This is a genomic window from Haloplanus sp. GCM10025708 (assembly GCF_042663985.1).
In the GTDB taxonomy this organism is placed as follows: domain Archaea; phylum Halobacteriota; class Halobacteria; order Halobacteriales; family Haloferacaceae; genus Salinirarus; species Salinirarus marinus.
This window is the reverse complement of record NZ_JBHSZA010000011.1, coordinates 2065763-2120593: the sequence shown is the minus strand read 5'-3', so window position 1 is coordinate 2120593 and position 54831 is coordinate 2065763. Positions and strand designations below refer to the sequence as shown.

Below are 54831 nucleotides of genomic sequence, written 5' to 3'. Positions count from 1 at the left end.
TCGGTATCCCCGAGTTCCTCGCCGGCGTCACGATCGTCGCCGCCGCGACGAGCCTCCCCGACGCGCTCGTCAGCGTTCGCACGGCGAAAGCCGACAAGAGCATCACGAGCCTCGGCAACGTCCTCGGGTCGAACACCTTCGACCTCCTCGTCGCAATCCCCGTCGGTGTCCTCATCGTCGGCAGCGCCGCCGTGGACTTCGCGATGGCCGTCCCGATGCTCGGCGTACTCACGCTGGCAACTGTCCTGCTGTTTACGTTCCTGCGAACCGACCTCTCGGTCACCGGCGTCGAGGCGTATACGCTGCTCGCCGCCTACGCCCTGTTCGTCGCCTGGGTCGTCGCCGAAACCGTCGGCGCGACCCACCTCATCAAGGGCGTTTAGGGCGGCACTGAACGGTTTCGTGTGCCGAACGGAATCCGACGGGCGCTCACCACGAACCGAGACAGAACACGTTCGTCACGAACCGAGACAGCACACGTTCGTCACGAACCGAGACAGCACACGTTCGTCGCTAAACCACACAAAACGGACCCGACGGGATTTGAACCCGGTGCGAGACTCGCTTCGCTCGTCTCGCGTGATTCAAACCCCGCGGGTTGCGTCGCTCTCTTCCTCACTACGTTCGTCAGAGAAGCGACGGACCCGACGGGATTTGAACCCGCGACATCTTGGTCCGGAACCAAGCACTCTGTCCACTGAGCTACGGGCCCTCGAACGGGATTACTCGGCTCCGCCGCTTAATCCTTCTGAAACGGCGGCTTCGAGAGCGTGAAACGAGCGCCGGATCAGGGCGCTTCGCCGGTCTCGATGGAGAAGGAGGATTTCGGATAGGCGACGCAGGTGAGGGTGTAACCCTCGTCGAGTTCGTTGTCGTCGAGCATCTGCTGGTCGTTGTGGACCACGTACTCCTCGGCGGGGCCGTCCTGGACCTGTCCGGCACAGGAGACGCACTGTCCCTGCCGGCAGGCGTACGGCAGGTCCCAGCCCTGGTCCTCACCCTGTTCGAGGATGGTTTCGTTCTCGGCGAGTTCGATCGTCTCGCCCTCCTTGACGAACTCGACTTCGAAGGTCTCGGCCTCGTCGTCCGGGACGTCCCACGGGCCGGACTCCGCCTCGGCTTCGCCGCCCTCTTCGAGTTCGGCTCCCTCCTCGCCGCCGGCGACGGCCCCGGCAGCGACGCCCCCGCCGCCACCGCCGATGGCGCGGTTCATGGGTTCGGGGAAGTCCGTCTCTGGCACCGCCGCGGCCCGGCGTTCGAGAAGTTCCTGTGAGATGTCGGTCGTAGGGCTCCATCCCGTCCCCTTCGAGAAGTGCAAGGCGACGGCGACGAGCGTGAGCGCAGCACCGAGCCCCAGACCCACCATATTTACCTCTGCCATGAGCGGCGGTACGGAAGCGGGGTTTAACAGGATTGCGCTTCACCGCCCACCTCGGGGACGCTCGCTTCGCTTGCGCACTGCTCGGCGGGAAAAATCTGGCCCAAAAAGCCGGTCGCTCCCGCCGGTCGCTCGCGGTACAGTAGACCCGAAGCGGCGGCGTCTACTCCTCTCGCCGTGCGATCTCGTGCCGGCCGAAGCCGTAGCGAAGGCGATTGGCGAGTCGGCGCGATAATCGGCCGTCGTCGGCACGACTCCCGAAGCGCTCGGCGAGAGCACCGTAGATGAGCGGCACCGGCACCTCCTGTTCGAGGGCCTCCTGTACTGTCCACGTCCCGGTCGACCCGCCGGCGACGTAGTCGGCGACGTCGCCCAGATCCGAGCCTTCCTCGCGGAACGCCTCCTCGCAGAGTTCGAGGAGCCAGGAGCGGATGACCGCGCCGTTGTTCCACGTCCGCGCGACGGCTTCGAGGTCGAGGTCGTACCGGCCCTCGTGGAGGAGTTCGAACCCCTCGCCGTAGGCCTGCATCAGGGCGTACTCGACGCCGTTGTGAACCATCTTCACGTAGTGGCCGGCCCCGGATTCGCCCATCCGGTCGTGGCCGTCGGACCCGGTCGCCACGGCGTCGAAGACGGGCGTCATCTCGTCGTAGGCCCACTCGGGGCCGCCGATCATCAGCGAGAAGCCGAGTTCCGCGCCGGCGGGACCGCCGCTGGTCCCGCAGTCGAGGTAGGCCGCGCGCGTCTCCCGTGCCCGCCGGGCCGACGCTTCGAAGTGGGAGTTGCCGCCGTCGACGACGACGTCGTCCTCGGAGAGATACGGTTCGAGTTCCTCCAGCGTCGCGTCCACCGCGTCCCCGGCGGGGACCATGAGCCAGACGCGTTTCTCCTCGCCGAGCTGGTCCGCGAGGTCGGCGACGCCAGCCGCCGGGTCGGCACCCGCGTCGGCGGCGGTCGCCACCGCCTCCGGGTCGACGTCGTAGGCGACGACGCCGTGGCCCGCCGCGAGCGCTCTGTCGACGACGATCTGTCCCATCCGTCCCAGTCCGATGACGCCCAGTTGCATGGGTTGGCGTCTACCACGCGCGGAGGTAGTGGTTGCGGTTCGAGGCGGCTTGGCGCTGGCTTTAGGCGGCCCGAGGCCCTACGGTGGCCCGTGACGCTCGCCGACTTCGCGCGCACCGACGTCCTGACTGCCGCCCCCGACACCCCCGTCGACGACGTCGCCGCCGCGATGCGCGACCACGACGACGATTTGGTGGTCGTCCTCGACGAACAGCGACCGCTGGGGGCGCTCACGGCCGCCGACCTGGGCCGGGCGTTCGTCGCGGGCGAGCGCCTCGCCGACCGGCGGGCGGCGGACCTCCTCGCGGGCGATCCCGTGACCGTCCGCGCGACGGCCGACCGCGAGGCGCTCGTCGACGCGTTCGACGACGAGGCGGTCGAACGGGCGCTCGTCGTCGACGACGAGGGCGGCTTCGTCGGCGTCGTGACCCTCCGCGACGCCCTCGTCCAGTACGGCCGGGAACTGGAGGCGGCGTTCGACCTGCTGGAACGGCGCTGACCGCCGCCGTTTTGGCTCCGCCGCCCGACCCGAGCGCATGGACGACCGAATCCGCAACCACGCCGAGGTACTGGTCGACTGGAGCGCCCGCGTCGAATCCGGCGACGACGTCGTCGTGAGCGTCGCCGAAGGCGCACACGAACTCGGCGTCGCCGTCGCCGAGGCCCTCGGTGACCGCGGCGCGACCTGCCTCTCGCTCTACGGATCCGACGAACTCTCCCGCGCCTACCTCCGCGCCCACGAGGGCGACTTCACGGAGCCCAACGCCGAGCGCGCTCTCTTCGAGGCGGCCGACGTCTATCTCGCCCTCGGCGGCGGGCGCAACACCGCCGCGACGGCCGACGTCCCCGGCAACGTCCGGAGTGCGCACGCCCGCGCCCGAAAACCCGTTCGCGAAGCGCGCATGGCGACCGACTGGGTGTCGACCGTCCACCCCACCCGGTCGCTCGCCCAGCAGGCGGGGATGAGCTACGAGGCCTACCGCGAGTTCGTCTACGACGCCGTCCTGCGCGACTGGGAGTCGCTGGCCGGGGAGATGGCGCGGTTGAAGGACGTCTTCGACGCGGGCGACGAGGTGCGTCTCGTCAAGGAGGGCACCGACCTCACGATGTCCATCGAGAACCGCACCGCGGTCAACAGCGCTGCCTCCGTCGCCTACGACTCGCACAACCTCCCCAGCGGCGAGGTGTTCACCGCGCCCTCGACGGCGGAGGAGGTGTATTTCGACGTGCCGATGACGATCCAGGGCAAGCGCGTCCGCGACGTCCGCCTCACGTTCGAGGACGGCGAAGTGGTCGACCACAGCGCCGGGACGAACGAAGACGTCGTCGACGACGTCCTCGACACCGACGCCGGCGCGCGCCGACTCGGCGAACTCGGCGTCGGGATGAACCGCGGCATCGACAGGGTGACGGACAACATCCTCTTCGACGAGAAGATGGGCGGCACCGTCCATCTCGCCCTCGGCCGGGCCTACGACGCCTGCCTCTCCGACGGGGAGACCGGAAACGAAAGCGCCGTTCACGTTGATCTGATCACCGACGTGAGCGAAGACGCCCGTCTCGAAGTCGACGGCGAGGTGGTCCAGCGAGATGGCCGATTCCGCTGGGAAGACGGGTTCGAATAGCCCTCTAAGGCCCGCTATACGCATTTAATGAGGCGAGCGAAAATATAGACGATAGGCAGTGACAATATGTCAGGGAAAATTTATGTTTGTGGCGCGCCCAGGCACACACGAGAGGTGAGCACCAATGATGCCGATGCCGACGACACCGGACACCTGGTCACGGAGCCTCGACCTCCCATCCCGGCTGTTCGGGCAGGCATTCGGCGAGAGCGGCTACGAGCTGTACGAGGAAGACGACCGGTTCGTCCTCACCATCGACATGCCGGGATTCGAGCGGTCGGACATCGACCTGACGTGGTACGAGGGCCGCCTCGACGTCGCGGCCGAACACGTCGACGAGGAACGGAACCGAAAGCAGACGTTCCACCGGACGTTCCGACTCCCGAAAGACGTCGAAGTCGAGGACGTCTCCGCGGAGTACCACAACGGCGTCCTCGAAGTCGAACTCCCCATCGCGGCCGAGACGACGCGCGGGATCGACATCGAGGTGCAGTAACCGCGCTCTCACCTGTTTTCATCGTCGGTGACGTCGCGTACGCGCCGCTCCGCGTCTCGTCAGTCGGTGCGAAAAGCGGCTGAGAGGAGTAAGCCCCCTTCTGTTCGTCCCGGCATTCGGCTGAGCGTCCGCGCCACTGCCGGACTACCTTCACGGCGCGGACTTGCACCGGTGAGGATTCGCCGTTCCATCCGTTCTCGACCGTCGGCGTGTCCGCCGGCACGGACGCCCACGGGCACGTTTTCCCTCGGTGGGTTAACTCCCCTTCCTCGCGGTCGGGTTCGCACCGGAACGGCGAGACGCCGTCCGGCAGCGCACCTCATCGGTCGGGTCGAGGGGTCTCGTTTCTGTTCCAGAGCCAGTCGTCTCCGACTCCGGGCTTGCGCCCGGTCACCTGTCCGGTCGGTGGGGGGACTTTCCTCATGCCCCGTCGGGGGCACGGGAGCCAGGCTCTCTCTGCCAGTCTAACCTACGGCCGGACGGCGAATAAGCCGTTCGATCGGTGCCTCGCACGCTGGCGGTCGCAGCGACCCGCTCCCGGACGACACCGAACGTATTTGGGTCGCGATTCATGTTGGGCGAATGGAAGCGTTCAAGTTCACGGGGCCTTCCACAGAAGTATGTCCGAGGCGCAGTCCGTTCGCCTCTCCTACGAGGACGGGGCTCGGGCGGTCGAACTGGCGCGGGAATCGGTCGAATCGTACGTTTTGCAAGGACAGCGCGAACAGCCGGGGAGCATGCGCGACGCCTTCTACGCTCGAACGGGCGCGTTCGTCCGAGTGACGTCGACCCGTGGGCGAGGACGCCTCCGTGGCTGTGCGGGGGCGTATCGGGGGAAAGACCAGCTCGGCCACGCCATCGTCGACGCGGCCATCAAGGCCTCGTCGGGCGACTCCTGTGGCTCCGAAATCGAGCCGCCGGAACTCCCTAACCTCAACATCTCAATCTGTGTCGTCTGTAACCACATTCTCACCAACGATCCGCTTTCCGACCTCGAACTCGGCACGCACGGCGTCGCCATCGACGCCGGCAACCAGCACGCCTGGATGTATCCGACGATCCCGGTCGAGAACGGCTGGACCGAAGAGCAGTTCCTCACACACGCCTGCCGGAAAGCCGGCCTCTCGCCGCTGGCCTGGCAGGACGACGACACGATGATCACGCTGTTCGAAGGACAGGTCTTCCGCGAGCGTCCGGACGGGGGCAGCGTCGAAGAACTGACGAACTGCTCACTTCTCCTCGCCGAAGCCGGTTCGCGCCGCGTCAGCGGCGGCGCGCGCCGCCGCCTCGTCGACGTCGAACTCGTAGACCACGTCGCCATCGCGAACCACCGGTTCCAGCAGCGACTCTGCATCCGTCGGGCCGTCGCGGCCCCGCAGGCCGACGTGGTGGCCGCCGTCGGCCGTTCGATACACGTCTTTCGCCCCCGAGAGCTTCCCGCGTTTCGCCGCGAATTCGCCGTCGACTTCGACGATGTCGAGCGCGAAGTCGACCGGGTCGGCGTTCGAGACGTGGCCGCCCACGCCGAAGCCGTCGGCCACGTCGCGCAACGCCCGGAGCGTCGTCGGCGTCAGCCCGCCGCTCACGAACACGTCCACGTCGTCGTAGCCGCGCGCGTCGAGTTCCCAGCGCACTTCGCGGACGATGTGGCGGAAGTCGCCGCGGCGGGACTGCGTCGTGTCCAGCCGGACGCTGTCGAGGCGGTCGCCGAGCGTCTCCGCCGCGCGAAGCGCCTCGTCGACCTCGTCGGAGTAGGTGTCACAGAGCGCCACTCTGGGCACGTCCTCGCCGACTGCCTCGTCGAACGCCCGCCACGCCGCCTCCTGATTCCCCTTCCCGAAGCAGATGAGCAGCGCGTGGGGCATCGTCCCGCCGGCCTCCTCGCCGATGACGTCGCCGGCGGCGACGTGCGAGAACCCGTCGAGGCCCCCACCAGCGCGTTCCGCTCGACGGCCGCGGCCATCGAGGGGTGGACGTGGCGCGCGCCGAACGAGAGGACCGTCGAATCGGGTGCGGCGATCCGGGCCTCCAGGGCCGCCGTGGCGATGCCGCTGGCGTGGGAGAGAAAGCCGAGCAGCGACGTCTCGAACCGCGCGAAGTCGAGATAGCGTCCCTCGATGCGCATGACTGGCCCGCCGTCGAACAGCCGTCCCTCGGGGATGGCGTCGACGTCCACGCCGCGGCCGGCGAGCAACGCCGCGGCATCTTTCACGCCCGCGAGAACCTCGAACTCCCCGTCGGGGAACTGGTCGGCGGTCACCTCGGCGACGACGCGTGGGTTCCGCCCCGCGTGTCGGAGCGTCGTCTCCGTCCGTTCGAAGTACGCGTCGGTGGCCCGCCCGTCGCGAATGGCCTCCGGGCCGACGATGTCGAACTCGGGAGTGGGCATTACTTCGGCTTCGCTCCCTCGACTGAAAAAGGTCACTCGTTCGGCCACCGCCACCGAAATCAGCCTTCACGCCGGTGGACGCCGTCCAGCGCGTCGACGGTCGGCGCGTTGACCACCGTCACCGTCGTCCCGTCGCGACTCACGCGGAAGGCGTCGGCGTACGGTCCCGCCTGCACGACGTAGACGTCCGTCCCGCGCGCGTCGGCGTCCGACCGCCGGACGGCGTCGAATCGCTCACCGAGTATCGCCCGGTACGCCCCCGCGAACTCTCGGGCGTCTCGCTCCGTCTCCCACTCGCTCCGGAAGACGTAGCCGTGGCCGTCGTCGCTCCGGTAGGGCACGACGACGTCGCCCGCCCACCCCGTCGTCAGCGGGTGGGTGTAGTTGAGACGGCGATGGGGGCCGGTCGGGGAGTAGAGGTGACTGCCGTCGATGCGCCCCGTCGCCCGAAGCATGGCGTACAGCGACGCCTCGCCGACGGAGTCGGCCTGCGGACGGCGGTCGAACGGCGACCACGCCGCGTTCGACCGGTCGACGACGGAGACGTTCGCGGGCGTCGCGTCGGGATACGTCTCGGGATGGATGACCTCCGTCGTGCCGTTCGGCGGGCGGGCGTAGGCGTCGTTCACGGCCGTCCATCCGCCGCGACGCCGGAGGGCGTGGACGAACGACGCGCCGTCGCTGTAGGGCTGGTAGACGGCGACGTAGACGTCCATGTTCCCGACGCCACCGGGGGCGTCGTCGGCCGGCCGCGGGACGCATGACCACCCGTCGCGACAGCGCGTCTCGTACAGCTGCTCGACGTAGGTGGCGTCGCCCTCGACGACGGCGTCGGCGGCGAGCGAGCCGTCTCGTGTCGTCGCCCGGGGAATCCGAAGTGCTGGTCCTGCAGGGCGTGGACGAGTTCGTGTGACAGCGTCTGTCGGTCGATCGTCGGCGTCTCGGTGTCGCTCACGACGACGACGCGGTCGGACTGGGGCGAGTAGTAGCCGAGGGTCGACCCGCCGTAGAGCGCCGCGAACGTCTCGGCGACGCTCCGGTCCTCGCCGACGAGAAAGAGCGCTTCCCACACCTGTTCGTTCCACGCCGACGCGGGCGGGGTTTCGGCGTCGTCGCGGTAGTCGTCGCGCGAGCGGAGTTCGACCGGAACCGAGCGCTCGAACTCGAGGCCGCGGACGCGCTCGACGCGGGCCATCGTCCGCGCGACGAACGCCGACCGCTCGCTCTCGTTCAGGCCGTCCGACTGGTCCACGTCGACGGGGTCGTCGTACCAGTAGCCCGCTTCCCACCCCAGTTCGTCGGTGGGTGGATCCTGGCGGTCGGCCCGCGGTTCGGCGTCCGACTCGGGATGGTGTCGGTCGGCCTGCGGTTCGGCGTCCGACTCGGGATGGTGTCGGTCGGCCTGCGGTTCGGCGTCCGACTCGGGAGGCGTTCCCGTCGCGTCCGGCGTCGGTCCGGCGGCCGTCGGCGTCGATTCCGTCGCGCCCGGCGTCGCCGCGGGCGCGGCACACCCCGCGACGGCGACGAGCAACGCGAGGCAGAGACGGAGCTTCACGCCTCGTCAGCGGTGGCGACGACGGAAATCGTTGACGGCCTCAGCGGTGGCGATGTCGCGCGATCCCGACCGCGGCCAGCAGCGCCACGAGAGCGACGAGCGGGCCGAATCCCGGGGCCGAAACGCCGGACGCGCCGCCGTCGGAGCGGACGTCCGTCTCGCCGCCGTCCGACGCCCCGCTGGCGGCCGTTCCGGCGTCGCTCCCGGGCGGACGGATGTCGTCGACGGCGTCGAGGGTCGGTCCGTTAACGACGGTGACCCGGGTGCCGGTCCGCGTCACGCGGAAGGCGTCCGCGAACGACCCCGAGGGGACGACGTAGCGGCCGTCGCCCCGTTTCTCGGCGTCCTGTGCGTCGAGGATGGCGCGATAGGCCCGGCGGAACTGCCGGGCGTCGCGTTCGGTGTCCCACTCGGTCACCCAGACGTAGCCGTAGTCGGTGGTCGACCCGTTCGCCTGTCGGTAGGGGACGACCCGGTCGTTCGCCCACCCGGCCGACGGCTCGGCGTCGTAGTTGTAGAGGTCGAGGGGTCCGTCGGTGCGGGCGAGGCTCCGGACCGGGACCGTGTCGGCGTTCGAGACGCGCGCCTGGTACCAGAACATGACGTACATCGACGCTTCGCCGACGGTGTCGGAGCCGTTCTCTCCTGGTCGGGGAACGGTTCCCATCCGGCGCGCGCGCGGTCGTCGAAGTCGACGGGGACGGGCCGGTCGTCGGTGGTGTGGATGACCTGTTCAGTCGAGACGGGCGGGTCGTCAAAGGCGTCGTTCACGGCGTCCCACCCGCCGCGCTCGCGCAGCCAGTCGACGTAGACCGGCCCGTCGGAGTACGGCTGTAAGAGCGTCAGGAGGATGCCGAGATTCGGCGGTTCGGACTGACCGCCGCTCTCTCCGCGCGGCGTGGCGACGCAGTCCCACTCGTTCCCGCAGCGCTGGGCGTACTGGTGTTCGACGTAGTTGGCTTCGCCTTCGACGACGGCGTCGGCGGCGAGCGACCCGTCCTGCGTTTCTCGCGTCGGCGTGTCGTTGAAGCCGCGGGTCTGGTCCTGCAGGGCGTGGACGAGTTCGTGGACCAGCGTCGCGTTGTCGATGGTCGGTTCGTCCGGCGAGTCGGTGATGATCTTTATCTGATCGTCGGTGGACGAGTAAAAGCCCGAGACGGAACTGCCGTAGGCCGATCCGAGCTTCTGCTGGACGTCGGCGTCCTCGCCGACGAGAAAGAGCGCTTCCCACACCTGGTTGTTCCACGCGCCGAACGACTCGTTCGAACCCCCGTCGTTCGTCCCCTGACGGTACTCCGACCGCGGAATGACGTCGACCGGGACCGACTCGGTGAACTCCTGTCCGCGGACGTGTTCGACGCGAGCCATCGCGCGGGCGACGTACGCCTCCGTCTCCGCGTCCGAGAGGCCGTCAGACTGGTCCACGCCGATGGGATCGTCGTGCCAGTAGCCGTTCTCCCAGCCGATCTCGTCAGTGGGCGGATCCTGTCGGACGGCCTGTGGTTCGGCGTCCGTCGTGGGGTCCTGTCGGACGGCCTGTGGTTCGGCGTCCGTCGTGGGGTCCTGTCGGACGGCCTGTGGTTCGGCGTCCGTCGTGGGGTCCTGTCGGACAGCCGGCGGTTCGGCGTCGGCGTCGACGACCGCCGTCGACTCGCCGGCGGCCGCCGCTGGCGGGACGCACGTCCCGAGGAGGAACAGCACCGCGAGCGCCGCCGCCGTCGGGCGTCGCATACCGCTCGTTCGCCACGCAGACGGAAGTACCTTGCCGCCTGCGGGCGGCGGCGTCGGACGGCGTCGAGCGTGTCGTTTAGGGACGCGCCGGCCGTAGGTCCGCGTATGCCGTACGACCCCGATTCGACCGCCATCGTCGTGATAGACATGCAAAACGGGTTCTGTCACCCCGACGGGAGCCTCTACGCGCCGAGGAGCGAGGCCGTCGTCGACGACGTCGTCGCCCTCGTCGACCGCGCCCGCGAGGACGGCGCACAGATCGTCTACACCCGCGACGTCCACCCGCCGGAGCAGTTCGACGACGCCTACTACTACGACGAGTTCGACCGCTGGGGCGAACACGTCCTCGAAGGGTCGCGGGAGGCCGAACTGGTCGAGGAACTCGACGTGCGAGAGGCGGACCACGTCGTCGAGAAACACACCTACGACGCCTTCCACGAGACGGAACTCGACGGCTGGCTGTCGGCGCGTGGCATCGACGACCTGCTCGTCTGCGGGACGCTGGCGAACGTCTGTGTCCTGCACACCGCCGGGAGCGCCGGTCTCCGGGATTATCGCCCGGTCCTCGTCGAGGATGCCATCGGCTACATCGAAGCGGAGCACCGCGAGTACGCCCTCGATCACGCCGACTTCCTGTTCGGCGAGGTGACGACCCGCGAGGACGTTGCCTTCGACCGATAACAAGGATTAATATCTGAAGTCGGCTGCGTTAACATATGACCGTCGTAAGCGTATCGATGCCCGAGGAGCTGCTCGAACGCATCGACTCGTTCGCGGAGGAACACGGCTACACCGGCCGGAGCGAGGTCATCCGCGAAGCGTCGAGAAATCTTCTCGGCGAGTTCGAGGACAAGCGGTTGGAGGACCGGGAGTTGATGGCCGTCGTGACGGTCGTCTTCGACTACGAGACGACGAGCGTCGAGGAGCGGATGATGTCGCTCCGCCACGACTACGAGGGCCTCGTCGTCGCCAACTTCCACAGCCACGTCGGCAACCACTACTGCATGGAACTGTTCGTCCTGGAGGGGCGACTCGAATCCATCTCGACGTTCGTCGGGAAGATTCGCGCCACCGGCGACACGCTGAGCGTCGACTACTCGGTGATGCCCGTCGACGAGTTCGGCCCCTGAGTCACGAGCCGGGCGCTTCACCCAGCGGACGACGAAGCCGCTGGGAGGGTTACGATGAAGGCGACACCGACGACGCCGAGGACGATCACGTACGCGAACGCGGCGGTCCACGAGAACGCTTCGATGAGCCATCCCGTCAGCGCCGGCGTCACCAGCGACCCGGTGACGGAGAACGTGGTCAACACGGCGAGACTCGTCCCCGCCGTCTCGGCGTCGGCGAGTTCGCTCACGTAGACGTAGAAGACGCCCATGCCGAGTTGGGCGAAAAAGCCCGCTCCGAGGAGGAGGGCGGCGAACGCGCCCGCGTCGGCGATGTTCGTCAGGGCGACGAGGATGGGGAGGGTGAAGACGAACGCCCCGAGGATGACGATCTTCCGCCGGCCGCCGAGGCGGTCCGAGAGCCACCCGCCGCCGGGACGGGCGACGACGCCGCTGAGGGGGACGAGCGCCGTCGCCGCACCTGCGGCGGCCAGGTCGACGCCGAGGCGGCCCGTCGCGTACGCCGGCATCCAGGAGTTGAGAAAGAGAAACAGCGAGAACGCACAGAAACTCGCCGCCGAGACGCGGAGGACGGCGGGGCGTTTGATCGTCTCGCGGAACTGCCGGACCGAGACGGCCGACTCGTTGCGGATCGGACTGTCGACGGCGACGGCGAACGCCACGCTCCCGAGGAGCGTCACGGCCGGATAGACGAAAAGATCGTCCGCCAACCGAACCGGGCGGCGATGAGCGGGCCGGCGTACTGGCCGAGCGCGAACCCCGCGGGCGCGCTGGCGACGAAGAGGCTGGTGCCGAGGGCCCGGATAGCGGTCGGAAAGGCCTGCCGGACGATGTTGGCGTTGGCCGTCCAGACGAAGATGGCGGCCGCGCCGCCGCCGACCCGCGCGAGCAAGAACGCGGGATACCACTGCAGTCCCGCGCCGACGACGGAGGAGGCGACGTAGACGCCGACGCCCGCGGCGACCAGCTTGCGGTTGTCGTACCGGTCGAGCAACAGGCCGCCCGGAATCCCGAGCGCCACCCAACTGAGGTAGACGGCGCTGATCGCGAGGCCGGCGGTGGCCTCGCCGATACCGAAGTCGGCGGCCAGCCGCGGGAGGACGCTCGCCGGCGCGATGACGTACGCGTTGTACCCGACGGAGACCGCGATACAGGCGGCGAGGACGAACCACGCGCGGCGGTGGCCGGTCATGCGACTCCCTCCCGGACGGCAGCGACCATCTCTCAGACGGTCCCGTGGTACGGTAATAAAAGCGTCCGTGCCGGCACTCACCGCCGTCGGACGGAGACGGTGACACCGTCGCCGACGGCGAACTCGTGGCCCGGACAGACGACTTTCGCGCCGACCGCCTCGCGGGCGACGACCAGCGAGAGGCCCGTCACGGGGGTTCCGTTCGCCAGGACGTCGACGTCGTCCCACGCCACGTCGCGGCCGTCGGCGACGCCGACCGGCGTGCCAGCGACGGCGACGGGACCGTCCGCCTCGGGGAGTGCGCCCCCGCCGGCGTAGTGGGGGCACCCGCCGTCGAGGGCGACGTCCGGTGCGCCCTCGACGGCTGCCCACGACCCCGGGTTCGGGTGGGCCGGCGCGTCGAGGACGACGGACGTCTCGCCCGCCTCGCGGACGGTGCCGGTGCCGTCCCAGGGGGCCGGCGTCACGTCGACGTCGACGGCGAGGGGGAGCGACCCCGCGGCGCGGTAGGGGTTCCGGTCGCGGGCGCGGAAGCCGAGGTGGACGTGGTTGTCGACCCACGGCGCGAAGAAGCCGGAGCGCACCATCTCGCCGAGCGAGTCGCCGACGTCGACGGTGTCGCCGGGGCCGACGGCCGGTTCGACGTGGAGAATCCGGGCGACGTACTCGCCCGTCTCGACCAGAATCAGGTGGTCGTTCGCCACGGCGTGGGGTTCGTCGGGCGCGCGGACGGTTCGGGTGTCCACCACCTCGCCGTCGACGGGCGACAGCCCCTCGTTGCCCGCCGGATAGAGGTCGATCGCACGGCCGTGGTCGTGGGCGGGGTAGGGTGAGTTGTAGAGCGAGAACTTTCGGTAGCGGGCGAGCGTCGAGGCCGGTAGCGTGACCGCCATGTCGGCGAGGAGGTGGCGCGGGCGCTTATACTGCGCGACGACACCTATAGGTGCGAGAGCGACCAACCGCGGGTATGCGCGTCCTTCGGGGGCGGGGCGACACTCCGGAATCGGACCGGGCGCGAACCGCCGAGCTGCTCGACCGGACGGCCGAGACCGGCGAGGCGGGCCTGCGCGTGTGGACCCCCACCGACAGGTGGCGTTCGGCCGGCGCGACGCCCACGCCGACGGCTACGCGGAAGCGAGGCGAATCGCGGAGTCGCGGGGGTTCGCCCCGGTCGAGCGGAGCGTCGGCGGCCACGCCGTCGCCTACTCCGGCCGGACGCTCGCGTTCGCCTACGCGGTCCCCACCACCGGCCTCCGGGTAGGGCTCGACGCCCGCTACGAGTCGGCAGTCGAGGCGCTCGGGGCGGCGCTCGCTTCTCTCGGCGTCGACGCGCGGCGCGGGGAACCCCCGACGCCTTCTGTCCGGGCGACCACTCGTTGCGGGCCGGCGGGAAACTCGCCGGTCTCGCCCAGCGAGTGCGCGCCGACGCCGCCCTCGTCGCCGGCTGTCTGTTGGTGTGCGACCACGACGTCCTCGCGTCCGTCCTCGCTCCCGTCTACGACGCCCTCGGTCTCGCGTTCGACCCGGCGTCGGTCGGGAGCGTCGCCGGCAGTGGCGGACCGGAGGATCCGGAGGCGGTCGCACGCGCGCTCGAACGGGCGTTCATCGGCGGCGACGTGGCCCGAATCGCGACCGTGGACTGAGACGCCGGCCGCCGAACCGCCTACACTTACCACCTCGCCGGACGGACGACGAGTATGCTCATCAGGAACGCGACGCTCGCGGACGGTCGAGTGCGCGATGTCCGCATCGAGGACGAGGAGATAGTCGAAGTCGGGAGCGGTCTCGACGCGGAAGGCGACGACGGTGACGCTCCCGGCGAGAGTGCCGGTCGCGACGTCGTCGACGCTCCCGGCGAGAGCGCCGGTCGCGACGTCGTCGACGCCGAGGAGAACCTCCTGCTCCCCGGCGCGATCGACGTCCACGTCCACTTCCGCGAACCGGGGTTCTCGCACAAGGAGACGTGGGAGACGGGGTCGAAAAGCGCCGCCGCGGGCGGCGTCACGACCGTCGTCGACCAGCCGAACACCGACCCGCCGACGACGACGGGCGCGGCGTTCGACGAGAAGGCCGCCCTCGCGGTCCGGTCGCTCGTCGACTACGGCATCAACGGCGGCGTCACGGACGACTGGGACCCCGCCTCGCTGTTCGACCGGCCGCTGTTCGCGCTCGGCGAGGTGTTTCTCGCCGACTCGACGGGCGACATGGGCGTCGAGGCGTCGCTGTTTCGCGACGCGGTCGAACGCGCCGCCGAGGCGGACGTCCCGGTGACCGTCCACGCCGAAGACGCCGACCTGTTCGACGAGAGCGTTCGCCCGCGGCGAACGGACGCGGCGGGCGGAGAGCGACGCGACCCGCGAGCGGACACGAACGCCCGCGACGACGCCGACGCCTGGAGCGCCTACCGCCGCGCCGAGGCGGAGGTGGCCGCCGTCGAACGCGCCGTCGAGGTCGGGGGCGACGCCGGGGCGGCCCTCCACATCGCCCACACCAGCACTCCCGAAGCGGTGGACGTCCTGACCGGCACCGACGTCACCTGCGAAGTGACGCCCCACCACATCTTCCTCTCGCGAGACGACCTCTCGGAACTCGGCACGTTCGGGCGGATGAACCCCCGCTCCGGAGCGAGCGCCGGCGAGAGACCCTCTTCGACCGCGTCGCGGACGGCACCGTCGACGTCGTCGCCACCGACCACGCACCACACACCCGCGAGGAGAAAGCCGCCGGTATCTGGGACGCGCCGAGCGGCGTCCCGGGCGTCGAGACGATGCTGCCCTCCTGCTGGCGGCGGCCGAGCGGGGCGACCTGAGTTACGAGCGCGTCCGCGACGTGACCGCCCGCAATCCGGCCCGCATCTTCGACCTGCCGCGAAAAGGTGCCGTCGCCGCGGGACACGACGCCGACCTGGCGCTGTACGACCCGTCGGCGGGCCGCGAGATCCGCGGCGAGGAGCTCCACTCGAAATGCGAGTGGACGCCGTTCGAGGGGTTAGACGGCGTCTTCCCCGAGTGGACGATGGTCCGCGGCCGGGTCGTCTACGACGCCGAGACGGGCTTTGCCGACGGGCGCGGCGAGAACGTCCGAACGTAGCCGCCGACGCTCGGCCGTCCCGGACCCGGCGCGCTTCGGGCCGCCCCGGTCACCTCACTCGTCGAGCGACTCGCGGAGATCGGCGCTCGACTCGCGCACCTCGCGCATCACGTTCGAGATGCGGTCCTCGGCGTCGAGTTCCTCCGCAACCGCGAGGTCGACGCCTTCGACCTCGAGGAGGAACTTCGCTACCTCCGTCACCTCGTACATCATCTCGTCGAGTTCCTCGGCGGTGAAAAAGCCACACATCGCGCCGTAGAGGAAGGTCGCGCCGGCCTGTCGGACCTTGTCCTCGAACGACGCCCGGGCCTGATTGACCGCCTGTGGCGTGTAGGTGTCGGTCATGAAGGGGACGAGTTCCGGGAGGTTCTCGCCGATCTTCGTCATCTCGACGCCCGTCTCGGTGCGGAAATCGGCACACAGGCGAGCGATGGCCCACTCCCGGGCCGTGATGTACGTTCGGTCCCGGAGGAAGTCGTTGACCCGGTCGTACTGTGCGCCGTCGATCTTCTTGAACCGCTCGTACTTCCGGACGTCCTCGGGCACTCGGTCCTCGTCGTCCGTCGGTGGCGACTCGTCGGCGGCCGAACCGTCGGTCGTACCGCCGGCGGCTGCGTCGTCGGCGTCGGAAGCGTCGGCCGTCGCCCGCGGATCGTCTGCCATAGCGCGATTTGCCCGCGAGGACAAAAAGGGTTCCGCGGCGTCTGTCGGGCGTCAGACAGCCGTTTCCGCGGCGGGGGCGCGTACCTTTTTCATCTACGCCTGCGAGACGGCGACTATGAAGCTGTTGCTGGGCGTCGGTGGAAGCGAGGACTCCCTCACAGCGCTCGAACGGACGGTCGAGCGCGTCGCCGAGACGGGCGACGCCCTGACCGTGGTCGTCCTCGACAATCCGACGACCGACACGCCGCCCTCGGAGATCGAGCGCCAGGTCCGGGAGGCCCTCGACGCCGCCGGCGTCGACGCCGCCGTCCGGCGACTCGACGGCGACCCCGGGAGCCGGCTGGTCGAAGTCGCTGAAGACGAACAGTACGATCGCATTGTCCTCGGTGGCGGGGAGACGAGTCCGATGGGTAAGATCAAGATCGGGAGCATCGCCGAGTTCGTCCTCCTGAACTCGCACGTCTCGGTGACGCTGATACGATGACGGACGACCGTACGTTTCCGTCGGAACCGTCCGGGCCGTTCCCCACGCCTCCGGTCACGTACACGGACCAGGAGGGGCGCGAGATCGAGATCCGCCGGTTCGACGCCGACGAGGACCTCGAATCGCTGGTCGAGATGTACGACGCGTTCGACCCGGCCGACCGGGCCCAGGGCATCCCGCCGACCCGCGAGGATCGCATCCGCGAGTGGCTCGACGACATCACCGACGACGACTGTCTGAACGTGGTCGCCTGGCACGACGACACCGTCGCCGGACACGCCACGCTCGTCCCCGACGGCGACGCCTACGAACTCGCCATTTTCGTCCTGCAGGCGTACCAGCAGGCCAGAAACGGCACTCGAATCATCGAGACGCTGCTGGGCTACGGCCGCGAGGAGGACGTCGAGAAGGTGTGGCTGACCGTCGAACGCTGGAACAACCCCGCGATCAACCTCTATCGGAAGGTGGGCTTCGAGACGAGCAACGCCGAGAGCTTCGAACTGGAGATGGGGCTCAGACTGCGCGCGGAGGACTGAGACGCTACACCGAGAGGACGGGTTGGCTGGCGTACAACAGCACGTATTCGGCGGCTTTGGCCAGCACCTCGTCCGAGTCGCCGGAGACGGGTTCGCGGGGCACCACCACGAAATCGGCGTCGAGTTCTTCGGCCGTGTCGAGGACGACGCTACCCGGGTGGCGGGTCTTGATGTGCGTCGAGAAGCCGTACGCCATCGACGTCGAGAGGGCGACGCCCGCGTCGGCGGCGTGTTCGCGCACCGTCTCCACGAACGCCTCGCTGTCGGCCGCGACGTCGCGTTCGTCGACGGCTCCGTCCTCGATAGCGCGGACGACGTCCTCGCTGAGGACGTAGACGGCGTGGACGTCGGCCCCGTACTCGGCCGCGATGGCGACGGCGTACTCGACCGCCTCCATCGACTCCTCGCTCCCGTCGACGGGGACGAGAACGAGGTCGAGCGAGAGTGGTACGGTCATGTCCGTCCCTGTGACGCCCGGGTGCAAAAACGCTCCCCTCCGGGACGTTCCTGTGGCTTTATGCACCGACCGTGCCAACCCCGATCCATGTTCGACACGATCGTCGTCGCCACCGACGGGTCCGAGAGCGTCCGTCGAGCGGTCCGGGTGGCGCTGGACCTCGCGGACCGGTTCGACGCCGACGTCCACGCCCTCTACGTCGTCGACGTCGGCGAGGTGGCGTCCGCGCCCGACCGCATCCGCGACGAGATGCAGACGGCGCTCGAAGAGGGCGCGGCGGACGCCTTCGAGGACGTCCGGTCGCTGACCGACCGCCCGGTGACGACGGCCGTCCGCGAGGGCCACCCCGCGACGGAGATCTCGGAGTACGCCCGCGACCACGACGCCGACGTGGTCGCCATGGGGACTCGCGGGCGGCACGGCGAGAACCGATTTCTCATCGGCAGCGTCGCCGAACGCGTCGTCCGCACCTGTCCGGTCCCCGTGTTGACCGTCCGACAGCTCGACGAGAGCGAACGGGAGCCATAAGGGTGCGGCCGCCGAGGTGTGGGTATGGACGACTCACTCATCGACAGCGACCGACTCTCGCTCTCGCGGAAGTCGCGCCTCCCCGGCGAGGGCTTTTTCTACCCCGACTCCCTCGACGAGGAGTACGCCGACCGGCGCGCCCGCGAAGCCATCGACGGGTCGGACGTCGTCGTCGTCGCGGACACCGACGCCGACGGCCTCGGCTGTGTGGCGCTTCTCCGCGAGATGTACGACGCCGCCCTCGAAGTCGCGCCCTTCGAGGCCGACATCGCGGCGCGACTGGACGAGCGACCGGCGGCGGGCGACGAAGCGGACTCCGAGACGGACCAGGAGGCGTCGCCGGTCGGACTGGTCGCGGCCGGACCCCACTCGCTCGACGCCGCCCTCGAGCGCGTCGCCGACTACGCCGATCCCGGGGTCGACGTCTACGTCTGTGACCTCTCGCCGGACCGCTACGAGGCGGTGAGCGACGCACTCGAACATCTCTGTCGCCGGGGCGAGGTGCGCTGGTTCGACCACCACCAGTGGGACGACGACGTCGCGACCGCCGTGCGTGAGACGGGCGTCGACCTGGTCGTCGGCGAGTCCGACGAGGAGTGCAGCACCGACGTCACCCTGCGGTCGCTGGCGTACGACTTCCCGCCACACCTTGTCGACCTCGCGGCCGTCGTCCGCGACCACGACCTCTGGATCAAGGAGGACTCGCGGAGCGACGATCTGGCGGACTACGCCCACTGGACGAGTCCCGAGGAGTTCGTCACCGTCGTCGGGCGTTACGGGCCGGATCTGCCCGACCCGGTCGAGCAGTTCATCGCGGACCGCCGCGTCGAGAAAGACCGCCTCGTCGAACGAGCGGTCGCTCGGGCGGACCTCAAGACGGTCGGGGAGTGGACCGTCGGCGTCACCTACGGCCGGTGTTCGCAGAACGAAGTCGCCGACGCCCTCCGAGAACAGGGTGCCGACGCGGCCGTCGTCGTCAAGCCGGCCGGCAGCGCGAGCATCCGCGGGAGCGAGGCGTTCGAGCGGTGCCACGAGGTGGCCGAACAGGTCAACGGCGGCGGCCACCCCGCGCGGCCGGCTGTAAACCCGACATCTACGACGACATGCTCGACTACGCCCACCACTGGACGACTGAGGGGGTGCCACGAAACGGGTCATCCTCGCGGCGTTCGAGCGACTCGACGCGGAGTGAGGCCGCCCCGGAACCGCTGGGGCCGCTCCCGCGTCTCCGGACGGCGACGCGGCCGGTCGATCACTCGACGACCCAGCGGTCGGAGAAGGCGGTGCCGTCGTCGCAGTACGCGTAGGCGTGGATGACGTCGCCGTCGGCGTAGATGCCCCCGACCTCCTCGTTCTGTTCCTCGGCGAACGCGAAGACGAACTTCACCTCGCCGTCGCCGGGACAGTCGCCGCCGGTCAGGTCGCGGTCGATGTGGCCGTCGGTCCCCATCGCCTTCCGGGCGAAGTTCATCGCGTCCATCCCCGTCCCGGCGGTAAAGAGGCGACGCCCCTCGTCGCCGGGGACCACCAGCACGACGCCGCCGTCGACGGCCTCGCCGTAGTTCGCGATCTTCCCTTCGCTGTCGAGATACTCGTGAGTCAGATAGAGAGCGACGTGGTCGAGTCGCTCGCCTGCGAGAAATTCGTCGAGGTTGCTCATGTCAGAACGACGTGGCCCAGGCGTAAAACGTCACTCTTCGAGGCGCTCCGCGATGGCGGCCAGCGAGTCGTTCGGGCGGGCGGGGACGTCGTAGATCGCCCGGTGGCCGGGGACGCGCACGCCGTAGAAGTAGCCCGGTTCCACCTCGTCGAACGCGACGCTCTCGCCGGGGTCGCGGCCGACGGTGTCGACCCACTCCGCGAGGCGGTTCTCGCCCTCGCCCGGCGACTTCGCGAGGCGGCGGTTGTCGTACGCGCCGCGAATCACGAGCCCGTTCGCGTCCTCGTCGACGCGGGCGTGACACACGTCGCCGTCGAGAGCGAGGCGGATCAGGTCGCCGGCGTCGAGTCCGTGATCGGACGCGTCGTCGGGCACCCGGAGACAGGGCCGCCGGGTGCCGCCGCTTCGGGCCAGACGCGCCCGGTAGGTGGTCACGGCGTCGTTGTCGCTCGCGACGCGGCCCGACATCCCGGTTACGATTCGTCCGCTTCCTCGTCGCCCTCGCCGAACGCCGCGGCCACGTCGCCCTCGCCGCCGACGACTTTGGCGTTGATCTGGGCGGTCGCCTCGCTGATCTCGCTGCCGCGGACGGTGACGCGCTTTCGCTCGCCGTCGCGGGTTGGCTCGTAGCCGACGCCGCCTTCGAGGAGGAGTTCCTTGAGGTCCGAACCGGAGACGTCCTCACGCATCGGGCGACCGGCGTCGTCGGAGCCGCCGGTGAGTTCGAGCGTGAACCCGTCGAGGCCGACGGCACCGCCGTCGACTTCCTCGCCGAGCTCGCGTCCGAGGAACCGATTCGCGTCCTGTCCGTCTACCTCGCGCTGGTAGGTCGACCCCGTCTCGGGGTCCGAGACGACGACCTTGAAGTCTGCCATGTACCAGTCCAAGCGGCCGGCGATAAAAAGTACGTCGAAACGGCTTCCGGGCGTGTGGACGGGGCGCAACCGTTTTCGGGCAGCCGACCCCATCTACGGATGATGTCCGGTCGTTCGCTCGCGGTCGTCGTCGTCGTGGTGCTCCTCGCGGGCTGTGCCTCCCCGTCGATCCCGGCCCCGCGCCGGCAGGGACCGCCGAGCAGACTCCCACGTCGAACGCGTCGGCCGCGCCGGAGACGACGGCCTCGCCGCCGGCCACGTCCGCGCCGGCGGGGACGAATCCGTGGGGGACCGATCCGATCGTCGTCGCCGTCGACAACGTGGGCGAACCGGGACGGTCGTTCGCGTCGCACGTCCGCGACGCGGCGGCCTTCTGGGAGGCGAACGCCGACCGCTACGCGGGCTACCCCGTCGCTTACGAGGTCCGGCCGAACGCGACGGCTCCCGACGTCGTCGTCAAGTTCGTCCAGACCATCCCGGATTGCGGCCCAACCGAGGACGCCGTCGGCTGTGCGCCCCGCGTGACCGCCGCGGGACAGATCGATCGCCCCGAGACGGTGTGGATTCGGACGGGCCTCTCCGACGAGTCGACGCGCCTCGTCCTGAAACACGAGTTCGGTCACACGCTCGGACTCGGCCACGACGACGCCCCGCGGGACGTGATGCGGGCCGCGTCCGTCCTCTACACCGAACCGCAACCGAACGCCACGGAGCGCTCGTTCCCGTGGGACGATGCGGCGTTCACCGTCGCCGTCGACGCCGCGAACGCGTCGAATCCCGACGGCGCACGGGAGCAAGTGGATCACGCGCTCGGCTACTACGAGTCGGGCGCGCCGGGGATGCCGTCGAACGTCACGTTCACGCGAGTAGCGCAGGCCGACGCCGGAGGCGACCGTGCCGACGTCGTCGTCCGCTTCGGTCCGACGGAGGGGTGTTCGAAGTCCCGAGGCTCCTGTATCAACACCGTCGGCACGGACCCCGACGGCGACGGGGCCATCGAGGTGTACACCCGGGCCGAAATCACCCTCCTCGACGTCGATACGACGGCCGTGGGGTGGCACGTCGGCTACTGGCTGGCGTTCGTCTTCGGTGCCGAAGACGACGCCGAGAAGCCGCCGCCGTTCCGCGACGCCGGCTACCGCGAACGCCGGGGCGAGTGGTGGCGGTGACGCGCCGGATTCTTTGCCGCGGCAGTCCAACCCACACGCGTGGACGCCGAACGACTCGAACGCGAACTCGAACGCGCCTTCGACGGGACCGACGCCCAGCGCCGCGTCGTCGTCCGACAGGCCCGCGACCTCGCGGACGCCGGGAAGATCGCGGCCGATCGGGGACGGCCGCTCACCGCCGAGACGGTCGTGCGGGAACTCGCGGACGCGCCGGCAGACGCGTCGCTCCCCGAGCGGTGGAACTGGTGGATGGGCGCGCTCGACGCCGCTTACGGCGGTTACGAGGCGTTTCAGGTCCGGCGCTATCCGAGCGAGTGACCGTTTCGGCCTTGACCGGCGTCGAGTGCACGCACCGACGCCGGGCGCTCAGACGGCGTGTACGGGGCCGTTTCGAGGCGCGTCAACCTCGAAGCCGCGCTCCCGGAGTTCGGTGGCGAACCGCTCGCATCGGTCCCCGTGGTTTATCAGGACGGGAGTGTCCTCGTACGACTCGAGAAACTCAAAGAGGCCGTCGCGGTCGGCATGCGCGGAGAAATCGTACTGCTCGACCTGCGCGCTGACGGGCATCACGCGGCCGTCGATCTCGGCGCTGCCCGTCTCGATGAGGTCCCTTCCGGGAGTTCCTTCGACCTGATAGCCGGTCATCGCGACCTTGTTCACCGGGTTGGACCGGATCTCGGGGATGTAGGTCATAGCGGGGCCACCGGACAGCATTCCACTGGTAGTGATGATCGCCGCCTTCTGGTCGGTGATGCGCTTGCGCTGGCCGTCGCGGCCGGTGACGAATCGGGCGTGGGACTTCGCACGCCGAAGCGCGTCGGCGTCGCGGACGAACTCGGAGTACTGCCGAAGCATCTCGGTTACTCGCTTGCCCATTCCGTCGACGTAACAGGGGATGTCGTACGCTTCGCAGATGAGCATCATCTCCTGCGTTCGGCCGATGGCGAACGCCGGGACGACGACCGTCCCACCTTCCCAGAGCGTCGTCTCGACGCTCCGTGCGAACTGCTCCTCGACGTCGGCCCGGTCCTCGTGTTCGACGTCGGCGTACGTGCTCTCGCAGATGACGACGTCTGCGTCGGGCCGGGCCGTCGTTCCCGCCACGAGGCGCTGATCGGCAGTGTGGAAATCCCCCGTGTAGAGCAGTCGGGTGTCGCCGTCGTCGACGAGGACGTGCGCGCTCCCGGGGATGTGACCGGCGTTGTAGAACGTGACTTCGTGGCCCGCCGCTTCGAACGCCTCGCGGTAGCCGTGCGTCTCCGACACTTCGGTGACGCGCTTGACGTCGTTCCCGGTGAACGGGCAGTTGTACGACCCGCCGTGGAGCTTCAGCGTGTCGCGGGCGAGCGTGAGCGCGAGTTCGTGCGTGGGCGGGGTCCAGTGGATCGGCGGTCGGGAGTCGCCGGAGAGCAGCGACGGCACGGTGCCGACGTGGTCGAGGTGGCCGTGGCTCACGACGACCGCGTCGGGGTCGACGTCGCCGACGGGGAACTGCGGAGGCGTTCCGGTCTTCGTCCCGTAGTCGAGCAGGAGCGAGTCGTTGACGAGGATCGCGCTCCGGCCGACTTCTCCCGCGCCGCCGAGGAACCGAACGTCCATCGTCGTCGTCTACCGGCCCCGGCCGTTTGACGGCGTCGGTTCCGTCGAGCGTCCGGTTCGGCTCGTCCCGGGACGAGAGCTTTTTGCCGGTGACGCGACCAGGTCCTCCCGATGACAGACGAGCCTGAATCGCCGGAGCGGCCGGCAGACCGCGAGTCGCCGGTCGGTGCGCCCGTCGTGCGGGCGGATCCGGCGGTGACGGGCGAGCGCGCCCGAGAGGCTGTCGGCTTCGACCCCGACGACCCGGAGAGCGTCACCCTCGCGGCGGAGACGGTCCGGTCGTTCGCAGAGGAGACCCACGGGTCGGAGGACCACGTCTACATGCTCCGCGGGGCCGCCGCCTGTGCCGCACTCGTTCGCGGCGTCGGCTCGTACAAGGAGGCGGCCGAACGCGCCGGCGGCGACGTCTCGGTCGGGTTCATCCGCAAGTGGGCGCGCGTCCACGACCTGCCACAGGCGATCCGTCGACACGTCGCCCGCGGCCACATCGCGCCCACGGCCGCGAAACACATCGCTCGCGTCGCCGGCGACGCCCGGTACGCCCTCGCGTGGGCGGCTCTCGAAAACGACCTGACCGTCCGCGAGATTCGCCGCCTCGCGAGCGAGGTCAACGACGACACGTCCGTCGAGGACGCTCTCGCCGCCCACGACGTGACGTTCGGCCGCATGACGCTGACGCTCCCCTCCACCGAGTACATCGAACTCCGGCGGCGAGCGTCGCTGTCGAACCGGACGCCCGACGACCTCGTGGCCGAGGCGCTCGCCGCGTATCTGCGAGAGTAAACGCTTATACCGCCCGTCCCCGAAGCGTTTCGCGTAGGGCCGGTAGCTCAGTCAGGCAGAGCGTCTGGCTTTTAACCAGACGGTCGGGGGTTCAACTCCCCCGGCCCGCTCTTTGTGCGAACGCAGTGAGCCACAGAGCGACGGCTGGAGGGTGTTGAATCAGGGAGGAGCTTGCTCCGACCGTGGTTCAACTCCCTCCCGGCCCGTGAGAAATCCGCGAGCGACAGCGAGCGGTTTCGAACGACTCGTGGTGGGATCGAACGACGGAACGAGGGAGAGAAGCGACCGAAGTTCCGGGAGTTCAACTCCCTCCCGGCCCGCTTCTGCTCCGAACGACGGCGGTCGTCCCGATCACGCCGTCCGCGCCCAGGCCGGGGTGTCCACGTCGGTCGTTCCGAGTCGCGTCTGCGCGTAGTCGTATCTGACCGTCCCTCTGGTGTACGTCACCGTCGTCTCGAGTCCGAGAATCCGTCCCGCTTCGGTGACCACGATCTGGCCGGTCCCGGACTCGCCCGCTCCCCACGTCGCCGAGTGCGTGTTGTTGTAGACGCCCGTGACGTCGTAGACGAGCGCCGTCGTCCCGTTTCGCTCGACGGTCCGGTTCAGTCGGAGTTCGTAGAGCAGGAGGTGCGACTTGAGCACCCACCGGTCGATCGACCGGCCGACCTGAACGAACCGCGCCTCCGACCGGCTGACGACCGTCTCGTTTCGCACGCTCCACTGGGACAGCGTTCCGTCGGCGAAGTACGCCTCTCGGTGGTCGCTTTCGCCCACGATCGAGGCGTACATCCGTTTCGATCCGGGATCGATTTGCATGTCGAGCGTCGTGTTGACGGGGCGATCGAGCTCCGACTCGACCGCTCTGGACCGATACGTCACCGTCGTCGACGGTCCGGTGAGTACGGCCCGATAGTGAGCGGCGAGCGCGACGCTGGCGTTTTCCACGCCTGTCTCCGACCATCCCGCCGGGAGCGTCCTCGACCCGGAAGCGGGCGGTTCGGTCGGCGTCGGCGTTACGCTCGGCGTCGGCGTTACGCTCGGCGTCGGTTCCGTCGTGGATCGTGTCGGCCCGTCCGACGCGGGGACGGTACAGCCGGCGACGACGACGACCACGACAGCGACCGCACTCAGTGTCGTTCGATCCATACACGAACGAGAGACCAGTGTCCCCATTAGCGTCACGTTTCACGCCGGCCGACGGGAGCAAAAAGCACTTGTCGCCGACTTCCATGTGCCGATACGAATGGCCCCGTCTCGCCGTTTGCGCCTCCGCCGAACCGTCTCACGCAGTCGCCTGGTTCGCGCGTGGCAGGACTGCTACTGGCTCGTCGTCGGGGTCCTCGTCGCGTTCGGCGTCGTCTCGATGGGGCGACCGTTTCTCGGTCGGCACGGGTACGGGCCGCCGCTCCCCCACAACGATTCCGTCATCCTCGAATACGTCGGCTGGTTTCTCGCGCAGGGGAACACGCTCTACACCGACATCTGGGAGATCAAACCCCCGCTCGCGTTCGCTCCGACGTACGCCTTCGCCCACCTGACGGGGAGTAACATGTATCTCCACCACCTGCTCGGCATCGCGACGACGACCGCCGCGCTCGCCGCGACGGCCGCGTTCACCGCTCGCATCGTGGGGACGGTGACCGAGTCGCCGGAGGCGGGGCGGCCGCGGGGATCGCCTTCTTCGCTTTGCCCGACCTGTTCTACCTCCCGTGGCTCGGGTACAAAGCCAAGATCATGGTCTTCGCGTTCGGGCTGGCGGCGCTGGACCGGGCCGTTCGCGGGGACCACTTCGAGAGCGGCGTCCTGGCCGGGCTCTCGGTCGGGTTCTGGCAGCTCGCGCTCGTCTTTCCCGCGGTGACGACGCTCTACGCCGCGCGCACGAAATCGTGGGCGAACGTCCGGCGACACGTGCTGGGTGGCGCGCTCGCGCTCGCGGCCATCCTCGCTACGCTCGTGCTCTACGCCGATGCCGGCGGCTTTCTCGCCGAGGTCGTCCTCGGCCCGGTCGTCCTCGAGACCGAGCAAGCGCCGTTCGACCCGAAGGCCTACCTCGCGTTCTTCCCCGGCAGTACCGGCGGCTGGCTCACGCTCGCCGGCCTCAGCGGTCTGGCCGTCGCGTTTCTCGACTCGGAGGAGCCGACGGCCCGGCCGCTGGCCGTCGGCGGGCTCCTCGTCCTCGGCGTGCTCTTCGTCGACTTCGACGGCCTCTGGGACACGGTCTATCCGCTCGTGTTCACCGCCGTCGGCGTCGGCGTGCTGGTGAGTCACCTGTCGCGCCGAGCGCAGGTCGCGGCGGTGGTCGTGCTGGTCCTCCTGGTGACGCCGGCGTTCGCCCCGAGCGAGTTCATCCGGCAGGACCCGGTCGACACGAAGCCGTCCGACGGACTCCCCGGCGATCGACGCGGAGCGCGAGTCGGTCTACTGGAACCACCGACCGATCGAGTCGTGTCGGTTCTTCGGCGCAGGAACCCAGCGAAGCCTCCTGCAGTACTATCCGAACGCGGACGTGCTGGCCGAGGCCCCGTGTGGGGAGCTGGATCTGTACTGGGCCGTCACCCGCCAGCGGCTGTTCGGCTCCGACGCCCCTCCGCCGAGGTAGCGCGAGTCGGCGCTTCCGCGAACGTCTCCCTTTTCCGTCTGCCGCCGCTACAGGGAGCGATGACAGCTACCTCACAGCCCAGCCTGACCGTCTACTCGGACTACGTCTGCCCGTTTTGCTACCTCGGCCGGCAGGCGCTGGCGCAGTATCTGGAGACGCGTGACGACCCGCTGACCGTCGACTGGCATCCGTTCGACCTGCGGAGCGAGAAACGCGGCCCCGACGGCGACATCGACCACTCGGTCGACGACGGGAAAGACGACGACTACTACGAGCAGGCCAGACAGAACGTCCGCCGGCTGCAGGAGAAATACGACGTCGAGATGGTCCAGGAGATCGCGACCGACGTCGACTCCCTGCCCGCACAGATCGCCTCCGTCTACGTCGACGAGACCTACCCCGACCGGTGGCGCGCGTTCGACGAGGCAGTCTTCGACGCGCTCTGGGTCGACGGACGGGACGTCGGCGACATCGACGTCCTCGCGGACCTCGCGTCGGACGTCGGCCTCGACGGCGACGAACTCCGCGCGGCCGTCGACGACGCCGACCGGCGCGACCGGGTGTTCGCCCGGTTCCGGGAGGCCCGCGAGTTCGGCATCACCGGCGTGCCGACGTTCGTCTACGGCGACCACGCCGCCCGTGGCGCGGTCCCGCCGGAGCAACTGGCGAGCCTCGTCGAAGGCGTGTGACGCCGTCTGCCGGAACCGAAACGCCGACGTCGGCTCCGGACCGTGCGTCCCGGTGAGCCATGGTGGACAGACGAAAACTGTTCGGCATGTCGATCGACGAAATCGTGATGGTACGGATCGGACACCTCGTCGCGGCGCTCTGTTTCCTGTTCGTCCTGCCGGTACTGCCGTTCGTCCTCGCGGCGGCCGCGGTGTCCGGAGCGGTCCGTGACGACGCTCCCACCGTCGAATACGGCACCGACTGACTCCTCGTCGGTGAGAACGGGGGCTTTTTCACTCATCCCGGTGTCAGAAATTATAACTGGCGGGCGAGAGTACGTCGTACGACGGCCCGCCGCGGGACATGACCGACACGACGAGACTGCGGACGACACGACCGCCGAGAGAGCGAGGTCGAAGCGGCCGCGAGGATCGGGGCCGCGTAACGGCGCAGTCGGGCAACGCCGGTCGCTCTCGCGGGTCGACGGCGGACGGACGAGGCCACCTGCCATGACCGACGACACTGCCACGGTCCTGATAGTCGAGGACGAACGGGCGCTAGCCGACCTCTTTTCGAACTGGCTGAGCGACGACTTCGACGTCCGGACCGCCTACGACGGCGAGCAAGCGCTGGCGAAAATCGACGACGAGGTCGACGTGGTCCTCCTCGACCGTCGGATGCCGGGGCTGTCCGGGGACGACGTCCTCGAACGCGTCCGGGAACGCGACATCGACGCGACGCTCGCGGAGTTCGAGGATTCGGACTTCGCGGCGGCGTTTCGCGACCTCGGCCGCGACGGCGACGAGGAGTGACGACGGACGGAGACGCGGCGCGAAACTCACGGGTTTCAGCGCGAACGCGGCGACGTGCCGACGGGCGCTCACGCGTTCGTCCAGCCGAGCACTGCCCGTTCGAGTCGGTCGAGCGCGTCTTCCACCGAGAGGTCGTCCGTATCCAGCGTGAGGTCGGCCTCCGGCGGGTCGAACTCGCGGTAGACGACGTGGACCCCCGCTCGTCGATGGCGTTCTCCCGGGTGCGGTTCCGGGCCAGACAGGTCGACAGCGACGCCGTCACGTGGACGAACCGCACGCCGTCGAGGCGGCGAAACCGCGTCTGCCACTCGCGTTTGTAGAACGTTCCGTCGACGATCCAGCCGGCGTCCGTCCCGGCGACCCGGTCGTACAGTCGTTCGTACGTCCGCGAGGAGAACGCGTCCGAGTGGACGACGCGGAACGCGAACCCTCGTGCAGTGAGCCGTTCGTGGAGGCGCGTCGCAAGCGTCGTCTTCCCCGCGCCGGGCGGTCCGCAGACGACGACGATCACGACGCGACCGCGGCGGCGACGCGTCCGATCCGGTCGGTCATACGCGGTCGTCGGCGGCGACGTGCCAAAACGCCGGCGTCTACCGCGGGACGAGCGTCGAGACGCGGGCGTTTTCCTTCAGTCGGAGGCCGCCGTCGCTCACGGCGAGGGGCATCCGCGGCAGGCCGTCGACGACGCGGGTCGGGTGGGAGGCCCCGCGTTCGAGCAGTTCCGCCCGCGCCTGCAGGACGGCAGTCCCGGTCAGCGTCTCGTTGTACTCGACGAGATACCGCCCGCCGTCGAGCGACCACCACTCGTAGTCGTCGTCCGGATTCCGCTCGGACGTCTCGTGGGCCGTCGTCGCCGCCGGTTCGAGTTCGTCGCCGCCGAAGTCGACCCGTCCCGGCAGCTCGACGACGTACACCTCTGCTACGGTGAGGTCGACGCGGCCGTCGTGGACCTGCGTCCCCTCGTGGACGAGGCCGTCGACGGCCGCGGCGAGGTCGGAGTCGGAAGTCATCGAACGAATCTAGGGCCGCGAGGCGCAAAGTCCGGGGGCGACTCACCGCCCCATGACCCGCTCGGGCCGGATGCACAACAGGACGCGCTCCGTCTCGATGGGGTTGGGATACTCGCTCTCGCCCATGTAGCGCTGCGCCAGTTCGTCGATGTGTTCGCGGGCCCCCTCCGTTCGAATCTCGTCGACTTCCCCCAGCAGCGACAGCGCGCGGTACGGGTCGTCCGGGTCGGTCATGCTCACGCCGACCCGCGGATTCCGCGAGGCGTTGCGTTCCTTCCGCCGTCCGCGTTCGGTGTTCACCAGCACGTAGTTCTCGTCGGCGTCGTAGTCGACCCACACCGGCGTCACGTGGGGCGTCCCGTCGGGCATCACCGTGGCGACGTGGGCGAACGTCGATTTCTCGAACAGGTCCATGAACTCCTCGGGAATCGAAGCCATCGCTCCGGTATTGTCAGCCAGACTACTTCAGTGTGCGCCCGTCAGGCCCGCGACGTCCGAGAGCCGGCGGACTGGTGGTGGCGATGTCCGAGGACCAGCGCGACGGCGTTACAGGCGAGGAGAGCACCGACGACGTCGAGGGGCGCGTCGGCGACGAGAAGGACGGCGACCGAAAACGGGAGTGCGACGGCGCTCCAGAACGCGACGGCTCTGACGGCGGCGGTGACGCCGCGTCCGAGCGCGTGGAGGCGATACGTGCGAGACGACATACACGTCGAAACGCGCTCCCGGGGTAAAAACGCCCGTCAGACTCAAACGAGCGCTTGAGTCTCCACGCAGATGCGACTCGCTGGGCGGGTTCGTCGGCGTCGCCGCTCGCGACGGCGCGGTGCGCCGACGGGACAAGAGTGATGGCGTCGGGCGACGCACGTTCGGCAACCGGAACCCCGGCATCCACCGATGACCGACCTCTCAGTCGACGAAGACAGACTCAGAACCGACATCGAAACGACGGCGGGCTTCGGTGCCGAACCCGCCGAGGAGGGACGCGGGCGCACGGTCCTGACCGGAACCGAGGCGAATCGCGAGGCGCGAGACTACCTCCTCTCGCGGATGGAGGACGCCGGCCTGTCGGTGCGCGTCGACGCCGTCGGCAACGTCGCCGCCCGGTGGGTTCCCGAGAGCGCCGACCCAGCGGCGGCCCCCGTGGCGGTCGGCAGCCACGTCGACTCCGTGCCGAACGGCGGCATCTTCGACGGCGTCCTCGGCGTCTACGCCGGCCTCGAAGCCGTCCGCGCGATGCGGGCGGCCGACGTCGCCCCGACGCGCCCCGTCGACGTCGTCTGTTTCACCGAGGAGGAAGGGACGCGCTTCGCCGACGGCCTCCTCGGGTCGTCGGTGGCGGCGGGCCATCGGAGCGTCGAGGAGGCCCTCGCGCTCACGGACGCCGGCGGCGAGACGCTGCGAGAGGCGCTCGAAGCCATCGGCTACCACGGCGAGGACCACCTCGACGCCAGCGAGTGGGACGCGTGGCTGGAACTCCACGTCGAACAGGCCCGGACGCTCGAACGCGCGGGCGTCCCGGTGGGCGTCGTCACCACCATCGCGGGCGTCACCCACTGCGACGTCGACATCTCGGGCACCGCCAACCACGCCGGATCGACGCCGATGGACGAGCGGCGGGACGCGCTGACGGCGGCGAGCGAACTCGTTCTCGAAGTCGAGCGCGCCGCGCGGGCGGGCGGCGAGGAGTCGGCGCTGGTCGGGACCGTCGGCAGCCTCGACGTCTCGCCGGGCGCGGTCAACGTCGTCCCCGGCGAGGTGTCGCTGGGCGTCGACGTCCGCGACACCGAGGAGGCGACGATCACGGGGCTGGTCGAGCGAATCGAGGAGCGACTCGACCGCCTCGAAGTCGCCCGCGGCGTGGAGACGTCGCTGACCCGGGAGTTCTACGCACCGCCGACGGAACTGAGCGAGCGACTGCGGACGGCGCTCCACGAGGCGGGCGACCGGACCGGGATCGAGACGACGGATCTCCACTCGGGCGCGTTCCACGACACCATGTACGTCGCGGACGTCACCGACGCCGCCCTCGTCTTCGCTCCCTCGGAAGGTGGCTACTCGCACAGTCCGCGGGAGTGGACCGACTGGGAGGACTGCGCCCGGGCGACGGCCGTCCTCGCGGAGGCGCTCGTCTCGCTGACCGACTGAACGCGGCCGCGTTATGACTTCTCCGACGCTGTTCGAACGACGACTTTGCCGGTGACGCCCGACTCCGCCGCGTAGCGCTGCGCCTCCGCGGCCTCCGCGAGCGGGTACGTCGCGGCGATTTCCGGCTCGAGGCGACCGTCGGCGAGCAGCGAACCGACCCGGCCGAGGACGCGGGCGTGGTCGTCGGTCGAGGCCATCGTGGACATGAACCGGAGGTCGACGTCGTCGAACATCGCGCCGAGCGACGTCCCCGGGTCGAGCGTCAGGTCCCGCCCCTGTCCGATGACGACGGCCCGCCCGCCACGCCCGAGGGCCGCGAGGTCGCCGTCGAGGTTCGCGCCGGCGTGGCTCTCGAGGACGACGTCCACCGCGCCGACGGCGTCGCGGACGGCTGCCCCGAGGTCGTCGGTGCGGTAGTCAACGACGGCGTCGGCACCGAACTCGCGGACGGCGTCGGCGTCGGATTCGCGGGCCGTTCCGACCACCGTCGCGCCGGTGGTCGCCGCTATCTGGACGCCCGCGTGGCCGACGCCGCCGGCTGCTCCGTGGACCAGGCAGGTGTCGCCCACCGAGAGGTCGCCCCGGTCGACGAGGGCGCGCCACGCCGTCGCGAACGCCATCGCGGCCGCGGCCCCCGTCTCGAAGTCGACGGCGTCGGGGAGGACGGCGAGTCGGTCGGCGGGGACGGCCGCCTTCTCCGCGTAGGTGCCGGGGTCGTCCCAGCCAAAGCCCGTTCCGTACACCCGGTCGCCGGGGTCGAGACGGTCGACGTCCGGGCCGACGCTCTCGACCACGCCCGCGAGGTCGACGCCCGCGACGTGGGGGAGCGACGGCGGCGGCGACGGGATCCCCTCGCGGAGTTTCGCGTCGATGGGGTTGACGCTCGTGGCCCGAATCGACACCAGCGCCTCGCCGACGCCCGGCACGGGGTCGGGCACGTCGTCCAGGCGGAGGACGCTCTCGTCGCCGAACTCGTGGTAGCGAATCGCGCGCATTATGCTCCTCGGCGACGCGACTCCGAGAACACCTCGACGGCCTCGTCCACGCCGCGGCGGGTCGTGTCCAACTCACACCGCGACGGTTCGGGATCGCGGTGCGTCCGGCGTCGCTCGCTCGCTCCGAGTGGGGTGCGCTCTGCCATGCTACCTGCACCCAAACGACAGCGGCACAAATACGTTCGGAACGCGGTCACTTCCCGGGCGTCCAGACGAGGTCGGGGTCGTCGGTCTCCTCGCGCAGGCGCTTCTTGTCGAACTTGCCGGTGGCCGTCTTGGGCACCGACTCGACGAAGACGACGTTGTCGGGGAGCCACCACGTCGGGAAGTCGTCGGCGAGAAACTCCCGGAGTTTCGCCCCGGTCACGTCTTCGCCGGCCGCGCGGACGGCGTAGGCGACGGGCCGCTCGCGCCACTTCGCGTGATCGACGGCGACGACGGCCGCCTCCGCGACGGCGTCGTGGCCCATCAGCGCGTTCTCCAGTTCGATGCTCGAAATCCACTCGCCGCCGCTCTTGATGACGTCCTTGGCCCGATCCACGACGTCGATGTAGCCGTCGCCGTCGACGGTGACGATGTCGCCCGTCTTCAGCCAGCCATCCTCGAACTCCTCGGCGTTCGCTTCGGGGCGGTCGTAATACGCCCGCGTCACCGTCGCCCCGCGGACGTAGAGTTCGCCCGCCGACTCGCCGTCCCACGGGACGCGTTCGCCCGCTTCGGCGTCGACGACTTTCATCTCGAGGCCGGGCGAGAGCAGCCCCTGTTTGGCGCGCTTGGCGTAGATCTCGTCGCTGTCGAGGCCGGCCATCGTTGACTTCGGCCGCGAGACGCTGCCGATGCTCATCGTCTCGGTCATCCCCCAGGCGTGGTCGATGACGACGCCGTACTCGTCCTCGTAGCGGCGCATCACGGCTTCGGGGGCGGCGCTCCCGCCGACGACGATGCGCTCTAAACTCGGCACCGACTCGTCGTGTTCGTCCAGGTAGTCGAGGACGTTTATCCACACCGTCGGCACGCCCGCGGTGAGGGTGACGCCCTCGTCCCGGATGAGCGAGACGAGCGTCTCGGCGTCCGGCGACGGACCGGGGTAGACCTGTTTGGCCCCGATCATCGTGGCCGCGAAGGGGAACTCCCACGAGTTGACGTGGAACATCGGCACGACGGGCATCACCACGTCGCCCTCCGCGACGTCGAGCGCCGCCGGCGTCATCACCATCATCGCGTGGGCGTACATCATCTTGTGCGTGTACTCGACGCCCTTCGGCCGGCCCGTCGTCCCCGAGGTGTAACACATCGCCGCGGGTTGGCTCTCGTCGAGATCGGGCCAGCCGTAGGCCCCCGCGTGGTCGGCCAGCAGGTCCTCGTAGGCGTGGACGGACACGTCGACGTCAGCGCCGGCGTCTCCTCGTCCATCACGACGACGGCGCGCGGCGACTCCAGGTCGTCCCAGACGCGCTCGAGCGTCTCGACCGGGCCGCCCGGGTCGACGAGGAGGAGGTCGTCCGCCGCGTCGTTGACGATGTACTCCGTGTGGTCGTCCGACAGCTGGACGTTGACGGTGTGTAGCTGCGCGCCCATCAGCGGGACGGCGTAGTACGCCTCGAAGTGGCGGTGGTGGTTCCAGCCGAGCGTTCCGACCCGGGCGCCCGGGCCGACCCCGAGCGCGTCGAGCGCGTTCGCCAGCGCGTTCACCCGGTCGTCGAACGCGCCGTACGTGTAGCGCTCCCGCCCGCGGTGCGTCCGGGAGACCACCTCCTTCTCGGGAAAGAGGTTCGCCGCTCGCCACAGAAACGGCCGGAGAGTCAGGTCACTCCCGGCCATCGGCCACCGCCCCTCCCGGCCTCGCCGTGGGTGTCGGCTCCGTGTGACTCTGTACCATTGTCCGGCGGAGAATTCACCTACGGTCACGTATGCTTTGCCCCCGCAGCGAGCGAATCCCGCCGCTTCCGCGGTCACCGACCGATCCGACGTGGACAAACAGGCGCTCCGGGAGCGTATCTGGACCGAGTTAGCGGGGAGGGGAAGACTCGGGTCCCGTTCCCGGCAGACGGACCGTCCCGAACTTCGCCGGCGCGGCCGAGGCCGCGGAGCGACTCGACGAAACCCCGTCTTTCGACGCCTCCGCGGGTCGCGGCCGTAAGCGTCGCGGGCGACGAGCGCCGCGAACGCCGAGCCGAACCCCTCGGGCGGGGAGCCGCCGCCGGACGGCCGCGGGTTATTTGCCGTCGCCGTGTGTGTCGCCGGTGTGCGACTCGTCCAGGTCATGGTCCCGACCGGCAAGCGGGAGGCCCTCCTCCGCACGCTCGACGACGAGAACATCGACTACGCGGTGTCGGACGAGGTCGGCAGCCAGGAGTACACGGCCGTCGTCTGGTTCCCGCTCCCGACGGAGGCGGTCCAGCCGATACTCGAACGGCTCTACGAGGCGGGCTTCGAACGCGACGCCTTCACCGTCGTCGTCGACGCCGAGACGGTGGTCTCGCAGCGGTTCGACGCGCTCGAAGCGGAGTACGAACGCGGGAGCAAGCAGATCGCCCGCGAGGAACTCGCCGCCACCGCCCAGGACCTCGCGCCGGACTGGTGGCCGTTCGTCGTCATGACGGCCATCAGCGCCGTCGTCGCCACGGCCGGGCTCTTGCTCGACTCGCCGGCGGTGGTCGTCGGGTCGATGGTCATCGCTCCGCTGGTCGGTCCGGCGATGTCGACGAGCGTCGGCACCGTCGTCGACGATCGGGCCCTGTTCCTGAAGGGGTCAAACAGCAGGCCGTCGGCGGCGTCCTGGCCATCGCGAGCGCCGCCGCGTTCGCCTTCCTGTTGCGACAGGCCCACGTCGTCCCGCTGGACGCCGCCGAAGTGCTCGCCATCGACGAGGTTCGCGAGCGCCTCGTCCCGGACGTCCTCTCGCTGGTCATCGCGCTGGGAGCGGGCGTCGCGGGCGCGATCTCCTCTCGTCGGGCGTCTCGACGGCGATCGTCGGCGTCATGATCGCCGCGGCGCTCATCCCGCCGACCGCCGTCGTCGGCATCGGCCTCGCGTGGGGACGGCCGCTCTCCGTCGTCGGGGCGCTGGTTCTCGTCCTCGTGAACGTCCTCTCTATCAACTTCGCCGCCCTCGGGGTGTTGTGGTACGCCGGCTACCGCCCGCGCCAGTGGCTCCGCGCCGAATCTACCCGCCTCGCGACCGCCAAGCAGATCGCGGTCCTCGGCGTCGCCATCCTGCTTTTGTCGGGGCTGCTCGGAGCGGTCACCTTCACGTCCTACCAGAAGGCGACGTTCGAGGACCGGGTCCGATCGACCGTCGCCGACGAAGTCGACGACTACCCCGACCTCCGGTTGCTCGGCGTCGAGATCACCTACGGCGACCGGTTCCCGATAACTTACCCCGAGGAGGTGGTGATCACGCTGGGGTACACCCCGGGGACGGAGACGCCGGCGCTGGCCGACCGACTCGCCGAGCGAGTCGACCGCGCAGTCAGTCGATCGATGCGGCTCGGCTCCCCGGCTCCGTCGCCGTCGAGGTGCGATACGTCGCCTACGAACGGTCGAGCGCGAAACGCCTACAGTCGCCGGACCGACGGCCGTTATCGGGCGATATGTCAAAGGCTCCGTTGCGCGTAGCATAAGTTGATAGTCGTCGCCGCCCTCTGTAGCGCATGCGACGCCTAGCAATCGTTTCCCTGATAGCCCTCGTTGCTCTCGCCGGCTGCGTCGGTCCGCTCCAGACGGACGCGGCCGCGGACGCCGGGAGCGAGACCCCGACCATCTCGGTTTCCGCGAACGGCGACGCCGCCGCCGAACCGAACCTCGCCGTGATACAGGTGTCCGTCGAGGCGCGGGCCGACTCCGCCGACGCCGCCCGCGCACGGGTCGCCGACGACGTCTCGCGGATGCGGGCCGCGCTCGGCGAGGCGGGCGTCCCCGACGACGCGGTGACGACGGCCACCTTCCACATCTCGCCCGAGTACGACCACTCGGATGCGGATCGTGAGTTGCTCGGCTACCGCGCCGTCCACGCCTTCGCCATCGAAGTCACGCCCGACCGCGCCGGCGAAATCGTCGACGTGAGCGTCGGCAACGGCGCGACCGCGGTCGAGGGCGTCCGCTTCACGCTGACCGACGACCGCCGCGCCGAACTCCGCCAGCAGGCGCTGACGCAGGCGATGAACGCCGCTCGAACCGACGCGGACACCATCGCGTCCGCCGCCGACGTGGAGGTGACGGGCGTGAAAACCGCCTCGACCAGCGCCCAGTTCGTCCCCTACTTCGAATCCCGCGACGTCGCATCGGGCGGCGGTGCGGGCGGGAGCACCGTCGTCGAACCCGGCCCGGTGACCGTCTCCGCCAGCGTCAGCGTCACCTACACCGCGGCCTGACGCGAGCGACCTACCGCGACGGCAGGTCCGGCTCGTAGTCGACGGCGTCGACGGCCATCTCCAGTACGTCGTCGACGTTCTCGTCCTCGGCGACGCTCATGTAGGCGTCGGCCTCGACGTCCGTCGAGCGGTCGCTCTTGTTACAGACGGTCAGGACGGGCGCGTCGAACTGCGACTCGACCGCGTCACGGAGTTCGAGTTGGGCGTCGAGTGGATAGCCGCAGTCGCCGCTGGCGTCGACGACGAAGACGACGGCGTCGGCGAGGTGCGTGAGCGCGCTGACGGCCTGTGTCTCGATGTCGTTTCGGTCTTCGGCCGGCCGGTCGAGCAGCCCCGGCGTGTCGATGATCTGGTAGCGGATGCGGTCGCGGTCGAAGTGACCGATCTGGATGCCACGAGTGGTGAACGGATATTCGGCGATTTCGTTGCTCGCGCGGGTGACGGCGTTGACGAACGAGGATTTCCCCACGTTCGGGTAGCCGGCGACGACGACGGTCGGTTCGTCCGAGCGGATGTCCGGCAGGTCCCGCAGGGCGTTTCGCGCCTCGCCGACGCGGAGCAGGTCGTCCTCGATTTCCTCGACGACGTCGGCCATCCGGGCGAACGCCTGCTTGCGGTGTTTGCGCGCCGTCTCGGGGTCCGTCCGCCGGAGTTTCGGCTGGTACTCGCGCTGGAGTTCCCCGATCTGCCGGCTCGCCCACGTCACCTCCGAGAGACTCGCCCGGAGGGCGTCGACGCCGACCTGTTCCCCCGTGTCGGCCTCGCGGGGCGAGAGCGACCGCTTGAGGACGGCGTCAGCGAGTTCGTAGTAGAACGGGTCGACGGTCTCGAAATCCGGCCACTCGGTGGCGACGTTCTGGAGGTTGTCAGAGAGGATGTTGCCCGCCGTCTGGAGCATCGACTGCTGGGCCTCCAGCCCCGACTTCGCTCGCCCCGCGCGGGCCGCCCGCGAAAACGCCTTGTCGATAAGTTCCTCCGACCGGGGCGTGGTCGGCAGGGCCTCGAAAATCATTGTCGAGTGTAGTCGCTCAGCGGATAAAAGGCCGTCCGTTTCTCTCCCGCCCGCTACCGGTCCAGATACTCCTGTTGAATCTCCACCACCTCGCCCGAATCCTCGCAGGCGGCGTACCGCCGCAGGGGTTCCTCGTTGAGTTCGAGGAACGTCTCGCCCCAGGTGAACTTCGCGAGGACGCGCTCGGCGTGGTCGCGGTGCCCGAAGATGACCAGCGCCGCCGCGAGCGCCTCCACGGTGGTCAGTTTCGTCGGCCGGCCGAAGTTGACGGGGTTGGCGGCGACGAGATACGGGAGCGCGCGGTGGTCGCCCGGGAGCGAGAAGCGCGCTTCACCGGCCGACTCCCACGAGCAGTCGAGGGCGACGAGCGTCTCCCCCGCGTCCGCCGGCGAGAGCGCACGCTCCGCGTGGGGGTTCAGGACGACGCCGTACGGCGTCGCCCGGTCCGAGCGATGGAGTTCCACGAGGTCGAAGCGCGCAAGTTTGCGGGCCGTACACTTCGCGGGGTCGTCGTCGCCCTCGTAGCGAACGTGGAGGTCCACGGTGGTCGCACGCGGTTCGCGAATAAAAGTCCGTCTGCCCCGATACAGGAACGGGCGCTCGACCGGGCGCTCGTGACGGCTGCCCGCCCTCGACGTACTCCTTCTCGCGTCGCGGGACCGCCGCCGACGAATGCGCTCGCAGAGCCCTCGGCGACCGGCCCGCGGGACGCGGGTCGAACCCTTCATTCGGCCGCCGCCGAAAGGGGCGGTATGGACCGACGCGACGCGGTAGCGACGTATTACGAGGCGCTGGATTCGGGCGCGTACGACCGACTCGCGGACCTGCTCGCTCCCGACTTCGTCCAGCACCGGCCGGACCGGACGCTCGACGGGCGCGAGCGGTTCGTCGCGTTCATGCGCGACGACCGTCCCGTGACGGACACCACCCACGCCGTCGACGCCGTCTACGAGGGAAACACCGAGGTGGCCGTCCGCGGGCGACTCCGGGACGCCGACGGCGAGACGCTGGTGTCGTTCGTCGACGTGTTCGGGTTCGAGGGCGGGCGGGTCGCGACGCTGTGGACCTACACGCGATAGCGACGCGGCGGGCCGGCAGTCGCGTCGGCCCGCGCCGACGGCGCTCTCGCCGACGGGTTCGTGGCCTTCGATGACTTCCCTGTTCATGTACGGGCGGAGGACCTCGGGGACGGTGACGGTGCCGTCCTCGTTCTGGTAGTATTCGAGGATGGCGACCATGACGCGGCCGACGGCGGTGCCCGAGGCGTTGAGCGTGTGAAGGTATTCGGCGGACTCGTGGCGTTCGGGCCGGTAGCGCAGGCCGGCGCGCCGCGCCTGGAACGCCTCGAAGTTCGAGGCGCTGGAGACCTCGAGCCACCGGCCGCCACGATCGGGCCCCTCGGGCGAGTCGGTGCCGGGAGCCCACACCTCGACGTCGTACGTCTTCGCCGAGGCGAACGTCAGGTCGCCGGTACAGAGGTTCAGGATGCGATACGGGAGGCCGAGTCGCCGCAGGACTTCCTCGCTCTCGTCGACGAGGGCGTCGAGGCGGTCGAAACTGTTCTCGGGCTCGACGAAGTTGACGAGTTCGACCTTGTTGAACTGGTGGACGCGGACGATACCCCGGGTTTCGGTGCCGTGTTCGCCCGCCTCGCGCCGGAAGTTGGGGGTGTACGCCTGATGTTTCAGGGGAGATCCTCCTTGAGGAGGATGTCGTCGGCGTACATGTTCGTCACCGGAACCTCGGCGGTCGGACAGAGCCACAGGTCGTCGTCGTCCCAGTCTTCGGTTTCGCTGCCGCCGATGCGGTAGGCGTCGTCGGCGAACTTGGGCAACTGGCCGGTGCCGACCATCGACGTACTCTTGACCGGAATCGGCGGGAACAGGTCGACGTACCCCTGCTCGCGGTGGACGTCGAGCATGAACTGGATGAGGGCGTGTTCGAGCATCGCGCCCTCGCCCTTGAGGAAGTAAAAGCCCGCCCCCGTCGTCTTCGCCCCCGTTGCTCGTCGATGACGTCGAGTTCCTCGCCCAGGTCGTAGTGTGGGGTCACCTCCGCCGGCAGGTCGCGAAGGTCCTCGAAGCCGTGGCGACGCAGTTCGACGTTGTCGCTCTCGTCGTCGCCGACGGGGACGCTCTCGTGTGGGACGTTCGGGAGTTCGAGCAGCGCCGACTCCAGTTCCGATTCGAGTTCGTCGGCGCGGGATTCGATCTCCGCGAGCTGGGATTTGAGCTTCTGCGAGCGCTCGATGGCCTCCTGGGCCGCCTCCTCTTTGCCTTCCGCTTTCAGGTCGCCGATCTTACTGCTCACCTGGTTGCGCTCGTGACGGAGCGTGTCGCCCTCGCTTTTGAGGGCGCGCCACTCCTCGTCGAGTTCGAGGATGCGATCGAGGTCGACGTCGTCGGCCATCCCGCGGGCTCGTAGCGACTCCCGGACCTCGTCGGGATGCGCGCGGAGATACTGCCTGCTGAGCATTTGTGCCTCGTTCATCCGGCGGCGGGAAAACCGTATCGGGATGGCGCGACGCGGCCGTCCGTCGGCCGTCGGCCAATTTATGGTGATTCGTGGTAACTCGTCGTGCATGGAAGGTTCCACGCCGGTCGCGGCCGGCGACGACGTCGCGTTCGACGTGCCGACGCTGCCGCGACTGTTCGAGACGCGCGCGGACCGTCACGCCGCGAGCGTCGCCCAGCGGTACAAGGGCGGCGTCTACGACCGGTCGCTCGCTGCCGGCGACGTCCTCCCCGCCGCCCCGGACGGCGACTACGCCGCCCTCACCTACGCGGAGATGCGGGACTTGGTCCGCAACCTCGCCGCCGGGTTCCGGACGCTCGGCGTCGACGCCGGGGACCGGATCGGCGTCGCCGCCCACACCCGGATGGAGTGGGCGCAGGCGGACTTCGCCGTCCAGGCGGCCGGCGGCGTCGTCGCGACGGTCTACCCCGAATCGACGACCGACCGCGTCCGGTATCTCCTCGACGACGCCGACGTGCTCGGTGCCGTCGTCGAGGACGCCGCCCTCGTCGAGAAGGCGCTGGCGGCGGCGGACCTCGAGTTCGTCGTCGCTATCGACGAAGTGGGCGGCTACGACGACCGCGACGACGTGTTCACCCTCGCGGACGTCCACGCACGGGGGCGGAGTCGTTCGACGCTGACGCCTACGAGTCGTGGCTCGACGCCCGCGATCCGACCGACCTCGCCAGCGTCGTCTACACCTCGGGGACGACGGGGCTCCCGAAGGGCGTGAAACTCACCCACCGGAATCTGGGCGCGAACGTCGAGCAGTTCCTCGACCGGTTCGGCACCACGGACCCCGCCATCGACGCGGACGCGACGCATCTCTCGGTGCTGCCGCTCGCCCACGTCTTCGAGCGGACCGTCGGCCACTACCTGATGTTCGCGGCGGGGGCGACGGTTGCCTACGCGGAACGCCCGGACACGCTGGCGGCCGACTTCGCCGCCGTCCGCCCGACGGTGACGACGGGCGTGCCCCGCCTCTACGAGCAGCTCCTCGCGGCCGTCGAGGCGAACGTGGGCGAGAAACCCCTCGGCGACCGCCTGTTCGACCGGGCCGTCGACGCCGGACGCGTCCGTCGCGAGACCGACGATCTCGGCCCGCTCCAGCGACTCCGGTACGCCCTCGCCGACCGACTCGTCCTCTCGAAGGTCCGGGAGGCGTTCGGCGGCCGCATCGACTTCTGCATCAGCGGCGGCGCGCGCCTCCCGCCCGACCTCTGTGCCCGCTATCACGACGTCGGTATCCCCCTCCTCGAAGGCTACGGCCTGACCGAGACCGCGCCCGTCGTCAGCGTCAACCCGCCCGAGGCGGCGAAGGTCGGCACCATCGGCCCGCCGGTGGCGGGTCTCGACGCCCGCATCGACCCCGACGTCGGCGACGCCCCCGGCGACGACGCCGGCGAACTGCAGGTCCGGGGTCCAAACGTCACCGAGGGCTACTGGCGACGCCCGGAGGCGACGGCCGACGCGTTCACCGACGACGGCTGGTTCAGGACGGGCGACGTGGTCGAACGCGACGACGACGGCTACCTCACTTTCCGCTGGCGGGCCTCCGAGACGGTCGTCCTGTCGACGGGCAAGAGCCTCGCGCCCGCACCCATCGAGAGCGAGGTGGCGGCCGACCCGCTCGTCGCCCAGTGTCTCGTCGTCGGCGACGAACGCCCGTTCGCGGCGGCGCTCCTCGTCCCCGACGTGGAGGCGGTTCGCGCGTGGGCCGACCGGCAGGACGTCGACCTCCCCGACCCGGACTCGTGGCCGACCGACCGCCTCCGCGCTCGCCTCGACGGGACGGTGTCTCGGGTCAACGAGGGGCTACAGTCCCACGAACGCGTCGAGCGGTTCGCCGTCGTCGCCGACCCGTTCCGCCGGGAGAACGGCCTGTTGACGCCGACGCTGAAAAAGCGCCGCCGGGCCATCACCGAGCGCTACGCCGAGACCGTCGACGCGCTCTACGGCGACGCCGAGTAGGAATGGACTAACTGTGCGCTAATCTTCGATAGAAGAAAACGTTCGTGTGATTATCCCTCGAAAAACCCACGCCGAATCGGCGGGTTTTATCTTCTTCGCCTACAAGGTGCCAGTCACATGGAGGGACGCTAAATGGCCGCCGGAGGCGGGAACCTCATCTCGCTCGTCGCGGCGCTCATCGGCATCGGCGTCGTGGCGCAGCTGCTCTCCGACCGGTATCAGGTCCCGAGCGTCGTGTTCCTGCTCGCGTCGGGCGTCATCCTCGGCCCGGAGGTGCTGGGCGTCGTCGGTCCCTCCTCGTTCGGCGACGCCCTCTCGGCCATCGTCGGCCTCTCCGTGGCGATCATCGTTTTCGAGGGGGCGTTCCACCTCCGCATCGACCGGTTGCGCGAGGCCCCGGCCGCCACCTTTCGGCTGGTGACGCTCGGTGCGCTCATCGCCCTCGTCGGGACGGCGCTGGCCATCCACTTCCTCCTCGGCGCGTCGTGGCGACTCGCCTTCCTCGTCGGCGCGTTGCTGGTCGCGACGGGGCCGACGGTCATCGCCCCGATCCTCGAAGTCGTCCCCGTCCGCAACCGTGTGGGGACGGCCCTCGAAACCGAGGGGATCGTCAACGACGTCACCGCGGCGATTCTGGCGGTCGTCATCTTCGAGGCGATCATCGAGGACGTGACCGCTCTCGACGCCGTTCTCGTGCTCTTCGCCCAGCGACTCGGCACGGGCGTCGTCGTCGGCATGGCCGTCGCAGCCGTCGTCTACTACGCCCTCCGGTACGTGGACCTCTCGCCGGGGAACGCCCCCAGAACGCCCGATTGCTCGTTCTGGCGGGTGCGCTCGTCGCCTACGGCGCGGCCGAAGCCGTCGCCACCGAGGCGGGCATCGCCGCCGTCGCCACCGCGGGCGTCCTGCTGGGCAACGTCGACGTCCCCTACGAGGAGGACATCACCGACTTCAAGGGCGACGTGACGCTCATCGTCCTCTCCTTCGTCTTCATCTCTCTCGCCGCCCTCCTGCGGTTCGAGGACCTCCTCTCGCTCGGCCTGCGCGGCCTCGCCGTCGTCGCCGTCGTCGCGCTCGTGATCCGGCCGCTCCTGGTGTTCGTCAGCGCCGGCGGCGACCGGTTCACCCGCGAGGAGAAACTCTTCATGAGTTTCGTCGGGCCGCGCGGCATCATCCCCGCGTCCGTGGCGACGCTGTTCGCCATCGAACTCCGGGCCGCCGGTCTCGACGAGGCGGCGAACCTGCTCGTCGGCACCGTCTTCCTCGTCATCCTCACCACCGTCGCGTTCGAGGCAGGATTCGCCCGACAGATAGCCGAAACTCTCGACGTCATACCCATGCGCGTACTCGTAATCGGAGGCGGACAGGTGGGCCGTGCGCTCGCCCGCCGCCTCGAAGATCGGGGTGAGAACGTCGTCCTCGTCGAAGAGGACGTCGAAATAGTGGAGCGAGCCCGCAACAAGGGCCTGACCGTCCACCACGGCGACGGCACCGACACCGAAGTGTTGCGGTCGGCCGGAGCCGAGAACGCCAAGATCGTGGTCGCGGCCACCGGCGACGACGACGTGAATCTGCTCGTGTCGCAGCTGGCCAGCTCGAAGTTCGACCCCGAGACCATCCTCGCGCGGGTCAACAACCCCGACAACGTCGAACCGTTCGAGGAACTCGGCGTCCGCACCATCTCCTCCGTCGACGCGACGGCGATGGCCCTCGACAACTACATCGAGCGGCCGTCGATGGTCAACTGGATGAGTACGATCGGGCGCACCGGCGACGTCCAGGAGATCGAGGTCACCGCCGACTACCTCATCGGCGAACCCCTTCGCGACATCGGGCCACAACTGCCCGAGGGCTGTCTCATCACCCTGGTCGCCCGCGACGGAGAGATGATGGTCCCCTCCGCCGACTTCACGCTCGAACGCGGCGACCGAATCACCATCATCGGCGGCCGCGACGCCGTCCGCGACGCCATGAAATTCGCGAATCCGGAGCGATAGCGACGCGCTCGTTTCCTCCTCACGCCGTCCACGGGAGCCACGTCCCTCACTTCGGCCGTTTCGACGGCCTTATGCGACCCCGCCGACTAGCCTTGGGGATGAGTGACCCGGCCCTCGAGGTGGTCGAGTTCCTGCTTACGGCCCACGTCTACACGAACGATCGAACGCTCGACGAGAACGACCTGCCGCCGCGATATCGGCAGGTCTTCTGGGCCGAATCCACCTCCGACGACGACGCCGACGACGACGCCGACGCCCGCGGCGGCATCGAACGACCGCTGGTCGTGACCGAACGGACCGCCCGACAGGCGACCGGCGTCGAACATCCGTGGGAGGCCATCTCGGATCTCCTGTTCACCCAGCAAGAGGACTTCTCGGGGCGCATCTCGCTGACACAGCCCGAGCTGGCGACCGACTGGGTGCTGGACCGCGCCGACCGCGATCGACTGGCGACGAACCCGACGCTCGCGTCGACGCTCGAGGACCGCGACGACGTGGACGTGACGCACGCCGAGGCGCGCGAACAGAACCGGCCGATCCACGCCGATCGCGTCTGGATCGACAGCCTCCTCGACGAGTACTTCGACGAGGACGACGACGCCGAGATGCTCGATCTGGTGCAAGTGCGCGCGCCCGAAGAGATCGAGATGACCCTCGATGACCTCGTCCTCACCGAAGACCAGGAAGGAGAGATTCAGAAGATCGTCAAGGCCATCGAACACCGCGAATATCTGGCCGAGATCGGCCTGCGCGAGATCGGCAAACTCCTCTTCGTCGGCCCGCCGGGGACGGGGAAAACCACCGCTTCGCGGGCGCTGGCCCACGAACTCGGCCAGCCGTTCGTCGAGGTGAAACTGTCGATGATCACCAGCCAGTATCTCGGTGAGACGGCCAAGAACGTCGAGAAGACGTTCGAGGTGGCCAAACGGCTCTCACCGTGTATCCTCTTCATCGACGAGTTCGACTCCGTCGCCAAGACCCGCCGGAGCGACGAACACGCCGCCCTCAAGCGCGCCGTCAACACCCTGCTCAAGAGCATCGACGACATCAGCCTCATCAAAGACGAGGTGTTGCTCATCGGCGCGACCAACCACCCCGACCAGCTCGACGCCGCGGCGTGGCGTCGATTCGACGAGATCGTCAACTTCCCCAAACCCGACGCCGGGATGCGCGCCGACATCCTCGAGGTCATCACCCGTCGGATGGACATCGCGGAGTTCGACCCCGCGGACGTCGCCGAACGGACGCAAGGGCTGACGGGGAGCGACCTGCGGATGGTCCTCCGGGAGGCGGTGCTGGAAGCGCTGACCGAGGAGCGAACCACGCTCACGCAGGAAGACATCCTCGACGCCGTCGCCGATTTCGAGGAGCGCGACAACCTCAAGAACATGGACATGATGGGCGACCACGAGGGTCTCGTCGCCGGCGACGGCGGCGATCAGGCCCATCACGGCCACGACCACTGACGCCCGATGCGGGTGACGCTTCTCGGCACGGGCGATACGACCGGGACGCCGACGGTCGGCTGTGACTGCGAGACGTGTCAGCGAGCGCGGGAACGTGGGATCGAGCGCACCCGATTTTCGGTCCACGTCGAGAACGAACGCACCGGCGAGTCGATCCTCGTCGACGCCAGTCCCGACTTCCGCCACCAGTTTCTCACGCAGGACGTTTCCCTGCCCGACGCCGTCGTCGTCACCCACATTCACTTCGATCACCTCGACGGTCTCGGCAACGCTTACCGCGTGTTCGACTCGCTCCCGGTGTACGCCGCCGACGAAGTCGACCCCGTCACCGAGGAGAGCGTCGCCGACACCGTCCGCCGGAAGTACGACTATCTCGACCGGGTGACGGTCCACGACCGCACGCCGATGGAGCGGTTCGAGGTGTGTGGCCTCGAACTCCGGCTGATCCCCGTCGATCACCCGCCGCTGCTCTGTTACGGGCTCGTCGTCGCCGACCCCGAGACGGGCGGGAAACTCTCCATGACCGGCGACACGAGTTTCGCCGTCCCCGACGCCTCCCGCGAGGCCCTCGCCGATCCCGATCTCCTCCTGGCCGACGCCATCGTCCCCGCGGCGAACTGCGAGTACCACCCGCTCGGCGGCAAACACCACGACGACGACGGCGTCCCGCGGACGTTCGGGAGCAAACACATGACTCGGGAGGGGGCCCTCGATCTGGCCGCCGAACTCGACGCGGACCGGACCCGCCTCGTCCACCTCGCCCACTACTACCCCGCCGACGAGGCGTTCGAGGAGCCACTCGCCGTCGACGGCGAGCGCTACGTCCTCTGAGTTCCGACAGGGTAATGTCGCCCGGGGCGCACCTCCGGAGTATGTCGGCACTCGGCCATCTCGGGCGCGCGGTCGCGAACGGCCTGGTCGCCGTTCTCGCGTACGTCGCCGCCTCGCTTCTCGTCCTCGGCAGCGCCGACTGGCGCGGCGGCGTCGTCTTCGCCGTCGCCCTCGCCGTCGCCGTCTTCGGACTGTCGGTGTGGCAGGGGCGGTGAGGCATCCGATCAGGGAAAGCGATCCAGCCCGGCCTGTCGGCGCGCCACGCCGTCGGGGTCGGCGACCCACGGCGTCCGCGCCGCTCTGATCCCATCGCGATCGATTTCTGGCGCGGGTGTCGGATCGCGATGCGGACAGTCAGCGCCGCAGTCGCTCCCCGGGTCGACGACGCGGTCGAGGGCCGAACAGTACGGGCGGCCGTCGCCGGTCGGGTGCAGTCGGGCGCAGTCGGGGAGCGCCGGCCGCCATCCGCTCCCGTAGACGCGTTCGGCGAGGCGGCGTCGCGCCCGGGCTTTCGCCGCCGCGCTCACGATCGTCACGTCCGTCCGGAGCGACCGGAAGTCGACGGGTTCGACGCCCGCCGACGCGACCGACAGCGGCGTGGGGTCGCGGACGACCGTTCGCTCGCCCGTCTCGGGATCGAACCGCCAGACGCCGACCGCCTCGGGGATGCGGTTCAGGTGTGCGCCGGTGACGTAGCTCTCGGTGGCGAGGACGACCGCGTCGAAGAGGCCGAGGCTCACGTCGATCCGGAGTTGCCGTTGCAGGTCGCCGGGCGATCCGAGGTCCGGTTTGTTCTCGATGCCGACCAGACGCCCTATCCAGCCGGGGTAGCGCGTCGCCTGCCTGACGTAGCGGCGGCCGCGCCGGCGTTCGGCCTCGAAAAATCCCGCGTCGACGGCGCGGTCGGTGACGCGACGGGCCACGTCGGGGTGGCAGTCGAAGGCGTCTTTCCAGTAGACGGCCTCGCCGGGGCCGACCTCGCTCTCGACGGCCCGGGGCGGATGGTCCGTTCGGTGATGGCGGCCCGCGACTCGAACTCGGGGCCGGGTTCGACCGCACAGACGTCGACGATGCGACGCCCGGGCGTCTCGACGGCCGCGCCGAGTTGCCGGCCGGGGAGCCAGTCCGTCGTCTCTTCGAGGTGGGAACAGATCGCCAACTCGAACGCGAACTCCATGCCCGCCGCTCAGTCGTCGACGACGACTTCGACGGGGCCGTCCGATTCGGCTTCGTCCGTCGCGTCGCCCGTCTCCCTCTCGCGCCAGAGGAGGACGCCGGCCACGAGGAGGACGACCCACGACCGCCAGCTGGCGAGGTTGAGCGTGTAGCCGATGCCGAAGGGCTTCTCGACGAGCATCCCCTCGTCCGGCTTCCAGTAGGCCGAGAGCATCCGGCCGAGGCTCGGTCGCTCGAAGTTGTACGGCACGCCGAAAATCGTCCCCGATTCCGGTTTGTCTACCATGGGACGAGATACGGCCGCTCGGGATAAAGCGTTTGGGCTATTCTCGGTACAATGGACCGGCTACGCGTGGGGCGGTACGTCGAAAGTCCCTCGACGTTCGGAAGAAAGCATCCGACGGACCCGTCGAATCTCACTGGTACCGGCCGCGCCCCTCGATTTCGCGCAGCCGATTCAACGCCGCCTCCGCCCCGACGGCGGCGTACCCCTCCTCGAACGCGGCGACGAGCGGGTCGGGGTCGTCGGCCGTCCCCCGGACGCTCCCTTCGAAGACGTGCAGGTCCATCGCGTGGTCCTCGACGTGGCCGGTGTGGTAGCCGAGGCCGAAGTCGACGAGGTAGGTCCGGTCGTCGCCGACGCGGACGTTGCGCGTCGTGGGGTCGCCGTGGACGACGCCCGCGCCGTGGAGGGTGGCGAGATGCCGCCCGACCGTCCGCGCCCGGTCGGTCGCGAGAGCGGCGGCCAGGTCGGCGTGGCCGACGTGCTGGAGGGCAAGCGTCGCCTCCGGGACGTCGACGTCGTAGACGAGGGGAGTGGGGACGCCGTTGCGCCGCGCCTCGCTGGTGAGTCGGGCCTCCGAGACGGTTCGCTCGCGACGCAGGCGGGCGTCGAGTTCGGGATGGCGGTACTCCTTCGGGAGGCGTCGCTTGACGACGCGGTCCGGGCGGATGGTGACGACGGCCTCCGCGCCCCGGATCTCGCCGGCGTCGGTCGTCGGGCGGGCGACCGACTCCTCCCCGCGGCGCCACGTCACCGGCACCTCGTCGGGCCGGTAGTTCGGGTCGACGGCCGACGCCTCGATTTCCAGGGTGTCGCCCGACTCGTACATCCGCGCGCCGAGGACGGCGATCATCCCGGCGTTGTCCCGGAGGAAGCGCGAGTCGGGCGCGTAGAAGTCGGCCCCGCGGCTCTCGCACATCGTTTCGAGCATCTCCCGGAGGCGGTCGTTCTGCCCGACGCCGCCGCCGAGGACGAGTTCGTCCGTCCCCGTCAGCGACAGGGCGCGCTCGGCGACCTCCGAGAGCATGGCGAAGACGTTCTCCTGCAGCGAGAAACAGACGTCCTCGACGGGCGCGCCGTCGTCGTAGGCCTCCTTGGCGGCGCTCATGATGCCCGAAAACGAGAAGTCCATCCCCTTGACGACGTACGGGAGGTCGAGATACTCGCCGTCTTCGGCGGCGCGTTCGACTTTCGGGCCGCCGGGGTGGGTCCAGCCGACGTGGCGGGTGAACTTGTCGAGGGCGTTGCCGACGCCCGTGTCCATCGTCTCGCCGAGGATGCGATAGCGGCCGTTGTGGTAGCCCAGGAGGTGGGCGTTGGCACCGCTGGCGTTCAGGCAGACGGGCGAGTCGAACCCGGACTGGTAGCGCCCGATTTCGAGGTGGGCCACCATGTGGTTGACGCCGACGAGGGGGACGTCGAGCGACTGCGCGAGGGCGCGGGCGGCCGTGCCGACGACGCGGAGACAGGGGCCGAGGCCGGGGCCACGCGAGAAGGCGACGGCGTCGATATCCCCGTCCGCTTCCGAGAGCGCCGCCTCGACGACGCGCGGGATGGCGTCGCCCATGTGTTCGGCGGCCTCGCGGGGGTGAATGCCGCCGCTCTCGGGCTGGTAGGCGTCGGTTTCGATGAACACGGCGTCGGCGTCGGTATCGAACACGGCGGCGCTGGCCGCCCACGCCGTGCCTTCGATACCGAGAACGCGCATCTAAGCCTGTTCTGCTTCCGTCTCGGCCTCGTCTTCCGCGCTGATCTTGTTGCGGTCGAGCATGTGTTTCTGCTCGACGTCCTTGGCGTGGTCGGGGCTCTCGTACACTTTCGCGTAGCCCATCGTCTTTCGCATTCCGAACTTCGTGTCGAGTTCGTGGACGACGACCTCCTCGGAGTCCTTGTTGAGTTTGGCCGCGAGACTGTCACGGACGGAGAGGCGGGACGGCGTCGCGTCTTCGTGCGTGATACTGAATCGGACGTCGGTCCGGTGTAACATCGGATTCTCCTCTTCGGCGATAATCTCGATTTCCATGGGTCAGTTGTAGGTAACTCCACTCGAAACGACCAAAAGGATTACGAAGCGCGTATTAGCCGCCGAGCGTCGCGAGTGCGGCGTCGACGTCGCCGTCCATCCGCCGCAGCAGGTCGCGCGCGATGGCTCGCGTATCCTCGTCGACGGTGACGAGGACCATGCCTTCGCCGGGCTGGCCGTAGACGACGCTCGTGCCGTTCGGGGCGGCGACGACGGCGGGAACGGTGGCCAGGTCCTCCTCGCCGTCGACGTGGATGGTGGTGGGTTCGTCGGCGTCGATGGCGTCGCGGAGCGCGGCGAGCAGGGCGTCCGAGAGCGTTCCGGGTTCGTTTTCCACCTCGACGTGGGGATTCCCGAGGACGCGCACGATCTCCGCGCTCACCGCTTCGCGTTCGGTCCGGCCGTCGACGAGGGCGACGTCGGGCGTGGTGTCGGCGAGCCGGAGGTGGTAGGTGACGACGTCGCCGACGGCGACGATGGGGGTGCCCGCCGTCGCCAGCAGCTCTTCGGCGTCGGTGAACACGGGGCCGAGGGGCTCTTTGAACGCGCCGCGGAGGTCCTCGGGGAGTCGGAGCATCACCTGACTTTGAGCGCGTAGCCGCCGGGTTCGGTGACGTTCATCTCCTCGGCGACCTCGCTCTGCTCGGGGTGGGTGATGATGACGTACCCCGCCCAGTCCTCCGTGAGACTCGACGACCCGCAGTTCGAACACGACTGGGAGTCCGGGTCGTTGATGTGGTGGCACTCACGACAGGCGAGCCGGGGTTTCGCCATCAGTCACCCTCCATCTGGGCCTCGCGCGACTGGCGCTCCTCTTCGAGCCAGCCGTGCTTGCCCAGCCCCGGCTGTTTCGCCGTGAGGCCGATCTTGCTGTCCCGGGGGTTGCGCTCGTCGATGCTCTTGGTGACGATGCGGACCCGCACCTCGTCGCCGACGCCGAGGGTGCGGTTCGACTCCGTCGACGCGAGTTGCTGGTTCTCGCCGTCGTAGGCGAGATATTCGTCGGAGATCTGCGAGACGTGCAGCAGGCCGTCGACGGGACCGATGCCGACGAACGCGCCGAACTCGACGACTTCCACGACGGTGCCGTCGACGACCTCCTGCATCTCCGGGTCGAACGTGATGGCGTCGAAGTCGGCCTCGTAGTAGACGCCGGGGCGGTTCGGCAGGACGGCCCCCTGTCCGACGTCGTGGACCTCGGCGACGCTCACGACGCTACCGACCTCCTCGTCCATTCGTCCCTCGAGTTTGTCCTGCAGCAGACGCTTCACCCGCTCCGGCGTGACGTCCGCCAGATGTCGCGGCGGTACCTCGACCGTGTCCTTGAGTCGTACCCGTTTGTACATGTTATCGTTCCTGTATGTGGAGTGTGTTCCGGCCCCTTAAACCGATTACCCGAACGCCTCGTTCGAGCAGTCGGTCCCGCAGGGGCAGGTCGTTCGTGACGACGTACTCGCAGTCGCCGCGTTCGGCGAGGTCCACGAGGGCGTCGTCGGCGTACGATGCGTCCGTCTCGACCGTCCGACAACGGTCGGCCAAATCCAGCCCGACGCTCGCGGCGGTGGCTTCCGTCCCGCCGCCCGCCGAGAGCCGGTCCAGTTCCGTGCGTACCGCCGCTGGCGTCACCCAGTCGGGCGACTCCCCGAGGAGGCGTTCGACCTCCTCGAAGACGCGAACGCCGCATTCGACCGGCATCATCAGCGCGCTGGTGTCCATGGCGACGGTAGTCACGTCCTATTTGAGCGTGCCGATGCCGATGAGCCGCCAGCGAGCGCCGACGCGGCGGTTGATGGCGATCTTGGACCCCGATTCGGCACAGACGGGGCGTTTCAGCGACACCTCGCACTCGCCGCCGCGAGCGCTGGTGACCGCGCCGACGGTGGTGGCCGTCCCGACGGTGAGCATCAGCGGTTCGCCGGTCGAGATCTCCTCGATCTCGCCCGACTCCTCGCCGACGACCCGGTCGAGCAGTTCGACGTCCATCTCGAAGTCCTCGTGGACCGGCGGGAGCGTCCCCGGTTCGCCGGCGACCTGTCCCGCGAGGGCGTCGCCTTTCGTGAGACTCGGATCGAGGCCGGTGCCGACGCCGAGGAGGCCGCCCGGTCGGGCGACGTCCACCTGCTGACCGCCCGCCTGCAGCGACCGGACGTCGGTGGTGATTGACTGCCACTCGGTCTCGTTTCCGCGTTCGACTTCGCGGCCGGGACGCAGTTCGAGTTCGTCGCCGACTTCCAGGCTGCCGCCGACGAGGCTGCCGCCGACGACGCCGCCCTGGAGGCTGTCCCACTCGGTCCCCGGCCGGTTGATGTCGAAGCTGCGGGCGACGAACATCTCGGCCGCCTCCGACTCGTCGCGCTCGGGCGTCGGAATCTCCTCTTCGACGGCGTCGATGAGGAGGTCCATGTTGACGTTCTGCTGGGCGCTGATGGGGACGATGGGGGCGTCTTCGGCGACGGTGCCCTCGACGAACTCCTCGATCTGCTCGTAGTTTGCCAGCGCCTGCTCCCGGTCGACGAGGTCGATCTTGTTCTGTGCGACGACGATGTTCTCGATGCCGATGATGTCGAGCGCCATCAGGTGTTCTTCCGTCTGGGCCTGCGGGACGTCCTCGGTGGCGCTCACGACGAGAATCGCGCCGTCCATCAGGGCCGCACCGGAGAGCATCGTCGCCATCAGCGTCTCGTGACCGGGTGCGTCGACGAACGAGACGGTCCGCAACGGCTCGCTCTCGGACCCGTCGGGACACTCGTCTTCGACCGTGTAGCATTCGGGCGGCTCGAGGCCGGGACACGTCTTGAACGTCGCGTCCGCGTACCCCAGCCGAATGGAGATGCCGCGTTTCATCTCCTCGGAGTGCTGGTCGGTCCACGAACCGCTGAGGGCCTGGACCAGCGTCGTCTTGCCGTGGTCGACGTGTCCGACGAGGCCGATGTTCACCTCCGGTTGTTGGTGTGTTTCCGTCGCCATTGAGAGTAATCTTGCGTAGGCTTCGCCCCGTGCGAGTGATAAAGTTGCTGTTCTCGGCTTCTCGGAGACCGACGGCGTTTTCCCCGACCGGGTCCACGTCGGGTATGCTCAGGTACGTGACGACCAACCGTGGCAAGGTCCGCGAGGCCCGCGAGTATCTGGGGAGCGGCGTCCAGCAACTCGATTTCGACTACACCGAGATCCAGGCCCCGGAGCTCGGTCCCATCGCCGCTCGCGGTGCTCGCGAGGCGTATCGGTACGCCGACGCGCCCGTCCTCGTCGACGACGCCGGGCTCTTCCTCTCGGCGTTCGACGGCTTCCCCGGTCCCTACTCCTCCTACGTCGAGGACAAACTCGGCGTCGACCGCGTCGCCGACCTCACCCTCGCCGAGGAGAACCGCCGCGCGTCGTTCCGGTGCGTCCTCGCGTACTGCGACGGCGAGGGGTTCGACGCCAGTCCCGACCCGGTCGACCGGGCGGACCGCGCCGTCGCCGCCGCGGAAGACGACGCCGGCGAGGAGACCGACGCGCTCCCGGTGAAACTCTTCGAGGGCGTCGTCCGCGGGCGCATCGTCGACCCGCGCGGCGACGGCGGCTTCGGTTACGATCCCGTCTTCGAACACGACGGAACGACGTTCGCGGAGATGACGGCCGCGGAGAAAAACGCCGTCTCACACCGCGGACGGGCACTGGCGAAGTTCGGGGAGTGGTACCGCGAGCGAACGCAGTGAGCGTCTCGGAACGGCTCACGGCTCCGCCGTGAGCCAGTGAGTCTATCGGTGGTTCGCTGAGCGACCGAAGGGAGCGAAGCAAGCGCCGTGAGTGAACGGAGCGAGGCGAAAGTCGCGAGCCTCCTTCGCCGATTCCCGCGGTGACGACGAGCGGGTTCGGTTCACTCGTCCGTCGTCGACTCTTCGTCCGTCGTCGGCGACACCGACTCCCACGCGGTCGACGCCGACTCCGGGTCGACGTCGGCGACGAACCGCGCAGTCGCGAGGTTGGCGGCGAGTCCGAGGACGCCGCCGCCGACGACGCCCAGAGGAACGCCGAGGAGGGGAACGTTGACGACGACGACCGTCGCGACGGGCGAGACGGCGAGGACGAACAGCGCGAAGCCGAGGAAGTAAGAGAGGTAGGGGCCGCCCCGGAGTGCGAGCGCGTACGACCCGCGGGCGGCGTCGACGACGCCGACGTCCCGGAGGACGACGAGATACGGCGTCGCGTAAAAGAGGTACGCGAGGGCGACGAACACGGGGATCCCGAGCGCGACGACGGCGAGCGCCCCGGCGGGGACGCCGCCCGAGAGCCCGGGTCCGACGACGCCGAGCGCCAGCGGTAACAACGCGAGAAACGGCAGCAGGGTCAACACGAAGAAGGGGCGGAAATACGCCGCGACGTTGGCGACGAAGTCGTACTCTTGGCCGCGGACGACGTCGGCGACGCTCCCGAAGTAGCCCGCCGTGAGGGCGCTCTGGACGACGAGCGCGACGGGGACGCTGACGGCGGCGAACGGGAGCAGTTCCAGCGGGACACCGGTGTCGACGCTGACGCCCGATTTGGGGACGCTGACGAACTGCCAGA

49 protein-coding genes, 2 tRNA genes, 1 other RNA gene and 16 pseudogenes (2 of these 68 only partly in view) are annotated in these 54831 nt (G+C 69.3%); 31 read left to right on the top strand and 37 right to left on the bottom strand.

The genetic code is table 11. The features are described 5' to 3' along the window. A protein-coding gene (locus ACFQJD_RS15045) for a sodium:calcium antiporter (protein ID WP_379799303.1) crosses the window boundary here: on the top strand, nt 1–383 show its 3' end. It extends 655 nt beyond the left edge of the window; only the last 383 of its 1038 coding nucleotides appear in the window; its start codon lies off the left edge, out of view; it ends in the stop codon at nt 381–383. Nucleotides 384–639: 256 nt separating this feature from the next. On the opposite strand, the gene ACFQJD_RS15040 is transcribed toward ACFQJD_RS15045, so the two are convergent. The 3 genes from ACFQJD_RS15040 to gnd all read right to left on the bottom strand — a co-directional run bounded on the left by ACFQJD_RS15040 (nt 640) and on the right by gnd (nt 2444). After that, nucleotides 640–712 (bottom strand) — tRNA-Arg (locus ACFQJD_RS15040). Between the two features lie 75 nt (nt 713–787). Beyond that, complete coding sequence (locus ACFQJD_RS15035) at nt 788–1381, bottom strand: 2Fe-2S iron-sulfur cluster-binding protein (RefSeq protein WP_379799301.1); 594 nt, start codon at nt 1379–1381, stop codon at nt 788–790. Between the two features lie 160 nt (nt 1382–1541). After that, nucleotides 1542–2444 (bottom strand): phosphogluconate dehydrogenase (NAD(+)-dependent, decarboxylating), encoded by a 903-nt coding sequence (gene gnd / locus ACFQJD_RS15030; RefSeq protein ID WP_379799299.1) that lies wholly within the window; start codon nt 2442–2444, stop codon nt 1542–1544. Nucleotides 2445–2534: 90 nt separating this feature from the next. Here gnd and ACFQJD_RS15025 point away from each other — a divergent pair, with 90 nt between their 5' ends. The 3 genes from ACFQJD_RS15025 (at nt 2535) to ACFQJD_RS15015 (ending at nt 4564) form a co-directional block, all read left to right on the top strand. Continuing rightward, complete coding sequence (locus ACFQJD_RS15025) at nt 2535–2942, top strand: CBS domain-containing protein (protein WP_379799297.1); 408 nt, start codon at nt 2535–2537, stop codon at nt 2940–2942. 37 nt (nt 2943–2979) lie between these two features. Beyond that, on the top strand, nt 2980–4068 hold the full coding sequence (locus ACFQJD_RS15020; protein WP_379799295.1) for an aminopeptidase: 1089 nt from the start codon (nt 2980–2982) through the stop codon (nt 4066–4068). Between the two features lie 127 nt (nt 4069–4195). Continuing rightward, on the top strand, nt 4196–4564 hold the full coding sequence (locus ACFQJD_RS15015; RefSeq protein ID WP_379800550.1) for an Hsp20/alpha crystallin family protein: 369 nt from the start codon (nt 4196–4198) through the stop codon (nt 4562–4564). 77 nt (nt 4565–4641) lie between these two features. On the opposite strand, the gene rnpB is transcribed toward ACFQJD_RS15015, so the two are convergent. After that, an RNA gene (gene rnpB / locus ACFQJD_RS15010) (RNase P RNA component) lies at nt 4642–5025 on the bottom strand. Between the two features lie 159 nt (nt 5026–5184). Between rnpB and ACFQJD_RS15005 the strand changes: the two are divergent. Next, a pseudogene (locus ACFQJD_RS15005) lies at nt 5185–5784 on the top strand (TIGR00296 family protein); the annotation flags it as partial. A gap of 9 nt (nt 5785–5793) precedes the next feature. Here the strand turns inward: ACFQJD_RS15005 and ACFQJD_RS15000 are convergent. From ACFQJD_RS15000 to ACFQJD_RS14990, 3 pseudogenes are all read right to left on the bottom strand, one after another. Beyond that, nucleotides 5794–6953: pseudogene (locus tag ACFQJD_RS15000) on the bottom strand (nicotinate phosphoribosyltransferase). A gap of 59 nt (nt 6954–7012) precedes the next feature. Then, a pseudogene (locus ACFQJD_RS14995) lies at nt 7013–8205 on the bottom strand (Hvo_1808 family surface protein). 343 nt (nt 8206–8548) lie between these two features. Next, nucleotides 8549–10239 (bottom strand): annotated as a pseudogene (locus tag ACFQJD_RS14990) (Hvo_1808 family surface protein). Between the two features lie 105 nt (nt 10240–10344). Between ACFQJD_RS14990 and ACFQJD_RS14985 the strand changes: the two are divergent. Next, nucleotides 10345–10920: a cysteine hydrolase family protein gene (locus ACFQJD_RS14985; protein ID WP_379799293.1), complete on the top strand. Its 576-nt coding sequence runs from the start codon at nt 10345–10347 to the stop codon at nt 10918–10920. Nucleotides 10921–10955: 35 nt separating this feature from the next. Beyond that, a complete protein-coding gene (locus ACFQJD_RS14980; RefSeq protein WP_379799291.1) occupies nt 10956–11369 on the top strand; it encodes a CopG family ribbon-helix-helix protein in 414 nt (137 codons plus the stop codon). A gap of 17 nt (nt 11370–11386) precedes the next feature. Here the strand turns inward: ACFQJD_RS14980 and ACFQJD_RS14975 are convergent, their stop codons facing one another. The 3 genes from ACFQJD_RS14975 to ACFQJD_RS14965 form a co-directional block, all read right to left on the bottom strand. Next, complete coding sequence (locus tag ACFQJD_RS14975; protein WP_379799289.1) at nt 11387–12079, bottom strand: MFS transporter; 693 nt, start codon at nt 12077–12079, stop codon at nt 11387–11389. Then, a complete protein-coding gene (locus tag ACFQJD_RS14970; RefSeq protein WP_379799287.1) occupies nt 12046–12561 on the bottom strand; it encodes an MFS transporter in 516 nt (171 codons plus the stop codon). The genes ACFQJD_RS14975 and ACFQJD_RS14970 overlap by 34 nt, the downstream gene beginning before the upstream one ends. 77 nt (nt 12562–12638) lie before the next feature. Next, nucleotides 12639–13454, bottom strand: coding sequence for a hypothetical protein (locus ACFQJD_RS14965; protein ID WP_379799285.1), 816 nt, complete (start codon nt 13452–13454; stop codon nt 12639–12641). Between the two features lie 74 nt (nt 13455–13528). On the opposite strand from ACFQJD_RS14965, the pseudogene ACFQJD_RS14960 reads away from it, so the two are divergent. Next, a pseudogene (locus tag ACFQJD_RS14960) lies at nt 13529–14204 on the top strand (lipoate--protein ligase family protein). A gap of 54 nt (nt 14205–14258) precedes the next feature. After that, nucleotides 14259–15651 (top strand): annotated as a pseudogene (locus ACFQJD_RS14955) (dihydroorotase). A 54-nt stretch (nt 15652–15705) separates the two neighbouring features. Here the strand turns inward: ACFQJD_RS14955 and ACFQJD_RS14950 are convergent. Further along, a complete protein-coding gene (locus tag ACFQJD_RS14950) occupies nt 15706–16314 on the bottom strand; it encodes a DUF5806 family protein (protein WP_379799283.1) in 609 nt (202 codons plus the stop codon). A 115-nt stretch (nt 16315–16429) separates the two neighbouring features. On the opposite strand from ACFQJD_RS14950, the gene ACFQJD_RS14945 reads away from it, so the two are divergent. Both ACFQJD_RS14945 and ACFQJD_RS14940 read left to right on the top strand, forming a co-directional pair. Further along, nucleotides 16430–16798: a universal stress protein gene (locus ACFQJD_RS14945; protein WP_379799281.1), complete on the top strand. Its 369-nt coding sequence runs from the start codon at nt 16430–16432 to the stop codon at nt 16796–16798. Beyond that, nucleotides 16795–17334, top strand: a complete 540-nt coding sequence (locus ACFQJD_RS14940) for a GNAT family N-acetyltransferase (protein ID WP_379799279.1) — start codon at nt 16795–16797, stop codon at nt 17332–17334. Before ACFQJD_RS14945 ends, ACFQJD_RS14940 begins: the two co-directional genes overlap by 4 nt. A 4-nt stretch (nt 17335–17338) precedes the next feature. On the opposite strand, the gene ACFQJD_RS14935 is transcribed toward ACFQJD_RS14940, so the two are convergent. Then, nucleotides 17339–17791 carry a universal stress protein gene (locus tag ACFQJD_RS14935; RefSeq protein ID WP_379799277.1) on the bottom strand — a complete coding sequence of 151 codons (453 nt, stop codon included), beginning with the start codon at nt 17789–17791 and terminating at the stop codon, nt 17339–17341. An 87-nt stretch (nt 17792–17878) separates the two neighbouring features. Between ACFQJD_RS14935 and ACFQJD_RS14930 the strand changes: the two genes are divergently transcribed. Together ACFQJD_RS14930 and ACFQJD_RS14925 are read left to right on the top strand one after the other, a co-directional pair. Continuing rightward, nucleotides 17879–18319: a universal stress protein gene (locus ACFQJD_RS14930; RefSeq protein WP_379799275.1), complete on the top strand. Its 441-nt coding sequence runs from the start codon at nt 17879–17881 to the stop codon at nt 18317–18319. Nucleotides 18320–18343: 24 nt separating this feature from the next. Continuing rightward, nucleotides 18344–19511 (top strand): annotated as a pseudogene (locus tag ACFQJD_RS14925) (DHH family phosphoesterase). 60 nt (nt 19512–19571) lie between these two features. On the opposite strand, the gene ACFQJD_RS14920 reads toward ACFQJD_RS14925, so the two are convergent. The 3 genes from ACFQJD_RS14920 to ACFQJD_RS14910 are packed head-to-tail and all read right to left on the bottom strand — an operon-like array spanning nt 19572 to nt 20854. Then, a complete protein-coding gene (locus tag ACFQJD_RS14920) occupies nt 19572–19979 on the bottom strand; it encodes a DUF5807 family protein (RefSeq protein WP_379799273.1) in 408 nt (135 codons plus the stop codon). A gap of 30 nt (nt 19980–20009) precedes the next feature. Next, the gene (locus tag ACFQJD_RS14915) at nt 20010–20447 is read right to left on the bottom strand and encodes a DUF7112 family protein (RefSeq protein ID WP_379799271.1); all 438 of its coding nucleotides are present in this window, start codon (nt 20445–20447) and stop codon (nt 20010–20012) included. Between the two features lie 5 nt (nt 20448–20452). Continuing rightward, entirely contained in the window at nt 20453–20854 is a 402-nt protein-coding gene (locus ACFQJD_RS14910) for a 30S ribosomal protein S6e (RefSeq protein WP_379799269.1), read from the bottom strand. A 320-nt stretch (nt 20855–21174) separates the two neighbouring features. On the opposite strand from ACFQJD_RS14910, the gene ACFQJD_RS14905 reads away from it, so the two are divergent. Beyond that, nucleotides 21175–22023, top strand: a complete 849-nt coding sequence (locus tag ACFQJD_RS14905; protein WP_379799267.1) for a matrixin family metalloprotease — start codon at nt 21175–21177, stop codon at nt 22021–22023. 39 nt (nt 22024–22062) lie between these two features. Further along, nucleotides 22063–22341, top strand: coding sequence for a hypothetical protein (locus ACFQJD_RS14900; protein ID WP_379799265.1), 279 nt, complete (start codon nt 22063–22065; stop codon nt 22339–22341). A 48-nt stretch (nt 22342–22389) separates the two neighbouring features. Here the strand turns inward: ACFQJD_RS14900 and ACFQJD_RS14895 are convergent, their stop codons facing one another. Further along, nucleotides 22390–23622, bottom strand: a complete 1233-nt coding sequence (locus tag ACFQJD_RS14895) for an MBL fold metallo-hydrolase (RefSeq protein WP_379799263.1) — start codon at nt 23620–23622, stop codon at nt 22390–22392. A gap of 111 nt (nt 23623–23733) precedes the next feature. Between ACFQJD_RS14895 and ACFQJD_RS14890 the strand changes: the two genes are divergently transcribed. Beyond that, complete coding sequence (locus ACFQJD_RS14890) at nt 23734–24405, top strand: DUF7119 family protein (RefSeq protein ID WP_379799261.1); 672 nt, start codon at nt 23734–23736, stop codon at nt 24403–24405. Between the two features lie 36 nt (nt 24406–24441). After that, nucleotides 24442–24513: transfer RNA gene (locus ACFQJD_RS14885), tRNA-Lys, on the top strand. A 243-nt stretch (nt 24514–24756) separates the two neighbouring features. Here ACFQJD_RS14885 and ACFQJD_RS14880 read toward each other — a convergent pair. Further along, nucleotides 24757–25551, bottom strand: a complete 795-nt coding sequence (locus ACFQJD_RS14880; RefSeq protein ID WP_379799259.1) for a hypothetical protein — start codon at nt 25549–25551, stop codon at nt 24757–24759. A 540-nt stretch (nt 25552–26091) separates the two neighbouring features. On the opposite strand from ACFQJD_RS14880, the pseudogene ACFQJD_RS14875 reads away from it, so the two are divergent. The 4 genes and pseudogenes from ACFQJD_RS14875 to ACFQJD_RS14860 form a co-directional block, all read left to right on the top strand. Next, nucleotides 26092–26280 (top strand): annotated as a pseudogene (locus tag ACFQJD_RS14875) (DolP-mannose mannosyltransferase); the annotation flags it as partial. Nucleotides 26281–27063: 783 nt separating this feature from the next. Further along, the gene (locus ACFQJD_RS14870; RefSeq protein ID WP_379800548.1) at nt 27064–27693 is read left to right on the top strand and encodes a DsbA family oxidoreductase; all 630 of its coding nucleotides are present in this window, start codon (nt 27064–27066) and stop codon (nt 27691–27693) included. Nucleotides 27694–27800: 107 nt separating this feature from the next. Then, on the top strand, nt 27801–27938 hold the full coding sequence (locus ACFQJD_RS14865) for a hypothetical protein (protein ID WP_379799256.1): 138 nt from the start codon (nt 27801–27803) through the stop codon (nt 27936–27938). A 244-nt stretch (nt 27939–28182) separates the two neighbouring features. Beyond that, nucleotides 28183–28419 (top strand): annotated as a pseudogene (locus ACFQJD_RS14860) (response regulator); the annotation flags it as partial. Nucleotides 28420–28553: 134 nt separating this feature from the next. Here the strand turns inward: ACFQJD_RS14860 and ACFQJD_RS14855 are convergent. The 4 genes and pseudogenes from ACFQJD_RS14855 to ACFQJD_RS14840 form a co-directional block, all read right to left on the bottom strand. Further along, nucleotides 28554–28996: pseudogene (locus ACFQJD_RS14855) on the bottom strand (AAA family ATPase). A gap of 79 nt (nt 28997–29075) precedes the next feature. After that, complete coding sequence (locus ACFQJD_RS14850; RefSeq protein WP_379799255.1) at nt 29076–29495, bottom strand: dCTP deaminase; 420 nt, start codon at nt 29493–29495, stop codon at nt 29076–29078. Between the two features lie 42 nt (nt 29496–29537). Next, the gene (locus tag ACFQJD_RS14845; protein WP_379799253.1) at nt 29538–29933 is read right to left on the bottom strand and encodes a PPOX class F420-dependent oxidoreductase; all 396 of its coding nucleotides are present in this window, start codon (nt 29931–29933) and stop codon (nt 29538–29540) included. Nucleotides 29934–29974: 41 nt separating this feature from the next. Next, nucleotides 29975–30202: a hypothetical protein gene (locus ACFQJD_RS14840; protein ID WP_379799251.1), complete on the bottom strand. Its 228-nt coding sequence runs from the start codon at nt 30200–30202 to the stop codon at nt 29975–29977. A gap of 190 nt (nt 30203–30392) precedes the next feature. Here ACFQJD_RS14840 and ACFQJD_RS14835 point away from each other — a divergent pair, with 190 nt between their 5' ends. Continuing rightward, a complete protein-coding gene (locus ACFQJD_RS14835; RefSeq protein WP_379799250.1) occupies nt 30393–31643 on the top strand; it encodes a Zn-dependent hydrolase in 1251 nt (416 codons plus the stop codon). Between the two features lie 11 nt (nt 31644–31654). On the opposite strand, the gene ACFQJD_RS14830 is transcribed toward ACFQJD_RS14835, so the two are convergent. The 3 genes and pseudogenes from ACFQJD_RS14830 to ACFQJD_RS14820 all read right to left on the bottom strand — a co-directional run bounded on the left by ACFQJD_RS14830 (nt 31655) and on the right by ACFQJD_RS14820 (nt 34459). After that, nucleotides 31655–32638 carry an NADPH:quinone reductase gene (locus tag ACFQJD_RS14830; protein WP_379799248.1) on the bottom strand — a complete coding sequence of 328 codons (984 nt, stop codon included), beginning with the start codon at nt 32636–32638 and terminating at the stop codon, nt 31655–31657. Next, nucleotides 32638–32784, bottom strand: coding sequence for a hypothetical protein (locus ACFQJD_RS14825; protein ID WP_379799245.1), 147 nt, complete (start codon nt 32782–32784; stop codon nt 32638–32640). Before ACFQJD_RS14825 ends, ACFQJD_RS14830 begins: the two co-directional genes overlap by 1 nt. A gap of 47 nt (nt 32785–32831) precedes the next feature. Further along, a pseudogene (locus ACFQJD_RS14820) lies at nt 32832–34459 on the bottom strand (long-chain fatty acid--CoA ligase). A gap of 424 nt (nt 34460–34883) precedes the next feature. Here ACFQJD_RS14820 and ACFQJD_RS14815 point away from each other — a divergent pair. Both ACFQJD_RS14815 and ACFQJD_RS14810 read left to right on the top strand, forming a co-directional pair. After that, nucleotides 34884–36260 (top strand): annotated as a pseudogene (locus tag ACFQJD_RS14815) (TIGR00341 family protein). Nucleotides 36261–36290: 30 nt separating this feature from the next. Continuing rightward, nucleotides 36291–37010, top strand: a complete 720-nt coding sequence (locus ACFQJD_RS14810) for an SIMPL domain-containing protein (protein ID WP_379799243.1) — start codon at nt 36291–36293, stop codon at nt 37008–37010. 10 nt (nt 37011–37020) lie between these two features. Here ACFQJD_RS14810 and ACFQJD_RS14805 read toward each other — a convergent pair whose 3' ends face one another. Beyond that, nucleotides 37021–38022 carry an NOG1 family protein gene (locus tag ACFQJD_RS14805; RefSeq protein WP_379799241.1) on the bottom strand — a complete coding sequence of 334 codons (1002 nt, stop codon included), beginning with the start codon at nt 38020–38022 and terminating at the stop codon, nt 37021–37023. Between the two features lie 53 nt (nt 38023–38075). Next, entirely contained in the window at nt 38076–38564 is a 489-nt protein-coding gene (locus tag ACFQJD_RS14800) for a DUF367 family protein (protein WP_379800546.1), read from the bottom strand. 210 nt (nt 38565–38774) lie between these two features. On the opposite strand from ACFQJD_RS14800, the gene ACFQJD_RS14795 reads away from it, so the two are divergent. Next, a complete protein-coding gene (locus tag ACFQJD_RS14795) occupies nt 38775–39101 on the top strand; it encodes a nuclear transport factor 2 family protein (protein WP_379800544.1) in 327 nt (108 codons plus the stop codon). Between the two features lie 18 nt (nt 39102–39119). Here the strand turns inward: ACFQJD_RS14795 and serS are convergent. After that, a pseudogene (gene serS / locus ACFQJD_RS14790) lies at nt 39120–40497 on the bottom strand (serine--tRNA ligase); the annotation flags it as partial. 106 nt (nt 40498–40603) lie between these two features. Here serS and ACFQJD_RS14785 point away from each other — a divergent pair. The 5 genes and pseudogenes from ACFQJD_RS14785 (at nt 40604) to ACFQJD_RS14765 (ending at nt 47016) form a co-directional block, all read left to right on the top strand. Next, nucleotides 40604–42507 (top strand): annotated as a pseudogene (locus ACFQJD_RS14785) (AMP-dependent synthetase/ligase). A 132-nt stretch (nt 42508–42639) separates the two neighbouring features. Further along, nucleotides 42640–44504 (top strand): annotated as a pseudogene (locus ACFQJD_RS14780) (cation:proton antiporter). A 98-nt stretch (nt 44505–44602) separates the two neighbouring features. Continuing rightward, nucleotides 44603–45970, top strand: coding sequence for an ATP-binding protein (locus ACFQJD_RS14775; RefSeq protein ID WP_379799238.1), 1368 nt, complete (start codon nt 44603–44605; stop codon nt 45968–45970). Between the two features lie 6 nt (nt 45971–45976). Next, nucleotides 45977–46801: an MBL fold metallo-hydrolase gene (locus ACFQJD_RS14770; protein WP_379799237.1), complete on the top strand. Its 825-nt coding sequence runs from the start codon at nt 45977–45979 to the stop codon at nt 46799–46801. A gap of 41 nt (nt 46802–46842) precedes the next feature. Beyond that, nucleotides 46843–47016, top strand: coding sequence for a hypothetical protein (locus ACFQJD_RS14765; protein ID WP_379799236.1), 174 nt, complete (start codon nt 46843–46845; stop codon nt 47014–47016). A 9-nt stretch (nt 47017–47025) separates the two neighbouring features. Here ACFQJD_RS14765 and ACFQJD_RS14760 read toward each other — a convergent pair. The 9 genes and pseudogenes from ACFQJD_RS14760 to ACFQJD_RS14720 form a co-directional block, all read right to left on the bottom strand. Next, a pseudogene (locus tag ACFQJD_RS14760) lies at nt 47026–47978 on the bottom strand (DUF5787 family protein). A 9-nt stretch (nt 47979–47987) separates the two neighbouring features. Then, a complete protein-coding gene (locus ACFQJD_RS14755; RefSeq protein WP_379799234.1) occupies nt 47988–48263 on the bottom strand; it encodes a DUF5808 domain-containing protein in 276 nt (91 codons plus the stop codon). A 130-nt stretch (nt 48264–48393) separates the two neighbouring features. After that, complete coding sequence (locus ACFQJD_RS14750; RefSeq protein WP_379799233.1) at nt 48394–49968, bottom strand: bifunctional N(6)-L-threonylcarbamoyladenine synthase/serine/threonine protein kinase; 1575 nt, start codon at nt 49966–49968, stop codon at nt 48394–48396. Continuing rightward, entirely contained in the window at nt 49969–50283 is a 315-nt protein-coding gene (locus tag ACFQJD_RS14745) for a 30S ribosomal protein S24e (protein WP_379799231.1), read from the bottom strand. It abuts the gene before it with no gap. 55 nt (nt 50284–50338) lie between these two features. Then, nucleotides 50339–50860, bottom strand: coding sequence for a GTP-dependent dephospho-CoA kinase family protein (locus ACFQJD_RS14740; RefSeq protein ID WP_379799229.1), 522 nt, complete (start codon nt 50858–50860; stop codon nt 50339–50341). Beyond that, complete coding sequence (gene spt4, locus ACFQJD_RS14735) at nt 50860–51057, bottom strand: transcription elongation factor subunit Spt4 (RefSeq protein ID WP_379799227.1); 198 nt, start codon at nt 51055–51057, stop codon at nt 50860–50862. Before spt4 ends, ACFQJD_RS14740 begins: the two co-directional genes overlap by 1 nt. Further along, nucleotides 51057–51629 (bottom strand): DNA-directed RNA polymerase, encoded by a 573-nt coding sequence (locus ACFQJD_RS14730; RefSeq protein ID WP_379799225.1) that lies wholly within the window; start codon nt 51627–51629, stop codon nt 51057–51059. The genes spt4 and ACFQJD_RS14730 overlap by 1 nt, the downstream gene beginning before the upstream one ends. A gap of 1 nt (nt 51630) precedes the next feature. Continuing rightward, nucleotides 51631–51999 carry a DUF188 domain-containing protein gene (locus ACFQJD_RS14725; protein WP_379800542.1) on the bottom strand — a complete coding sequence of 123 codons (369 nt, stop codon included), beginning with the start codon at nt 51997–51999 and terminating at the stop codon, nt 51631–51633. An 18-nt stretch (nt 52000–52017) separates the two neighbouring features. Beyond that, nucleotides 52018–53250, bottom strand: coding sequence for a translation initiation factor IF-2 subunit gamma (locus ACFQJD_RS14720; RefSeq protein WP_379799223.1), 1233 nt, complete (start codon nt 53248–53250; stop codon nt 52018–52020). Nucleotides 53251–53354: 104 nt separating this feature from the next. Here ACFQJD_RS14720 and ACFQJD_RS14715 point away from each other — a divergent pair, with 104 nt between their 5' ends. Continuing rightward, nucleotides 53355–53981 carry a non-canonical purine NTP pyrophosphatase gene (locus ACFQJD_RS14715; protein ID WP_379799221.1) on the top strand — a complete coding sequence of 209 codons (627 nt, stop codon included), beginning with the start codon at nt 53355–53357 and terminating at the stop codon, nt 53979–53981. 161 nt (nt 53982–54142) lie between these two features. Here ACFQJD_RS14715 and ACFQJD_RS14710 read toward each other — a convergent pair whose 3' ends face one another. Continuing rightward, nucleotides 54143–54831, bottom strand: the 3' portion of a protein-coding gene (locus ACFQJD_RS14710; RefSeq protein WP_379799220.1) for a hypothetical protein. The gene runs 115 nt beyond the window's last position; only the last 689 of its 804 coding nucleotides appear in the window; the start codon falls outside the window, past its right edge — the gene reads right to left on this strand; its stop codon occupies nt 54143–54145.

Bases quoted from the DNA above. Each gene is read 5' to 3' on its own strand.
- ACFQJD_RS14965 (WP_379799285.1), bottom strand. From the start codon at position 13,454: ATGGCGGTCACGCTACCGGCCTCGACGCTCGCCCGCTACCGAAAGTTC.
- ACFQJD_RS14730 (WP_379799225.1), bottom strand. From the start codon at position 51,629: ATGTACAAACGGGTACGACTCAAGGACACGGTCGAGGTACCGCCGCGA.
- ACFQJD_RS14795 (WP_379800544.1), top strand. From the start codon at position 38,775: ATGGACCGACGCGACGCGGTAGCGACGTATTACGAGGCGCTGGATTCG.
- ACFQJD_RS14945 (WP_379799281.1), top strand. From the start codon at position 16,430: ATGAAGCTGTTGCTGGGCGTCGGTGGAAGCGAGGACTCCCTCACAGCG.
- ACFQJD_RS14830 (WP_379799248.1), bottom strand. From the start codon at position 32,638: ATGCGCGCGATTCGCTACCACGAGTTCGGCGACGAGAGCGTCCTCCGC.
- ACFQJD_RS14840 (WP_379799251.1), bottom strand. From the start codon at position 30,202: ATGTCGTCTCGCACGTATCGCCTCCACGCGCTCGGACGCGGCGTCACC.
- ACFQJD_RS14935 (WP_379799277.1), bottom strand. From the start codon at position 17,791: ATGACCGTACCACTCTCGCTCGACCTCGTTCTCGTCCCCGTCGACGGG.
- ACFQJD_RS15020 (WP_379799295.1), top strand. From the start codon at position 2,980: ATGGACGACCGAATCCGCAACCACGCCGAGGTACTGGTCGACTGGAGC.
- ACFQJD_RS14940 (WP_379799279.1), top strand. From the start codon at position 16,795: ATGACGGACGACCGTACGTTTCCGTCGGAACCGTCCGGGCCGTTCCCC.
- ACFQJD_RS15035 (WP_379799301.1), bottom strand. From the start codon at position 1,381: ATGGCAGAGGTAAATATGGTGGGTCTGGGGCTCGGTGCTGCGCTCACG.
- ACFQJD_RS14915 (WP_379799271.1), bottom strand. From the start codon at position 20,447: ATGTCGGGCCGCGTCGCGAGCGACAACGACGCCGTGACCACCTACCGG.
- ACFQJD_RS14810 (WP_379799243.1), top strand. From the start codon at position 36,291: ATGCGACGCCTAGCAATCGTTTCCCTGATAGCCCTCGTTGCTCTCGCC.
- ACFQJD_RS14740 (WP_379799229.1), bottom strand. From the start codon at position 50,860: ATGCTCCGACTCCCCGAGGACCTCCGCGGCGCGTTCAAAGAGCCCCTC.
- ACFQJD_RS14825 (WP_379799245.1), bottom strand. From the start codon at position 32,784: ATGGCAGAGCGCACCCCACTCGGAGCGAGCGAGCGACGCCGGACGCAC.
- ACFQJD_RS14985 (WP_379799293.1), top strand. From the start codon at position 10,345: ATGCCGTACGACCCCGATTCGACCGCCATCGTCGTGATAGACATGCAA.
- ACFQJD_RS14750 (WP_379799233.1), bottom strand. From the start codon at position 49,968: ATGCGCGTTCTCGGTATCGAAGGCACGGCGTGGGCGGCCAGCGCCGCC.
- ACFQJD_RS15015 (WP_379800550.1), top strand. From the start codon at position 4,196: ATGCCGATGCCGACGACACCGGACACCTGGTCACGGAGCCTCGACCTC.
- ACFQJD_RS14745 (WP_379799231.1), bottom strand. From the start codon at position 50,283: ATGGAAATCGAGATTATCGCCGAAGAGGAGAATCCGATGTTACACCGG.
- ACFQJD_RS14720 (WP_379799223.1), bottom strand. From the start codon at position 53,250: ATGGCGACGGAAACACACCAACAACCGGAGGTGAACATCGGCCTCGTC.
- ACFQJD_RS14775 (WP_379799238.1), top strand. From the start codon at position 44,603: ATGAGTGACCCGGCCCTCGAGGTGGTCGAGTTCCTGCTTACGGCCCAC.
- ACFQJD_RS14865 (WP_379799256.1), top strand. From the start codon at position 27,801: ATGGTACGGATCGGACACCTCGTCGCGGCGCTCTGTTTCCTGTTCGTC.
- ACFQJD_RS14715 (WP_379799221.1), top strand. From the start codon at position 53,355: ATGCTCAGGTACGTGACGACCAACCGTGGCAAGGTCCGCGAGGCCCGC.
- ACFQJD_RS14930 (WP_379799275.1), top strand. From the start codon at position 17,879: ATGTTCGACACGATCGTCGTCGCCACCGACGGGTCCGAGAGCGTCCGT.
- ACFQJD_RS14755 (WP_379799234.1), bottom strand. From the start codon at position 48,263: ATGGTAGACAAACCGGAATCGGGGACGATTTTCGGCGTGCCGTACAAC.
- ACFQJD_RS14805 (WP_379799241.1), bottom strand. From the start codon at position 38,022: ATGATTTTCGAGGCCCTGCCGACCACGCCCCGGTCGGAGGAACTTATC.
- ACFQJD_RS14970 (WP_379799287.1), bottom strand. From the start codon at position 12,561: ATGACCGGCCACCGCCGCGCGTGGTTCGTCCTCGCCGCCTGTATCGCG.
- ACFQJD_RS14880 (WP_379799259.1), bottom strand. From the start codon at position 25,551: ATGGATCGAACGACACTGAGTGCGGTCGCTGTCGTGGTCGTCGTCGTC.
- ACFQJD_RS14770 (WP_379799237.1), top strand. From the start codon at position 45,977: ATGCGGGTGACGCTTCTCGGCACGGGCGATACGACCGGGACGCCGACG.
- gnd (WP_379799299.1), bottom strand. From the start codon at position 2,444: ATGCAACTGGGCGTCATCGGACTGGGACGGATGGGACAGATCGTCGTC.
- ACFQJD_RS14920 (WP_379799273.1), bottom strand. From the start codon at position 19,979: ATGAGCAACCTCGACGAATTTCTCGCAGGCGAGCGACTCGACCACGTC.
- ACFQJD_RS14835 (WP_379799250.1), top strand. From the start codon at position 30,393: ATGACCGACCTCTCAGTCGACGAAGACAGACTCAGAACCGACATCGAA.
- ACFQJD_RS14845 (WP_379799253.1), bottom strand. From the start codon at position 29,933: ATGGCTTCGATTCCCGAGGAGTTCATGGACCTGTTCGAGAAATCGACG.
- ACFQJD_RS14895 (WP_379799263.1), bottom strand. From the start codon at position 23,622: ATGGACGTTCGGTTCCTCGGCGGCGCGGGAGAAGTCGGCCGGAGCGCG.
- ACFQJD_RS14870 (WP_379800548.1), top strand. From the start codon at position 27,064: ATGACAGCTACCTCACAGCCCAGCCTGACCGTCTACTCGGACTACGTC.
- ACFQJD_RS14765 (WP_379799236.1), top strand. From the start codon at position 46,843: ATGTCGGCACTCGGCCATCTCGGGCGCGCGGTCGCGAACGGCCTGGTC.
- ACFQJD_RS14725 (WP_379800542.1), bottom strand. From the start codon at position 51,999: ATGGACACCAGCGCGCTGATGATGCCGGTCGAATGCGGCGTTCGCGTC.
- ACFQJD_RS14850 (WP_379799255.1), bottom strand. From the start codon at position 29,495: ATGACTTCCGACTCCGACCTCGCCGCGGCCGTCGACGGCCTCGTCCAC.
- spt4 (WP_379799227.1), bottom strand. From the start codon at position 51,057: ATGGCGAAACCCCGGCTCGCCTGTCGTGAGTGCCACCACATCAACGAC.
- ACFQJD_RS14950 (WP_379799283.1), bottom strand. From the start codon at position 16,314: ATGGCAGACGATCCGCGGGCGACGGCCGACGCTTCCGACGCCGACGAC.
- ACFQJD_RS14890 (WP_379799261.1), top strand. From the start codon at position 23,734: ATGACAGACGAGCCTGAATCGCCGGAGCGGCCGGCAGACCGCGAGTCG.
- ACFQJD_RS14910 (WP_379799269.1), bottom strand. From the start codon at position 20,854: ATGGCAGACTTCAAGGTCGTCGTCTCGGACCCCGAGACGGGGTCGACC.
- ACFQJD_RS14980 (WP_379799291.1), top strand. From the start codon at position 10,956: ATGACCGTCGTAAGCGTATCGATGCCCGAGGAGCTGCTCGAACGCATC.